Source organism: Streptomyces sp. NPDC023481, assembly GCF_055560195.1.
Genome location: NZ_JBVHJE010000005.1, coordinates 230,687 through 288,357, shown reverse-complemented (window position 1 = coordinate 288,357; position 57,671 = coordinate 230,687). Strand labels below are relative to the sequence as shown.

Annotated in this window: 37 protein-coding genes (1 of these 37 cut by a window edge); 17 read left to right on the top strand and 20 right to left on the bottom strand. The window is 74.9% G+C overall.

All coding sequences use genetic code 11. The annotated features are described in order from the left end of the window. The first annotated feature begins 1 nt into the window (after window position 1). On the top strand, window positions 2–202 hold the full coding sequence (locus ACZ3ZD_RS13440; RefSeq protein ID WP_467396206.1) for a ferredoxin: 201 nt from the start codon (window positions 2–4) through the stop codon (window positions 200–202). Window positions 203–271: 69 nt separating this feature from the next. Here ACZ3ZD_RS13440 and ACZ3ZD_RS13435 read toward each other — a convergent pair whose 3' ends face one another. Next, window positions 272–1,126, bottom strand: a complete 855-nt coding sequence (locus ACZ3ZD_RS13435; protein ID WP_467396204.1) for an endo alpha-1,4 polygalactosaminidase — start codon at window positions 1,124–1,126, stop codon at window positions 272–274. Window positions 1,127–1,266: 140 nt separating this feature from the next. On the opposite strand from ACZ3ZD_RS13435, the gene ACZ3ZD_RS13430 reads away from it, so the two are divergent. Together ACZ3ZD_RS13430 and ACZ3ZD_RS13425 are read left to right on the top strand one after the other, a co-directional pair. Continuing rightward, window positions 1,267–2,235: an aldo/keto reductase gene (locus ACZ3ZD_RS13430; protein ID WP_467396202.1), complete on the top strand. Its 969-nt coding sequence runs from the start codon at window positions 1,267–1,269 to the stop codon at window positions 2,233–2,235. A 272-nt stretch (window positions 2,236–2,507) separates the two neighbouring features. Next, the gene (locus ACZ3ZD_RS13425) at window positions 2,508–4,448 is read left to right on the top strand and encodes a ricin-type beta-trefoil lectin domain protein (RefSeq protein ID WP_467396200.1); all 1,941 of its coding nucleotides are present in this window, start codon (window positions 2,508–2,510) and stop codon (window positions 4,446–4,448) included. A 21-nt stretch (window positions 4,449–4,469) separates the two neighbouring features. On the opposite strand, the gene ACZ3ZD_RS13420 is transcribed toward ACZ3ZD_RS13425, so the two are convergent. From ACZ3ZD_RS13420 to ACZ3ZD_RS13400, 5 genes are all read right to left on the bottom strand, one after another. Beyond that, window positions 4,470–4,961, bottom strand: coding sequence for a universal stress protein (locus ACZ3ZD_RS13420; RefSeq protein WP_467396198.1), 492 nt, complete (start codon window positions 4,959–4,961; stop codon window positions 4,470–4,472). Between the two features lie 30 nt (window positions 4,962–4,991). Further along, window positions 4,992–6,245, bottom strand: a complete 1,254-nt coding sequence (locus ACZ3ZD_RS13415) for an SLC13 family permease (RefSeq protein WP_467396513.1) — start codon at window positions 6,243–6,245, stop codon at window positions 4,992–4,994. Window positions 6,246–6,308: 63 nt separating this feature from the next. After that, on the bottom strand, window positions 6,309–7,538 hold the full coding sequence (locus tag ACZ3ZD_RS13410; protein WP_467396196.1) for a polysaccharide deacetylase family protein: 1,230 nt from the start codon (window positions 7,536–7,538) through the stop codon (window positions 6,309–6,311). A gap of 273 nt (window positions 7,539–7,811) precedes the next feature. Beyond that, window positions 7,812–8,525: a DUF4232 domain-containing protein gene (locus tag ACZ3ZD_RS13405; RefSeq protein ID WP_467396194.1), complete on the bottom strand. Its 714-nt coding sequence runs from the start codon at window positions 8,523–8,525 to the stop codon at window positions 7,812–7,814. 162 nt (window positions 8,526–8,687) lie between these two features. Then, complete coding sequence (locus ACZ3ZD_RS13400; RefSeq protein WP_467396192.1) at window positions 8,688–10,079, bottom strand: serine/threonine-protein kinase; 1,392 nt, start codon at window positions 10,077–10,079, stop codon at window positions 8,688–8,690. 47 nt (window positions 10,080–10,126) lie between these two features. On the opposite strand from ACZ3ZD_RS13400, the gene ACZ3ZD_RS13395 reads away from it, so the two are divergent. Further along, window positions 10,127–10,675, top strand: a complete 549-nt coding sequence (locus tag ACZ3ZD_RS13395) for an RNA polymerase sigma factor (protein WP_467396191.1) — start codon at window positions 10,127–10,129, stop codon at window positions 10,673–10,675. A gap of 15 nt (window positions 10,676–10,690) precedes the next feature. On the opposite strand, the gene ACZ3ZD_RS13390 is transcribed toward ACZ3ZD_RS13395, so the two are convergent. After that, complete coding sequence (locus ACZ3ZD_RS13390) at window positions 10,691–13,090, bottom strand: SpoIIE family protein phosphatase (protein WP_467396189.1); 2,400 nt, start codon at window positions 13,088–13,090, stop codon at window positions 10,691–10,693. 277 nt (window positions 13,091–13,367) lie between these two features. On the opposite strand from ACZ3ZD_RS13390, the gene ACZ3ZD_RS13385 reads away from it, so the two are divergent. The 4 genes from ACZ3ZD_RS13385 to ACZ3ZD_RS13370 all read left to right on the top strand — a co-directional run bounded on the left by ACZ3ZD_RS13385 (window position 13,368) and on the right by ACZ3ZD_RS13370 (window position 19,079). Then, the gene (locus tag ACZ3ZD_RS13385; protein ID WP_467396187.1) at window positions 13,368–16,460 is read left to right on the top strand and encodes a glycoside hydrolase family 2 TIM barrel-domain containing protein; all 3,093 of its coding nucleotides are present in this window, start codon (window positions 13,368–13,370) and stop codon (window positions 16,458–16,460) included. 139 nt (window positions 16,461–16,599) lie between these two features. Beyond that, entirely contained in the window at window positions 16,600–16,839 is a 240-nt protein-coding gene (locus ACZ3ZD_RS13380) for a hypothetical protein (RefSeq protein ID WP_467396186.1), read from the top strand. Window positions 16,840–16,842: 3 nt separating this feature from the next. Then, window positions 16,843–17,220 carry a toxin Doc gene (locus ACZ3ZD_RS13375; RefSeq protein ID WP_467396185.1) on the top strand — a complete coding sequence of 126 codons (378 nt, stop codon included), beginning with the start codon at window positions 16,843–16,845 and terminating at the stop codon, window positions 17,218–17,220. Window positions 17,221–17,555: 335 nt separating this feature from the next. Then, window positions 17,556–19,079, top strand: a complete 1,524-nt coding sequence (locus tag ACZ3ZD_RS13370; RefSeq protein WP_467396183.1) for an RICIN domain-containing protein — start codon at window positions 17,556–17,558, stop codon at window positions 19,077–19,079. A 458-nt stretch (window positions 19,080–19,537) separates the two neighbouring features. On the opposite strand, the gene ACZ3ZD_RS13365 is transcribed toward ACZ3ZD_RS13370, so the two are convergent. After that, window positions 19,538–20,716 carry a lactate 2-monooxygenase gene (locus tag ACZ3ZD_RS13365; RefSeq protein WP_467396181.1) on the bottom strand — a complete coding sequence of 393 codons (1,179 nt, stop codon included), beginning with the start codon at window positions 20,714–20,716 and terminating at the stop codon, window positions 19,538–19,540. A gap of 369 nt (window positions 20,717–21,085) precedes the next feature. Here ACZ3ZD_RS13365 and ACZ3ZD_RS13360 point away from each other — a divergent pair, with 369 nt between their 5' ends. Beyond that, window positions 21,086–21,520 carry a subtilase-type protease inhibitor gene (locus tag ACZ3ZD_RS13360; protein ID WP_467396179.1) on the top strand — a complete coding sequence of 145 codons (435 nt, stop codon included), beginning with the start codon at window positions 21,086–21,088 and terminating at the stop codon, window positions 21,518–21,520. A gap of 207 nt (window positions 21,521–21,727) precedes the next feature. Here the strand turns inward: ACZ3ZD_RS13360 and ACZ3ZD_RS13355 are convergent, their stop codons facing one another. From ACZ3ZD_RS13355 to ACZ3ZD_RS13335, 5 genes are all read right to left on the bottom strand, one after another. Beyond that, window positions 21,728–21,970 carry a CDGSH iron-sulfur domain-containing protein gene (locus ACZ3ZD_RS13355; RefSeq protein ID WP_467396178.1) on the bottom strand — a complete coding sequence of 81 codons (243 nt, stop codon included), beginning with the start codon at window positions 21,968–21,970 and terminating at the stop codon, window positions 21,728–21,730. Beyond that, window positions 21,951–22,616: a HemK2/MTQ2 family protein methyltransferase gene (locus ACZ3ZD_RS13350; protein ID WP_467396177.1), complete on the bottom strand. Its 666-nt coding sequence runs from the start codon at window positions 22,614–22,616 to the stop codon at window positions 21,951–21,953. Before ACZ3ZD_RS13350 ends, ACZ3ZD_RS13355 begins: the two co-directional genes overlap by 20 nt. 10 nt (window positions 22,617–22,626) lie before the next feature. Next, a complete protein-coding gene (locus ACZ3ZD_RS13345; RefSeq protein ID WP_467396175.1) occupies window positions 22,627–23,649 on the bottom strand; it encodes an iron-containing redox enzyme family protein in 1,023 nt (340 codons plus the stop codon). A 105-nt stretch (window positions 23,650–23,754) separates the two neighbouring features. After that, window positions 23,755–23,931, bottom strand: a complete 177-nt coding sequence (locus ACZ3ZD_RS13340; RefSeq protein WP_467396173.1) for a hypothetical protein — start codon at window positions 23,929–23,931, stop codon at window positions 23,755–23,757. Window positions 23,932–24,082: 151 nt separating this feature from the next. Continuing rightward, window positions 24,083–25,591, bottom strand: a complete 1,509-nt coding sequence (locus tag ACZ3ZD_RS13335; RefSeq protein WP_467396172.1) for an MFS transporter — start codon at window positions 25,589–25,591, stop codon at window positions 24,083–24,085. Between the two features lie 319 nt (window positions 25,592–25,910). On the opposite strand from ACZ3ZD_RS13335, the gene ACZ3ZD_RS13330 reads away from it, so the two are divergent. The 3 genes from ACZ3ZD_RS13330 to ACZ3ZD_RS13320 are packed head-to-tail and all read left to right on the top strand — an operon-like array spanning window position 25,911 to window position 28,453. After that, window positions 25,911–26,750 (top strand): SDR family NAD(P)-dependent oxidoreductase, encoded by an 840-nt coding sequence (locus ACZ3ZD_RS13330; protein WP_467396170.1) that lies wholly within the window; start codon window positions 25,911–25,913, stop codon window positions 26,748–26,750. A 5-nt stretch (window positions 26,751–26,755) separates the two neighbouring features. After that, window positions 26,756–27,685 carry a DMT family transporter gene (locus ACZ3ZD_RS13325; RefSeq protein WP_467396169.1) on the top strand — a complete coding sequence of 310 codons (930 nt, stop codon included), beginning with the start codon at window positions 26,756–26,758 and terminating at the stop codon, window positions 27,683–27,685. 6 nt (window positions 27,686–27,691) lie between these two features. Further along, window positions 27,692–28,453 (top strand): polysaccharide deacetylase family protein, encoded by a 762-nt coding sequence (locus ACZ3ZD_RS13320; RefSeq protein ID WP_467396167.1) that lies wholly within the window; start codon window positions 27,692–27,694, stop codon window positions 28,451–28,453. Between the two features lie 303 nt (window positions 28,454–28,756). Here ACZ3ZD_RS13320 and ACZ3ZD_RS13315 read toward each other — a convergent pair whose 3' ends face one another. After that, a complete protein-coding gene (locus ACZ3ZD_RS13315; RefSeq protein ID WP_467396165.1) occupies window positions 28,757–29,857 on the bottom strand; it encodes an MGDG synthase family glycosyltransferase in 1,101 nt (366 codons plus the stop codon). Window positions 29,858–30,049: 192 nt separating this feature from the next. On the opposite strand from ACZ3ZD_RS13315, the gene ACZ3ZD_RS13310 reads away from it, so the two are divergent. Beyond that, on the top strand, window positions 30,050–30,871 hold the full coding sequence (locus ACZ3ZD_RS13310) for a ribonuclease BN (RefSeq protein ID WP_467396163.1): 822 nt from the start codon (window positions 30,050–30,052) through the stop codon (window positions 30,869–30,871). Here the strand turns inward: ACZ3ZD_RS13310 and ACZ3ZD_RS13305 are convergent. The 5 genes from ACZ3ZD_RS13305 to ACZ3ZD_RS13285 form a co-directional block, all read right to left on the bottom strand. Then, window positions 30,868–33,684, bottom strand: a complete 2,817-nt coding sequence (locus ACZ3ZD_RS13305) for an NHLP bacteriocin export ABC transporter permease/ATPase subunit (protein ID WP_467396161.1) — start codon at window positions 33,682–33,684, stop codon at window positions 30,868–30,870. The genes ACZ3ZD_RS13310 and ACZ3ZD_RS13305 overlap by 4 nt on opposite strands. A 1-nt stretch (window position 33,685) precedes the next feature. Next, window positions 33,686–35,908: an NHLP family bacteriocin export ABC transporter peptidase/permease/ATPase subunit gene (locus ACZ3ZD_RS13300; protein ID WP_467396159.1), complete on the bottom strand. Its 2,223-nt coding sequence runs from the start codon at window positions 35,906–35,908 to the stop codon at window positions 33,686–33,688. Beyond that, on the bottom strand, window positions 35,905–36,711 hold the full coding sequence (locus ACZ3ZD_RS13295) for a hypothetical protein (protein ID WP_467396157.1): 807 nt from the start codon (window positions 36,709–36,711) through the stop codon (window positions 35,905–35,907). The genes ACZ3ZD_RS13300 and ACZ3ZD_RS13295 overlap by 4 nt, the downstream gene beginning before the upstream one ends. A gap of 101 nt (window positions 36,712–36,812) precedes the next feature. Beyond that, window positions 36,813–37,031, bottom strand: coding sequence for a type A2 lantipeptide (locus ACZ3ZD_RS13290; RefSeq protein ID WP_361469893.1), 219 nt, complete (start codon window positions 37,029–37,031; stop codon window positions 36,813–36,815). A gap of 474 nt (window positions 37,032–37,505) precedes the next feature. Next, on the bottom strand, window positions 37,506–37,919 hold the full coding sequence (locus ACZ3ZD_RS13285) for a PaaI family thioesterase (RefSeq protein ID WP_467396154.1): 414 nt from the start codon (window positions 37,917–37,919) through the stop codon (window positions 37,506–37,508). Window positions 37,920–38,134: 215 nt separating this feature from the next. Here ACZ3ZD_RS13285 and ACZ3ZD_RS13280 point away from each other — a divergent pair, with 215 nt between their 5' ends. Then, on the top strand, window positions 38,135–39,520 hold the full coding sequence (locus tag ACZ3ZD_RS13280) for a S1 family peptidase (protein ID WP_467396511.1): 1,386 nt from the start codon (window positions 38,135–38,137) through the stop codon (window positions 39,518–39,520). Window positions 39,521–39,645: 125 nt separating this feature from the next. Here the strand turns inward: ACZ3ZD_RS13280 and ACZ3ZD_RS13275 are convergent, their stop codons facing one another. Next, window positions 39,646–41,772 carry a SpoIIE family protein phosphatase gene (locus ACZ3ZD_RS13275; protein WP_467396509.1) on the bottom strand — a complete coding sequence of 709 codons (2,127 nt, stop codon included), beginning with the start codon at window positions 41,770–41,772 and terminating at the stop codon, window positions 39,646–39,648. A 1,206-nt stretch (window positions 41,773–42,978) separates the two neighbouring features. Here ACZ3ZD_RS13275 and ACZ3ZD_RS13270 point away from each other — a divergent pair. From ACZ3ZD_RS13270 to ACZ3ZD_RS13260, 3 genes are all read left to right on the top strand, one after another. Then, the gene (locus tag ACZ3ZD_RS13270; RefSeq protein WP_467396152.1) at window positions 42,979–44,187 is read left to right on the top strand and encodes a cytochrome P450; all 1,209 of its coding nucleotides are present in this window, start codon (window positions 42,979–42,981) and stop codon (window positions 44,185–44,187) included. A gap of 96 nt (window positions 44,188–44,283) precedes the next feature. After that, window positions 44,284–45,636, top strand: a complete 1,353-nt coding sequence (locus ACZ3ZD_RS13265) for a serine hydrolase domain-containing protein (protein ID WP_467396150.1) — start codon at window positions 44,284–44,286, stop codon at window positions 45,634–45,636. 357 nt (window positions 45,637–45,993) lie between these two features. Further along, window positions 45,994–57,671, top strand: the 5' portion of a protein-coding gene (locus tag ACZ3ZD_RS13260) for a non-ribosomal peptide synthetase (protein WP_467396148.1). Its footprint extends 7,729 nt past the window's final position; only the first 11,678 of its 19,407 coding nucleotides appear in the window; its start codon is at window positions 45,994–45,996; its stop codon lies beyond the right edge, outside the window.

Sequence of the window (57,671 nt, the reverse complement as noted above, 5' to 3'; positions counted from 1 at the left end):
CATGCACATCGACATCGACAAGGACGTCTGTATCGGCGCCGGGCAGTGCGCGCTGGCCGCACCGGGCGTCTTCACCCAGGACGACGACGGCTACAGCACCCTCCTGCCAGGCAGCGAGGACGGCGCGGGCAACCCGATGGTCCGGGCGGCGGCCCGGGCCTGCCCGGTGAGCGCGATCACCGTACGGGACAGCACCGGCTGACGGCGCTCCGGCGGTACGGCGCCCCCCGGGCCGCCGTACCGCCGGACGGCCCGTACCGGTGTCGGCCGTTCAGCGCACCCTGCGCACGTACCCGGCGCTGCCCGGGACGGACACGCCCCGGTCGCGGCGGACGATGCTCAGCCGGTCGCCCCAGCGGGCGCGGGCCGCGCGCAACCCGCCGTCGGTGTACTCGACGTCCACCACCCGGTCGTCGAACGCCTTCGCGTACACCTCGCACTCGGCGTACTGCCCGCACTCCTCCGTCACCGCGAAGTCCAGCCCGGCGTGCCCGCGCCGCCCGGCCAGCTCGGCGGTGTTCTTCTGACCGACCGCCAGGTTCCGCGCATGCGCGTGCCGGGACAGCAGGCGCATGAAAGCGGTCGCGTCGGAGGCCGTGAGCAGCCCGTGGGAACGGGTGTAGCTGTCGTAGTTGTCCGGCTCGACGGCGTCGTACCCCTTGTCCGCGCAGCCGTCGACCCACCGGTCGACCCGCTGCGCCACCCGGTCCCGCTTGGCCGGCGTGCCGATGTCCAGCAGCGGCTCGTTCCAGTCCCGGTCGACCACGACCCCGCCCCGCGCGTCGCGCAGCAGCAGATCGGCCGGCCAGGCGGAACGCTCGGCGGGCTGCACCTGGAACGCGTTGACGTAGCAGATGTTGTACAGCCCCGGCGCGGGGGAGTCGGACCGGTCGCGGCTGACGATCCGCACGCCCGCGGGCGGGGGATAGGCGCCGCCGATCTGGTAGTCGAACCCGGCGTGCCGTGGCGGCAGCCGCAGCGAGGCGGCCTCCGCCGTGCCGCCCTGCTCCCGCTGCCCGGACGTACAGCCGGCCGACACCGCGACGACCAGCGCCGCCACCAGCGCGCCCAGGGCCGTACGCGACCCCGAGGCGCGGCGCTCACCCCTGGCACCCCTGCAAGACACGTCCGCTCCGTCCCGCCCACGCCGGGCGGCGCGGGTATGCCCCGTGATCACATCCCCCGCACCGGACAGGCGTCAAGTCGGACGCGGCCCCCGTCGTAGGCTCTGCGGTGACCGTCCTCCCGAAGGCAGGAGCACCAACGATGCAGTACGTGAAGCTCGGTTCGACCGGCCTGGACGTCTCGCGGATCTGTCTGGGCTGCATGACCTACGGCCTGCCCGACCGGGGCGTCCACGAGTGGACCCTGGACGAGGAGGCGTCCCGCCCGCTGATCCGGCAGGCGCTGGACGCGGGCGTCAACTTCTTCGACACGGCGAACGTCTACTCCGACGGCACCAGCGAGGAGATCGTCGGCAAGGCGCTGCGGGACTTCGCGCACCGCGACGAGATCGTCCTGGCCACCAAGGTGCACGGCCGGATGCGGCCGGGGCCCAACGGGGCCGGGCTGTCCCGCAAAGCCATCATGAGCGAGATCGACCACAGCCTGCGCCGGCTCGGCACCGACTACGTCGACCTCTACCAGATCCACCGCTACGACCACGCGACTCCCGTCGAGGAGACGATGGAGGCGCTGCACGACCTGGTCAGGGCGGGAAAGGTCCGCTACATCGGGGCCAGTTCGATGTACGCCTGGGAGTTCTCCAAGGCGCAGTACACCGCCGAGCGGCACGGCTGGACGAAGTTCGTCTCCATGCAGAACCACTACAACCTCCTCTACCGCGAGGAGGAGCGGGAGATGCTGCCGCTCTGCGCGGACCAGGGCGTCGGCGTGCTGCCCTGGAGCCCGCTCGCCCGCGGCCGGCTCACCCGGGACTGGGGCACGGTCACCGAGCGGAGCGCGAACGACGACTTCGGCAGCCGGCTGTACCTGGAGAGCGACCGCGCGATCGTGGAGGCCGTGGGCCGGATCGCGGGCGAGCGCGGCGTGCCCCGCGCCCAGGTCGCCCTCGCCTGGCTGCTGCACCAGGACACCGTGGCGGCCCCGATCGTCGGCGCCGCCAAGCCGCAGCACCTCGAGGACGCGGTGGCGGCGGTCGAACTGACGCTGACCGACAAGGAGATCGAGGAACTCGAGCAGCCGTACGCGCCGCACGCGATCAGCGGCCACTGAAAACCGCGCGTCCGGACCGGATGCCGATGAGAAACCGCGGCGGTGAATGCCGGGGATCGGGAGATCTCTTGTTCGGACGTGTTCGGCTGTGTAAAAGTGTGCGCTGTCGGCGCGCAGGCAAACACATTCTCTTTCTGTATGCGCCAGGCCGCTCCCGTACACCCCCCACGCTTCACAAGAGCCGCCTCAGGTGGATGTCCGAGCTGCCCCATGCCCTCGCCATACCGATTGGTATGGACCAGATCCGGTAGTGCGTCGGGAGGAATTCGGCCGTGACCGAGGCAGGCCTGTCGGACGAGCAGCTGAGCGCCGAACTGAGGAAGTGGACGGGCGCGTCACCCGCCCTGCATCCCGTCGGTGAACTCCTCGACCGGCACTGGGCGGCGGCCCTCGCCTACGCCCGGCTGTGCACGGACGGGCCGCGCGCCGCCGGCATGCTCACCACGTCCGCGTTCACCCGGCTGTTCGGCGCGTCGCTGCGGCAGACCGGGCCGACCGCCGCCTGGCGGCCCTACGTGCTGGTCGCCGTCCGCCGTATCGCGGCCGAGTGGGAAACCGACGGCCGCCAGGAACTCCTCCACCCCGGGCTGCGCTCCGGTGACGGTCCCGGCGAGCGGGCCGCGGCCCGGCTGCTGCCACCGCCCGAACGGCGGCTGCTGACCCGCGCGTTCCAGCGGATCCCGGAGACCTCCCGCGCGGTGCTGTGGCACACCGAGGTCGAGGCGGAACCGCCGGCCGTGCCCGCCACGCTGCTCGGTCTGGCGGAGGAGGACACCCGCGTCGAACTGGACCGCGCCCGCGAGCGGCTGCGCGAGGAGTGCCTCCAGGTGCACCGCGAGCTGGCCCCCGACGCCGAGTGCCGGCGCTATCTGCGCATGCTGGACGTGACGTTCCGGCGCGGCGGCACCGCCATCGACCCGGACCTGCGCCGGCACCTGTCGGGCTGCGCCCACTGCGAGCGCACCGCCGGCCAGCTCGCCGAGTTCAACGGCGACGGCCTCGGGCTCGCGCTCGCCGAGGCGGTCCTCGGCTGGGGCGCGCACGGCTATGTGCAGTCCCGGGCGGCCCGGGCCGAGGAGCCCGCCGCACCGGCTCCGGCCGCGGCCACCGTCGTACCGCAGGGCGGCGAGGCGTTCACCCTCGACGCCCCCGACACGCTGGCGACGCCTGCCCCGGGCGCCGCCCACCGCCGGTCGACCGGCTCCCAGGGACCTGCCCGAAGAAGCCGAAGAACCAGAGGCGCCCAAGGCACCCAACGCACCCAGGGCAACGCAGGCACCCAGGGCGCGGAAGCCACCGAGGACCCCGAGGGCACCGGCCCCGCCCCGGCTCCCGCCTCCCCCCGCTCCGCGTACCGCGCCGCCCGGCGTGCCCGGCGCCGCACCCTGGCGCTCGCCGTCGTCACCGTCAGCGGACTCGTCGTCCTGCCCCTGGTGCTGTGGTCGGTGCTCGGCTCGGGCGACGACCGGGCGCCCGGCGCCGCCGGCAGGCCCTCCCGCACCCCGGGCAAGGACACGGCCTCCCCGGGCGCCTCCTGGGCCGGCCGCAACGCCCCCGGCCAGGGCGCCCTGCACGGCAGGCTGCGCAACCTCGCCTCGGGTCTGTGCGTCGGCGTCGTCGGCGGGAAGGCGGTCGAGGGCGCCGAGACGGAACTCGTCGACTGCTCCGCCGCCCCGGCCCAGCAGTGGACGTACGAGACCGACGGACTGCTGCGCAACGCCGCCGCGCCCGACCTGTGCCTGGACTCCCACCTCGGTTACTCCGTGCGCCTCGCCCCCTGCACGGCCACGGGCAAGGCCGCCCGGGACATCCGCTACGACTTCACCCTCCAGGGCGCCCTGGTGCCGCACGCGAACCAGGGGCTGGCCCTCACCCCGGCCGCCACCGACGGCTCCGGCGCCCTCGTGCTCAAGATCCGCGCCGCGGGCACCGTCCAGCGCTGGTCCGTCGACACCGCCCACCCGGACCTGCGGATGGAGAACGTCAACTGGGCCCGCGACAGCACCCTGGCGCCCACCGCACCGCCCCCGGCCACCCGGCCGGTCACCCCGGCCCCCTCACCCTCCGGTACGAGGTCCGCCCCGGCGCCCTCGCCGTCCGCGACGGAATCCGCCCCGGCGCCCTCGCCGACCGCCACCGTCACCGCCGACCCGTGCGCGGAGTACCCGCGGTTCTGCGGCCGGGACGGGCGCGACGGGCGGCACCGGCGCTGACATGGGGATCGGGCGCGGTACTCAGGGGTGGTGCGGTGGCGGAGGTGGCATCGTTTCCAGGTCGGGTGCCGGTTCCGGCCAGACCAGGAGGACCGGGCAGGGGGCGTGGTCGACGGCGAAGCGGACGGCCGGGCCGAGGCTTCTCGGGCCGAGCCGGGACCGGTCGCCGTCCCGGGCCAGCACCAGCAGCCCGGCCCCCTCGGCCGCGGCCACCACCTCCCGCTCGACCCGGCCCGAGCGCTCCTCGCGCACACAGGGCCGGCCCAGCCGCTCGGCCGCCGCGGTGAGCAGCGAGGCCGCCGACGTGTCGCCGAGTGCCGCCAGCCGGTCGCCGGGATCCGCCACCCGGTGACCGCGCCCCAGCAGCCCGGCGAAGGCGCCGTGCGCCACCGCCGGCACATCGGGGCCGCTCACATGCAGCAACACCACCTCCGCGTCGTCCGGAGCGTGGGCGCGCACCGCGTCCACACAGGCGGGCCAGGTGCCCTCCACCAGCCAGGCGATCACCCGCATCCTCGGCCTCCCTCGGCTCACGCGAACCCGTCACAGAACCCGCAGCGACCCCCACAGTGCCACCACCGCGACCGCGAGGGAGGACGGCACGGCGAGCAGCCCGAGCCGGGTGAACTCCCCGAGGTCCACGTCGTGCTCGTGCTGGTGCACGATCCGCCGCCACAACAGCGTGGCCAGCGACCCCGCGTAGGTGAGGTTCGGGCCGATGTTCACGCCCAGCAGCACCGCCAGCACCGCCCCCGGCCCGGCGGGCACCGCCAGCGGCAGCAGCACCAGCACCGCCGGCAGGTTGTTGATCAGGTTGGCCAGCAGCGCGGCCAGCGCGGCGATCCCGAACAGCGCGGGCAGGCCGGTGCCGGCCGGCACGACCCGCCCGAGCACGTCCGCGAGCCCGTTGTCGACCACCGCCCGCACCACGATGCCCAGCGCCAGGACGAACGCCAGGAAGGCCGGGGACGCCGCCCGGACCACGGTCAGCGGGCTCGCCTGCCGCCGCACCAGCGCCCGCCCGGCCAGCACCAGCGCGCCGGCCGCCGCCACCCAGGCCGGCTCCACGCCGAACGCCGACGCCACCACGAACCCGGCCAGCGTGCAGCCCACGGTCACCAGCGCGAACAGCGGCAGCGCGGGCGTGTCGCCCGTGCTCTCGCCCGAAGGGGCCGCCGCGGTGAGGTCCCGGGCGAAGAACCGCCGGAACACCAGGTACTCGGCGCCGATCGCGGCCAGCCACGGCAGCGCCATCAGCGCCGCGAACCGGGTGAAGCTCAGCCCGCTCGCCGCGAACGCCAGCAGGTTCGTCAGGTTGGACACCGGCAGCAGCAGCGACGCCGTGTTCGACAGGTGGGTGCAGGCGTACACATGCGGTTTGGGCCGTACGCCCGTCCGCGCGGCCGTGGCGAAGACCACCGGGGTGAGCAGCACGACCGTCGCGTCCAGGCTGAGCACGGCGGTGATAGCCGAGGCCAGCGCGAACACCGCCGTCAGCAGCCGCACCGGCCGGCCCCCCGCCCACCGGGCCATCCATGCCCCGCACGCCTGGAACAGGCCCTCCACATCGCAGAAGTGGGCGAGTACCAGCACGGCGGCCAGGAACCCGACCACCGGCCCCAGCCGTTCGGCCTCGGCCCGTGCGTGGTCGAGGGAGATCGCGCCGGTGGCGACCACGACGGCCGCGGCGGGGACGGCCATGACGGCCTCCGGCCGGCCGAAGGGCCGTACCACGGCCCAGGCCAGCACCGCGGCCAGGAGAACGGCGGACAGCGACTCGGCGAGCGGGGTGTTCAGGGCGGATCCTTCCGACGTCGGGCACGGGGTGCCCGCCCATGAAAACAGACAATGTTGAACACGCTACGACGACCGGCTGCCCGCCGCGCCCAGGAACTCCGCCCAGCCGCCCGCCGGGGCCTGCCCGGGCGACAGCGTGCGCAGCCGGCGCAGCACCGCCTGGTCCTGCGCCTCCAGCCAGGCGACGAGCTGCTTGAAGGACACGAAGCGCACGTCGTCGTACGCGGCCATCTTCCCGATGGCCTCCTCCACGGCGTCCATGTAGACGCCGCCGTTCCAGCGTTCGAAGTGGTTGCCGATGAAGAAGGGCGCGCGGTTGGTCTCGTAGGCCCGCCGGAAACCGGCCAGGTAGGTGTCACGGGCCTGGGCCCGCCAGATGTCGTACCGGGTGCGGTCGCCGAGCGGGTTGCCGCCGGACTGGTTGAACATCATGTTGTAGTCCATGGAGAGCACCTGGAAGGAGTGCCCGGCGAAGGGTATGGACTGCAGCGGGAAGTCCCACAGCCTGCCGCCCTGCACCTTGCCCGGCCAGATCTGCAGGCCGCCGGGGGAGCTGGCGTCGTACTTCCAGCCGAGCGCGGCGGCGGTCGGCAGCAGGTTGGCCTGGCCCTCCAGGCAGGGAGTGCGGCCGCCGATGAGCTCCTTGCGGTAGTCGAAGGGGAGCGGTTCGAGGTCGGTGAAGCCGGTGTTGGTCCTCCAGTGGGTCACGAAGTCCACGGCCTGGTCGATCTCGCTGCGCCACTCGGCCGGGGACCAGTTGCGCACGCCGGTCGCGCCGCAGAAGTGCCCGTTGAAGTGGGTGCCGATCTCGTGGCCCTCCAGCCAGGCCGCGCGCACCTGCTGGAGGGTGGCGTGGATGTGCCGGTCGGCGAGGTAGCCGATCGCGGAGGCGCCGACCGGGTGCTGCGGCGGCCGGTAGAGGTCCTTCCTGGACTCGGGCAGCGTGTAGATGCCGCTCAGGAAGAACGTCATCGTGGCGTCGTGGTCGGCGGCCACCTTGCGGAACCGGGAGAACAGCTTGTTGCTCAGCTCGCCGGCCCCGTCCCAGGAGAACACCACGAACTGCGGGGGCTTGCGGCCCTCTTCCAGCCGGTCCGGCTTCGGCTGGTGCGGCTGGGCGCCGGTGTCGGCGGTGGAGCCGTCGCCGATCGGCCTCACCGGCCGGGCCTGGGCCGTGCCCCGGCCGCCCGCCGGGCCCGCTTTGCCGCTGCCGGGGGTGCAGGCGGCCAGTGTCCCGAGGGCGCCCGCCGCCGCCCCGGCCGTCAGCACCCGCCTGCGTGAGATCCCGCTCATCGTCTCCCCGATTCCCTTGTTCCGGGCCCTCGCGGGGCCCGTTCGCCGTACGGTCGACCGGGTTCGATGACCACGGGCCGGGGAAAGATCGCGGCCGGCGGCGCCTGTTGCCGTTCTGTGACAGTTGTGGCGCCGCCATGACGAACGGGGCCGGTCGGCCGAGGGCGCGCCATGACGAACGGGTGCGGCCCGGCCGAGGGTCCGGCATGACGAACCCCACTGCCTCGGGGGCGGCAGCGGGGTTCGCGCGCAGGGGGCGGGGCAGCGGCGGGGTCAGGGGCCGGTGCCCGGGGCGAGCACCATCAGGCGGACGGACGAGGAGTTCCCGGAGACCGGCACCGGGCCGCCCGTCCAGGCCGCCTTCAACGGGGCCCGCTCGTCCGGCGGAGTGACCAGCAACGCGGCCGGCGTGGCCGTCTTCGCCCCGCTGATCTCCGGGTTGGAGAAGGTCAGCCCGGCCCAGGCGCTCCGCCCGGGCTTGAGCGTGACGGTCACCGGGGTGCCCGGCTCACGCCGGGGGTCCGGGCCGAGCTGTGTGCCGGAGCCGTTCACGAAGGCAGCACCCGGATAGCCGTGCAGGGTGCACGTCCGGGCGGAGATGTTGGTGAGCACCACCGGGAAGTTCTCCTGGCCGGCGCCCGGGTCGTTGCGGCCGACCGTGGCGCGCAGTTGGGAGGTGTGGCAGCGGGTGCTCGCCGCGGCCGGGGTGGTGGCCGCCGGGCCGCCCGCGGTGCCGGTCGTCCTCGGCGCGGACGCCGAGCCGGTACCCGTGGACGCCGGGCCGGTGCGCGCGGGGGAGGAGGCCGCGGCCGAGGGGGACGCCGGGGGCGGTGTGGAGTCCCGCGCGGGGGCTGCCGTACCGGGGACGGTGGCCGGGGCCGCACTGTGCGCGGCGGAGCCGTCGCCGCAGGCGGTCAGGAGGCCCAGCACGGCGACCGTACCCACGAGCAGGGCACCGTGCCGCGCGGACCGGGGGATGTACACCATGTCGCTCAACACTCCTGGAGATCACGGCACGCGACCGGGACGCGTGCCTGCGGCGCCGGGTGCGCCGTCCTCTCCGTCCGATGCACGGACCGCCGGAAAAGTTCGGGACGCGCCGGGTTCTGTCCGGTTCTCTTCCCCGCCGGGCCGCTGGGCAGGCGTCGGTCAGCCCACCCGCAACGAACGGAGTACGCCGTCGGTCGCGTCGTCACCGTCCCGCTGACGCACCTGCACGTACACCTGCGGCCGCGCGGTACCGCCCGCCGCGACCAGCGCGGACTCGGTGAGAGAACCGCCGTCCGGGCAGTCGTCCCAGGACCGGACCAGCCCGTGCCAGTCGGCGTCCGTGAAGGCGCGGGCGCCCGTGTACCGGCAGCCGGAGTGCGCCAGCGCCTTGACCTTCGCGGTGACGTCACCGTGCCCGCCGACGCCGACGAACACCCCGTCCACGGCGGCCTTCGGGTCGGACCAGCGGGACAGGTCGCCGGCCACCACCAGGCCCGGCTGGTGCCCTGCGGCCAGCCCGAGCGCCCCCGGGTCCCAGCCGGAGTCGCGCAGCTCCCGGCCGAACGCGTCCGGTACCCGCAGGCTCACCCGCCCGGTGGCGTCCGTGACCCGCACCCCGTGGTCCGCGGTGCCGTCCCGGTGCAGCGCCACGCTCACCGTGACCGCGGCGGCGCCGGCGGCGAGGACACCGGCGAGGACCAGGGCCGGCGCGGTGAGCCGGCCGCGCACCCGGTCCAGGTGCCGCGCGGACCGCACCGGCGGCGCCCCGGCCAGCCGGTCCAGCTCCGCCGCGAACGCCGCGGCGCCCGGCCAGCGCCGCGCCCGGTCCGGCTCCAGCGCGCGCAGCAGCGCCCGCTCCACGTCCGCGTCCAGCTCCGGCCGCAGCCGCCGCGGCGGTGTCACCTGCCCCGGCGGGCCCGGCACGGCCCCGGTGAGCAGCTCGTAGCCGACCGCGCCCAGGCTGTACACGTCCGCCCGCTCGTCGATGCCCGCGCCGGGCTGGGCCTGTTCCGGCGGCCGGTAGCCCGCCGAACCCGCCGCCAGGGTCAGCACCGAGGCCTGCGCCAGGCTCTTGGCCAGCCCCAGGTCGGCGAGCAGCACCCGTCGGCTGCCGTCCGGGGCGGTGTGCAGCAGCACGTTGGTCGGCTTGATGTCGCGGTGCACGATGCCCGCCTCGTGCAGCGCGGCGGCACCGCGCGCGGCCTCGGCCGTCAGCGCCAGCGCCTCCCGCACCGGCAGCGGGCCGCCGGCCAGAGAATCGGCGAGGGTCCCGCCGGCGGCGTACTCCATCACGAAGTACGGCCTGCCGTCCGGGAGTTCGCCGATGTCGTAGACCTGCACCACCCGGCTGGAACCGGCCCGGCGCAGCAGCCGCGCCTCGGACAGGAAGCGCTCCCTGATGTCGAGCCGGTGCGCCCAGTTCTCGGCGAGCACCTTCACCGCGACCGGGGCCTGGAGCTGGGGGTCGTGCGCGAGCCACACCGTGGCGAAGGCGCCGCTGCCCAGCGGCCGTTCGAGGCGGTGGCGGCCGATCCGCTCCAGGGGGTGCATACGACTATCATGCCTGGCCTGAGATCGAGTCGGAGGAGGGGCCGTCCGTGCAGGACCAGGCGCTGACGGAGGAGTTCGCCCGGCGTGCCGCCGCCGGCGACGGCACGGCCCTGGACCGGCTGCTGACGGAGATACGGCCCGAGGTCGTGCGCCGCTGCGCGCGCTTCCTGCCCTGCCGGGAGGACGCCGAGGAGGCCGCCCAGGACGTGCTGCTCCAGGTGGCCCGGCACATCTCCGGCTTCGAGGGCCGCAGCCGCTTCGGGACCTGGCTGTACACCGTCGTCGCCAACTGCTGCCGGCAGAAGTACCGCGAGCTGAAGCGGCGGGCCGCCGAACAGCCCGCGGCCATCGAGCCGGGGCACGCCGTCGACCCGCGCACCACCAGCGTCATCGCCGGCTCCCGGGTGGACCTGCTGGAGGCCCTGGAGCGGCTGGAGCGGGAGCACCCACACCTGGTCGCGCCGCTGGTCTACCGGGACATCTGCCAGCTCGACTACGCCGAGGCCGCCGAGCGCGCCGGCATCCCGCTCGGCACCCTCAAGTCCCGGCTGCACGAGGCCCGCAAGCTGGTACGGCCGTGGCTGACGGCGTCCTGAGCGCCGCGCCGGGGCCTACCGGTCCTCCTCGAACAGCGGCAGCTCCGCCCAGATCGTCTTGCCCTCCGGATGGTGCCGGCTGCCCCAGCGCTGGGTGAGCTGGGCGACCAGCAGCAGGCCCCGGCCGCCCTCGTCGAAGGTCTTGGCCCGGCGCAGGTGCGGGGCGGTGGGGCTGGTGTCGGAGACCTCGCAGATCAGCGTGGCCGCGTCGTGGATCAGCCGGAGCCGGATCGGGTGCGCGCCGTACCGGATGGCGTTGGTGACCAGCTCGCTGACCACCAGCTCCGTCGTGAACGAGGCCTCGCTGAGCGACCAGGCGTCCAGTTGCTCCACGACCTGCTTGCGCACCGGCGCGACCAGCGCCGGGTCGGCGGGGATGTCCCAGGTCGCCACCTGCGTGGCGGGCAGGCCCCGGGTGCGGGCCAGGAGCAGCGCCACGTCGTCGGGGGCGCCGCCGGAGGGGAGCAGGCTGTGCAGGACGCGGTCGCAGGTCTCGTCCAGGGAGTCCGCGTACGCGCCGAGCGCCTGGTAGAGCTTCTCCCGGCTCGTCTCCGGGTCGCGGTCCCGGGACCACACCAGTCCGTCGGTGTACAGCGCGAGGACGGTGCCCTCGGGCAGGTGCACCTCGGTCGACTCGAAGGGCAGCCCGCCCAGGCCCAGCGGGGGGCCGGCGGGCACCTCCAGGGCGTGGGGGGCGCCGCCCGGCCGCAGGACCACGGGCGGCGGATGCCCGGCGCGGGCCAGGGTGCAGCACCGGGACACCGGGTCGTAGACGGCGTACAGGCAGGTCGCGCCGACCTCGCCGGGGCTGCCCGCCTCGCCGGGGCTGCCATCGCCGCCGGACTCCTCCGACAGCCGGATCACCAGGTCGTCGAGGTGGGTGAGGAGCTCGTCCGGTGCCAGGTCGATGTCGGCGAGGGTGCGTACGGCGGTGCGCAGCCGGCCCATGGTGGCCGAGGCCTGGATGCCGTGCCCGACGACGTCCCCGACGACCATCGCGACCCGCATCCCGGACAGCGGGATCACGTCGAACCAGTCCCCGCCCACGCCGGCGCGGGCGGCCGGCAGATAGCGGGAGGAGGCGTCCAGCGCGGCCGTGCGCGGCAGCGACCGGGGCAGCAGGCTGCGCTGGAGCGCGAGCGCGGTCTCCCGTTCGCGCGAGTAGCGGCGGGCGTTGTCGATGCAGACGGCGGCGCGCGCGGTGATCTCCTCGGCCAGCAGCACGTCGTCCGGGGTGAAGCCGTCCGGGCGGCGGTGCCGGGTGAGCACCGCGACCCCCAGGGTCAGCCCGCGCGCCTGGATCGGCACCGACATCGAGGAGTGGATGCCGTACGTGCGCACCCGTTCGTGGCGTCGCGGGTGCCAGGTCAGCCACTGGTCCATGTCGCCGGCGGCCACCGAGGCGGTGATCGTACGGCCCGCGGTCAGCGAGTCGGCCTGCGGGGAGAAGTCCGGGTACTCCTCCGCCGTGCCGGCTTCGATCACGGCCTCGGGCACGCCGGGCAGCACGGACCGGTGGGCGGTGCGGCGCAGCCGCACCGGGGCGGTGATCCGGGCGGGCGGCTCACCGCCGTACTCCTCCGGGTCGAGCAGGTCGATGGTGACGAAGTCGGCGAGCGCGGGCACGCACACGTCGGCCAGCTCCTGCGCGGTGCGGGTGACGTCGAGGGTGCTCCCGATGCGCACGCTGGCCTCGTTGACCAGTTGCAGCCGCTCCCGGGCCCGCAGGCTGTCGCTGACGTCGTGCGCGGCCAGGCACACGCCCCGCACCCGGCCCGCCGTGTCCCGCAGCGGTGCCATCCGGGCGAGCCAGGCGTTCCCCCGGTCATCGCCGCCGGTGGGCATCAAGGTCTGCACGTCCAGCGGGCGGCCCGTGGTCAGGACCCGGAGCATGCTCTGCTCCAGCTCCTCGCTCTGGGGTCTGCCACCGATCTCCGCGAGCCGCAGCCCGCGCAGTCGCCGCTCCGGCAGCCCGACCACGTCGGCCATCGCGCCGTTCATCCGGCGCAGCCGCAGCCGGTCGTCGTAGACCGCGACCGCGCACGGCGACTGGACCAGGCCGGCCTCGGTGAGCGGGTCGTCATCGGGGGGCGGGCCGTCGCCGGTGAGCGGGGTGACCACGATCCAGTCGCCGGGGTGTCCGTCCTCCGGCGGGCGGCGGTGGGCGAGCAGCCACACGGGGACGGTACGGCCGTCCCGGTGGCGCAGACCGACCGTGCCGGCCCAGCGGGTGCCGGGGGGCGGGGTCTCGGGACGGGTGTCGGCGAGCAGCTCGGCGGCGGGGCGGCCCAGGACGGCGGCGGCCGGGTGGCCGAGCAGGCGGCGGGCGCCCTCGTTCCACTCCGTCAGCGTTCCGTCGTCGCCGATGGCGGCCCGGGCCGTGGCCGCATCGTCGAACGGATAGACCCGGCTCATCGTCGCCGCTCCCAAGCGCACACTCACAGTGAACGGGTGGCTCCACCCGTTGGTCCAGAGTAGTGCTTCGCGCCCTGTTGTGAACGAGGGCCGCGGCCGGTTGGCCGACCGTCCGAACGGGGGCGGCCGATCAGTCAGGGCGGCATCCGGCCGGTCTCACGTCGCGGGCAGCGGAAGGCGTTCGGGGTCTTGACGATCGCGTGTGTCAGAACGTCAGAATCTGTTCGATGACGATCAGATGTGAGTACTTCTGGGCCCTGATGAGGGAGAGCCGCCCATGACGGTCACGCGCAGATCGGTTCTGGCCGCCGCCACGGCGGCACCCGCGGCCGGGGCGCTCCTGGGCATCCCCGCGGCCCCGGCCGCCCTCGCCGCCGACGCCTCCGCCGGGGGACGCCACACCGTGCCGCTGCGGGACGGCTGGCGCTTCGCCCTGGTCAACCCCGGCGGCATCACCGACCCCACGGGCGCCTACGCCCGGGCGGCCGACCCCGACTACGACGACGGGGACTGGCGCCGGGTCGCCGTACCCCACGACTGGAGCATCGAACAGACCCCCACGACCGAGCACGGCACCACCAGCGGCACCGGTTTTTTCCCCGGCGGCCTCGGCTGGTACCGGCTCGCCTTCACCCTCCCGCGGGCGTACGCCGGCAAGCGGATCGCGGTGGAGTTCGACGGCGTCTACATGGACTCGTACGTCTACTGCAACGGCACGCAGGCCGGCCGTCACCCGTACGGGTACACCGGCTTCGCCCTCGACGTCACCGACCTGGTCCACACCGACGGCACCACCCCCAACGTGCTCGCGGTCAAGGTGCACAACCAGCTGCCGAGCAGCCGCTGGTACTCCGGCAGCGGCATCTACCGCGAGGCCCGCCTGGTGGTCACCGAGCCGGTGCACGTGGCCCGCTGGGGCACGTACGTCACCACGCCGGAGGTCTCGGCCGACCGGGCGCTGGTCCGGGTGCGCACGACCGTGCGCGACGAGTCCGGCACGGGCGCCGAGGTGGAGATCCGCTCCCGGATCACCGACCCCGCCGGCCGGACCGTCGCCCGCACGAGGGGCACGGTGTCCGTCTCCGGTGAGACCGCCACGACCCACGAACTGACCGTCCCGCGACCCCTGCTGTGGGACTTCGCGACCCCCGGGCACCGCTACACCCTGCACACCGAGCTGCGCGTCGGAGGCCGTACCACCGACACCCTGAGCACGCCCTTCGGCATCCGCACCTTCCGCTTCGACCCCGACGAGGGCTTCTCCCTCAACGGCACCCACACCAAGATCAAGGGCGTCGACCTCCACCACGACCAGGGCGCACTCGGCGCGGCGATCAGCGTCGACGCCGTACGCCGGCAGATGCGGATCATGAAGTCGATGGGCGTCAACGCCTTCCGCACCTCCCACAACCCGCCCTCGCCGCAGATGATCCAGGTCTGCGAGGAACTGGGCATCGTGATGATGGTGGAGGCCTTCGACTGCTGGCGCACCGGCAAGAACACGTACGACTACGGCCGGTTCTTCGACGAGTGGTGCGAGCGGGACGCCACCGAGATGGTGCTGGCCGCCCGCAACTCGCCCGCCGTGGTGCTGTGGTCCATCGGCAACGAGATCCCCGACTCCACCTCCACCGCCGGGCTCGCCATGGCGGACCGGATCATCGCCGCGATCAAGGCCGCCGACGACACCCGTCCGGTGGTCATCGGCTCGAACAAGTACCACGGTGTGCCCGCCACCGGTTCCGCCGCCGACCGCATGCTCGCCAAACTGGACGGCCTCGGCCTGAACTACAACACCGCCAAGTCCGTCGACGCCCTGCACGCGAAGTACCCGCACCTGTTCCTCTTCGAGTCCGAGTCCTCCTCCGAGACGTCGACCCGGGGCACCTACCAGGAACCGGAGCACCTCAACACCGGCGAGAACCACACCCCGGGCAGGCGCGAGACCTCCTCCTACGACAACAACCTCGCCTCCTGGACGATGAGCGGGGAGTACGGCCACAAGAAGGACCGCGACCGGAAGTGGTTCGCAGGCCAGTTCCTGTGGTCGGGCATCGACTACATCGGCGAGCCCACCCCGTACGACGTCTTCCCGGTCAAGGCGTCCTTCTTCGGCGCGGTCGACACGGCCGGCTTCCCGAAGGACATGTACCACCTCTTCCGCAGCCAGTGGACGTCCGAGCCGATGGTCCACCTGCTGCCGATGACCTGGAACCACCAGGAGGGCGACACCGTCGAGGTCTGGGCCTACGCCAACGTGCCCTCCGTGGAGCTGTTCCTCAACGGAGAGTCGCTCGGGGTACGCGAGTTCGACGTCAAGAAGACCACCGACGGTCGCACCTACCTGGAGACCACCGAACCCACCGGCGACGACAAGACCTTCACCGACGGCCCCTACCCGGGCAGCTACACCAGCCCCAACGGCAGCGCCGGCAAACTGCACCTCACCTGGAAAGTGCCCTACCGGAGCGGCGAGTTGAGGGCGGTGGCCCGGCGTGACGGCAAGGTCGTCGCCACCGACGTGCTGCGCACGGCCGGCGCCCCGCACGCCGTACGCCTCACCCCCGACCGCACCTCTCTGGCCGCCGACGGCCGTTCGCTCGCCTTCGTCACCGCTGAGATCGTGGACGCGCACGGCGTGGTCGTGCCCGACGCCGACCACCTCATCGCTTTCGACGTCGCCGGCGGCTCCCTGGCCGGCGTCGACAACGGCCGCCAGGAGAGCGCCGAGCGCTACCAGGCCCGCACCCGCACCGCGTTCCACGGCAAGGCCCTCGCCATCGTCCGGTCCGGCGCGGGACGCGGCGGCCTGGAACTCACCGCCCGGGTGGAGGGGCTGCGCGCGGACACCGTCCGGCTGACCACCACCGCGGCCCGCTCGGCCGCCACCACCGCACCCACCCGGTTCGGCCCCGACGGTCCGCCGCCGCCCGACTACCCCGTCGCGGACGCCGGTTACTCCGGCCGCCCGGACACCCTGCCCGCCGCGATGCTGGACGGCGACCCGGCCACCGGCTGGTCCAACGCCTTCGACAAGTCGGCGACCGCGCTGCTGCCCGCGTTCAGCGGGGCCCGGGCCGAGGACTGGGTCTCCGTCGACTTCGGGCGCACCCGGACCCTCGACCGGGTGGCGGTCTCCTTCACGGTCGACGCCGGCCACAGCCTGCCCGCCCGGGCCGAGGCGGCGGTGTGGAACGGGCACGCCTACGTCCCGGTGACCGGCGCCGAGGTGCGGTGGGCCACCGCCTCCGACAGCCCCACCGTGATCACCTTCGACGCGGCACGCGGCTCCCGGCTGCGGCTGACGCTCACCAGCGCCCACCCGGGCCAGGCGAAGGGGGCGGTGCGCATCAGCCGGCTGGACGTGTGACGGTCCGCCGCCCGGTGCCCGGCCCGCGGAGACCGGACACGCCTTTCGGGGCCTGTCCGGTACCGCGCTGGTACCGCACAGACCTCGCGCTGACCTGCGGGTATTTACGCCCGAGTACCCGCGCGCTACCGTGTGGTGCATGCCAGCTCTGAATGTGGAGTTCAGCGAACGGGAACTCGAGGACCTGCGGCAGATCGCCAAGGAGCGGGGTACGTCGATGAAGGCCCTCGTCCGCGAGGCCGCCGCCGCCGACATAGCCCGGCACCGGGCCCTCCAGGAGGGCGCCGAGGCGTTCCGCCGCTTCTTCGCCGGCCACGCCGAGGAGTTCGCGGCGGCCTTCCCCGACGACGAGCGTCCCGCCAGGGGCAAGGCCGCGTGAGCGATGCCCTCCGCCATCCATATCGACGTCCCGTGGCTGCTCCAACGCCATGAGGAGGTCCTGCCCGACCAGCCCGCCGTGGACGACTTCTCCGCGCTGGTCGCCGCCGTCGCCCGGCACCGGGTGGATCCGCCCCGGCTCGGCGTGGACTCCGACGCGGCCTGGCGCGCCGCCGCGCTGCTGCACACCCTCGCCGTGCTCAAGCCGCTGCCCGCGGCCAACGCCCGCTTCGCCTGCGCCACCGCCGTGGCCTACATGTTCGTCAGCGGCGTCGGCATCGACCCGCCCTACGGCGCCCTCGTCGACCTGGCCCGCGACCTGATCTCCGGCAAGACCGACGTCTACGGCGCCGCCGACCGGCTGCGCTCCTGGCAGATCTGACCCCACGCGCCGGCCGGGCCCGCCCCGGCCGGCGGGAGGATGCCGCCGGAGCACCGGCCGGGGACGGACCGTCCGAGGAGGACCGGTTCCCAGTCCACCACCGGCCCGCCGGCCGCGGGAGCGTGCGCGGCCGGCCGGTGCGGGCACGCGCTTCACACGGGGCGCTCGCGGGATCCGGCCGTCCTTCCGCCAAGTCCTGGCCGACGGCCTGTTGTTGACCTCCCGTCAAGCCGGCCCGTGTCCTGTGTGCGCCTTGTTGCTCGTGTGGGAGGTGTGCGAGGGTTCCAGCGCGGTGAATTTCCGCTCGCACCACGCGCCAAAAGGAATCCGCTCCCGTGTTCACCCCCCACCCCCCGCGTCCCGCCTGGCCGCCGTCCGGCACCGAACCCGGGGAATCCGACGAGTTCCTCGCCGGCCCGCTGCGGGCCGGTTCCGACGCGGAGGCCTCCCGGTCGGCCGCCCTGCTGATGGCCCGGCACTGGCGGCCGGCCCACGAGTACGCGGTCGTCTGCCTGGCCGCCCCCGGATCCCTCGCCCACATGGTCACCGCGACCGCCTTCCACCAGGTCCTCGGCCGGCTGGCACTCGGCGAGAGCGCCGACGCGCTGCGGCCCCGCCTGCTGGTGGCCGTCCGGGACACCGTCCTGAACTGGTCCGCCACCGACCGGATCACCGCCGTACTGCCAGGGCTCGGGAAACCCGCCGGGGGCCGCGGGATGCGTACCGCACCGGCCCTGATACCGGACAACCGTGTCCTGTCCGACCGCTCGTTCCACGCCCTTTCCCGCCTGGAACAGGCCCTGTTGTGGCACACCGAGGTCGAGGCGGAACCGCCGGCCGTGCCCGCCGGGCTGCTCGGCGTGGACCTCCACAGCGCCACGGCCGCGCTGGAACAGGCCCGGGAGAAGTTCCGCGAGGGCCTGGTCCGCGCCCACCGGGACCTCGCGCCCGGGAAGGACTGCCGCTACTACAACCGGCTGCTCGACGTGCCGATCCGGCGGGGCGGGGCGCTGCTGCCCGACGTCGAGGAGCATCTGGCCGGCTGCGCCTACTGCCGGCACGCGGCCGAGCAACTCGGCCACGTGGACGCCGCGTTGGGTGTCCTGCTCGCCGAGGCCGTGCTCGGCTGGGGCGCCCGGCGCTACCTCGACTCCCGCCCCGGCCGCCGCCAAGGCCCCGCCCGCGGCGGCTCCCGCGGCCCTCGCGGCTCCCGCGGCCCTCGCGGCTCCCGCGGCTCCCGCGGCTCCGGCGGACGCCGGCGCGGCGGCGGGCCCGGGTTGCCGGCCCGGCTCCTCGCCGCCGTGTCCGCGCGCCGCGCGCCGGGCTCCTGGTCGTCCCGGGCACTGCTGACGGGCGTCGGGGTGGTCTCGGCCGGGCTGCTCGCGACGGTCCTCGCGGTCGGTGTGTGGCCGGACGGCGGCGACGGCACCGAGCGGGTCGCCACGAGCGCCCACCCCGGCACCCCTGCCTCGGGCACCACGGTCCTGCGCGACGCCGCCGGCCGGTGCCTGGACGTCAAGGGCGCGCCCGAGGCCGGGGCGAGTGCCGTGCTCGCCGTGTGCTCCGGCTCGGCCACGCAGCGCTGGACGTACGAGAAGGACGGGTTGCTGCGCAGTGCCGCCGACACCGGTCTGTGCCTCGACTCGCACGCCGACGCCGGGGTGGTACGCCTCGGCCGCTGCGCCGGCGCCGGTTCGGCACGGGCCGACGACGTGCGCTACGACCGCACCCCGCAGGGCGAGTTCCTGCCCCGCTGGGACCGCACGCTCGCCCTCGCCGCCGACGGCGACCAGAACGACGCCGACCTCGTCGTCAAGGTCCGGGACGGGTCCGCAGACCAGCGCTGGACGGCGACGTAGCGGACGGGACGGCGCGCCGCGCGCCCTCGGGGAGGCGGCGTAGGGTCGGGCGGCGGTGCGTCGTCAGGTGCCGTGCCGCTGCCGGCTGTCGGGTCCGGCCGTGTCGGCGCCCGCTCGACGGTGGACGGCCGCCTGGTGCGCGCGGCGGTGCGCGCGGGATGGCCGTGCGTCCTCGGGGTCCCGTGCTGCCGTCGGCTGCCAGCGGTGGACGGCCGCGTAACGGGCCCGGCGGTGCGCCGTGGGGCGGCCGTGCGCCCTCGGGGAGCCGCGCTGCCGTCGGCTGTCAGGCCCGGCCTTGTCGCCGGTCGGTCGGCGTTGGTCGGCGGCGTGGTGCGCGCGGCGGTGCGCTGTGGGGCGGGCGTGCGCCCTCGGGGGGTCGCGCTGCCGCCGGCTGCCGGTTCCGGCCGTGTCGCCGGTCGGTTGGCGGTCGACGGGCGCGTAGCGATCCCGCAGCGGTCTCACGCTGTCGTGCTGCCGTCCGCTGCCAGGTCCGATCGTGTGACCGTGGCCGGTCCGGCGTGGCCCGACAGGGCCAGGGTGAGGTCGAGTTCCGCCAGGAGGCAGCGGATGACGTGTTCGACGCCCGTCTGGCCGTCCAGACCGAGGCCGTAGACGTACGGGCGGCCCAGCAGGACCGTCCGGGCGCCCAGGGCGAGGGCCTTGAAGACGTCGGCGCCGGTGCGCACACCGCTGTCGAACAGGACCGTCAGCCGGTCGGCGACCGCGTCCGCGACCAGGGGCAGCGCGTCGGCCGCCGCGATCGAGCCGGCGACCTGCCGGCCGCCGTGGTTGGAGACCACCACGCCGTCCATGCCGGCGTCCGCGGCGAGCCGGGCGTCGTCCGGGTGCAGCACGCCCTTGAGGACGATCGGCCCGTCCCAGTGGTCGCGCAGGAAGGCCAGGTCGGGCCAGGTGTGGCCGGCGTCCCCGAACAGGCCGAGGAAGTGCAGCACCGCCGCGTTCGGGTCCTCGTGCACCGGCTTGGCGAGGCCCGCCCGGAACGCGGGGTCGGTGAAGTAGTTGGCGGTGCCCACGCCGTGCAGGAACGGCAGGTACGCCTGGTCCAGGTCGCGGGGCCGCCAGGCCAGCAGCGGGGTGTCCAGCGTGACCACCAGCACCGAGAAGCCGGCCGCCCGCGCCCGGGCGAGGAAGCTCCGGGTCACCTCGCGGTCCCTGCCCCAGTACAGCTGGAACCACCGCTCGGCGTCCCCCATCGCCTCCGCCACCTGCTCCAGCGGGGTGCTCGACGCCGACGACAGGACGAACGGCACGCCCTGCGCGGCGGCGGCGCGGGCGGCGGCGGACTCGGCGTCCGGATGCATGATCGACAGCACGCCGACGGGTGCCAGGGCGAGCGGCGCCGGCAGCGTCCGCCCCAGCACCTCGGTGGTGAGGTCCCGGTCGCGCACGTCCCGCAGCATGCGCGGCACGATCCGGCGCCGGTCGAGCGCCTCCCGGTTGGCGCGGGCCGTGGTGCCGTCGCCCGCGCTGCCCGCCACGTAGCCCACCGGGCCCGGGCCGAGCCGGTGCTCGGCCAGCTCCTCCAGCCGGGTCAGGTCGGTGGGCAGCCGGGGCACCGCCCCGGTCGTCCCGTTCAGGTAGATCTCGTACTGGAAGTCCGCCCAGTGCCGTGCCATCCGTCAACTCCCGCCCGCCGTCGGCCCCGTGGGCCCCGACGATACCGACCCGCAAGGTGATCACTTCGTGAACACAAGGAGTCATGAAGGGACTGGAGGCGGTAGCAGCCGGAATGTTTCAGGACGATTAACGAACCGCTGATTTTCCGCCACTCTGTCGCTCCGGCGACCGGGGAACCGCTCTGTTCCGGGGTCACGGCGTTCGACTTCCGTGACTTCACGCCACTGATTCAACACGAAAGGTTACTGAAACCCATGCGTTCGATGTGAGTTTCGGCGGTGGAGTCGGCAGAGTGGCGCTCGCCGCTCCGGTGCCCGACCGGAGACCGGAGCCGGCACTTCGTCAGTTCGAGCGGAAGGATGCACACAATGCGGAACACCGCGCGCTGGGCAGCGGCCCTCGGCCTCACGGCCGCCGCCGTTTGCGGACCCCTGACCGGGGCCGCCGTCGCTGCACCGGGCGCCGCCCCGTCGTCGCTCTACGCCCCCTCGGCGCTGGTGCTCACCACCGGCCACGGCAGCGACGCGGCCACGGCCACACCGGAGCGTGCCGTCACCCTGAACTGCGCGCCCACGGCCTCGGGCAGCCACCCTGCCGCCGCCCAGGCCTGCGCCGAACTGCGCGGCGTCGACGGGCAGCTCGACGCCCTGAAGCCGGCCGCGGGCGTGATGTGCACCAAGCTGTACGACCCGGTCGTCGTCACCGTCCAGGGTGTCTGGCAGGGCAAGCGCGTCTCCTACGAGCGCACCTTCGGCAACACGTGCATGAGGGACGCCGCCGGCGGCAGCCTCTTCGCGTTCTAGGACCGGGATCGTGGGAGTCCTCGTGGACACCGGATCAGGCTCGCAACTGGGGAGTGCGGCCCCTGGAGCGGGGAACCTGCGATCTCGCGCCGGGGCCGGCGGGCGGAGTGGGGCCGCCCGCCGGGCCCGGGCACACAGCCGCTCCCCGGGTGGTCCGTGGGGGGCCTTCCGGGGAGCGGCGAAAAACAACCTGTTTCAACGGGGCACTCAGGCCTTGCGCCGGTGACTCGTGTCGCACCAGGGGTAGCGGCGACTGCGCCGGCAGGTACACAGAGCGACACGGAACCGGTCCGAGCGGACCGTGGTCCCGTCCTCCAGTTCGATCTCCACGGGCCCTTCCACCAGGAGGGGCCCGCGTCGTTGCACGGTGATCCGGCGGGCCCGGCCGGTGGGGTCGGACGCCGGTCCGGCGGGGTCGTTCGCGGCGGTGTCAGACGGTTCGTTCGGCACGGATGACCACCAGTTCCTCCCTGTCGTCGGCCGGTGCGAGCAGCCCGCGCCGGCGCAGCCAGTCCTCCCGGGAGCGCAGCACCGGCCCGAAGGGGACCCAGCGGCGCCGCACCACCGCGGCCTTCAGACCCGCCTCCCGCAGCAGTTCCAGGGTGCGGTCCGGACCGCTCAGCACCGAGTGCACGATCAGCAGCACCCCCCCGGGGCGCAGCAGCGCCGGGGCGTCCCGGCAGATCCGGTCCAGCACCAGCCGCCCGTCGTGCCCCGCGTCCCAGGCGACGGCCCGGCCGCGCGGTCCGCGCCCGGTGTCGGGCGCCGGCACATAGGGCGGGTTCGCCAGGATGAGGTCGTACGTGCGGCCCCGTACCGGCTCGAACAGGTTGCCCCGCCGGATGCGCACCGGCAGCCGCGCCCGCCACGCGTTCAGGCGGGCCGTCCACACCGCCCGCCGGGACACGTCCACCGCGGTCACCTCGGCGCCCCGCCGGGCCGCAGCCAGGGCCAGCGCACCGCTTCCGGTGCCCACGTCCAGCAACCGGGTGCCGGGCGGTGGGTCCACCTCGCGGAGGGCCTCGGCCAGCAGTTCCGTGTCGTCCTGCGGGGCGTACACGCCCGGGAGTATCACACCGATCACACGGTTCCGCATACCCGGGGACTCAGGATGTATGGGACATCTGGTGTTCCCGGGGCGACAGGGGGGTCCGCAGACACGAGTGTCCCGCGCGCCACCGGCCGAGCAGCCGCCGGCCCAGCCGGTCCTCCAGGTACTCGGTCGCGTCGATGCCGAAGGTGATGTCCGGCGCCAGCTCCGGCTCCTCGGCGAGCAGTCCGCCGATCACCTCGCGGCGCACGACCTGCTCGTGCACCGCGTCCGCCGTCACGTGCTCGTCGTAGAAGAACTCGGCCGCCGGTCCGGCGCCGGTGCGGCGCATCGCCTCGGCCAGCCTGCGGGAGCCGGGGGAGGAGGTGATCTCCACCTCGGCGAAGTGGCCCACCAGCGCGCCGCGCAGCGCGCGGTGCAGGCCGAACAGGGACATCAGGTTCACCACGGCGAGCATCTCGGCCGGGGCCGCGTCCAGGTAGCGGCCGTACGCCGTGTCCAGATCCAGGTCCCGCATCAGGTCCGCGAACAGGCGGGCGTGCACCCGTTCGGCCCGGCCGCCGCCGAACTCGTCGTACTCCACCGCGGCCATCGCCGCCTTGGCCCGGCCCCACAGCCGCGGCAGCACCCAGGCGTGCGGGTCGGCCTCCTTCAGGTGGTACAGCGAGCGCACCGCCGCGTACTCCCGCAGCTGCCACAGCTCGCCCTCGGCCGACAGGAAGTGGGAGACGCCGGTACCCTCGGCCGGTTCCACCAGGAGGGCGGCGAGGGCCTCGTCCAGGCTGTCGTGCACCGGCGTGTCGGCGCGCAGCGCGGACCGGAAGCGGTCCTCCAGCGCGGCCCGGACCCGTAGCAGTTCCGGGTCCCACTCGGTCTCCGGCGGGACCTCGGCGAAGCCCCGGTAGTGCAGCTCGTAGCACAGGTACAGGGCGAGCTGGAGGTCGTCGCCGTACGGGTCGGCGGTCGTGGCGTCCGCCGGGCGGGGGAGGGGGCCCGTGCCGCGCAGGTAGGCCGAGACCGCGGCGGAGAGGGGGCCGCGGGACGGGGGCAGCAGCGGGTGGCGCAGTTGGTCGGTCATGCGTCTCTGGTACCCGGCCTGACGGAAAGCACTGGTGCGGCCGGGGCACCGGGGACGAGGGCGGCGCCCACCGGGTGCTCCCGGTGGGCGCGCCGCCCGGGCGGCTCAGTCGCCGTTCGCCTGCTCCTGCGCCCCGGTGTTCGGGGAGATGGCGTCCCCGGCCTCGCCCGAGGCGCCCTTGTCCTCGTCGCGCTTCTCGGCCTCCTCGACCTCCCGGAGCACCTCCTCCAGGGCCGTCTCCGGCCGGTCCTCGTGGTCGTTACGGTCGTTGCCGCCAGGCATGACGTCTCCTTCCGTCGGCGCGGTGATCTCCCCTGCGGGTTACCCGGCGGAGCCGTCCCAAGCGTCCCGTGGGCCTCCGGGGCCCCGGGACCACAGGGCGTGGGGCCGCCGTCTCCCTGCGGACGGCGGCCCCACGCCCGGACGGTGGCTGTCACATGTGGACGACCGGTGCGGCGTCCGGGTCCTGCCGCGGTACCCCGCGCCGGTAGCAGACGAACGCGATCACCGTGCCCGCCCCGAAGAGGACCGCCGACCACCAGAAGGCGGTGGTGTAGCTCTCGATCGAGGCCTGGGCCCGCACCAGCTCGCTGGTGGCGTCCCGGCCGGACAGGTAGTCCGTGGCGGCGCCGGCCGCGAGGGTGTTCAGCAGGGCCGTGCCGATCGAGCCGCCGACCTGCTGCATGGCGTTGACGGTCGCGGAGGCCACGCCCGCGTCCTCGGCCGCGACCCCGCCGGTGGCCAGCTGCATGGCCGGGGGCATGACCAGTCCGAGGCCCACACCGATCACGATCAGCTGCGGCAGCACCGCGCCGAGGTAGTGGGAGCCGAGCCCGATGCCGGTCAGCCAGGCCATGCCGGCCGTGGCGATGGCGAAGCCCAGCGGGATGACGGTCTTCGGGCCGAACCGGGGCACCAGCATCGTGGTGCCGGCCTGGGCGGTCACCATCAGCGCGGCGACCATCGGCAGGAACGCCACACCGGTCTTCGTGGGGCTGAAGCCGAGGTTCAGCTGGAGGTAGTAGGTGAGGAAGAGGAACACGCCGAACATGCCGGCGCCGCTGACCATCACCGCGAGGAAGGAGGCCGCGCGGTTCCGGTCGAGCAGGATGCGCAGCGGCAGCAGGGGGTGCGCGGCCTTGGTCTGCCACCAGGTGAAGGCCGCCAGCAGCAGGCCGCCCGCCGCCAGGAAGCCCCAGGTCAGCGCCGAGCCCCAGTCGTGCGTCTCGGCGTTGGAGAAGCCGTAGACCAGGCCGAACAGACCGCCGGCGACCAGGACCGTGCCCGGCACGTCGAGCTTGGCGCCCGCCGCGTCGCGGTGGCTGCCCAGCAGCAGCCAGCCGCCCGCGAAAGCGACGACCGCGATCACCACGTTCACGTACAGCGTCCAGCGCCAGTCCAGGGCGTCGGTCAGCACACCGCCGAGCAGCAGGCCGACCGCGCCGCCGGCGCCGGCGATGGCGCCGTACACGCTGAACGCGCGCGCCCGCTCCCGGGCGTCGGTGAACGTGGTGTTCAGCAGCGACAGCGCGGCGGGCGCGAGGAGTGCGCCGAAGACGCCCTGCAGCGCGCGGGCGACGACCAGCATGGTGAAGCCGTTCGCCGCGCCGCCGAGCGCGGAGGCACCGGCGAAGCCGACCACGCCGACGAGGAAGGCGGGTTTGCGGCCGAACAGGTCGGCGATCCGGCCGCCGAGCAGCAGCAGGGATGCGAAGGCCAGCGCGTAGGCGGTGACGATCCACTGCCGGTTGCCGTCGGAGAAGCCGAGGTCGCTTTGGGCGGACGGCAGGGCGATGTTCACGATCGTGGCGTCGAGGACCACCATCAGCTGGGCTATCGCGACGACCGCGAGGATCCACCACCGCTTGGGCGAGGCCGCCGCGGCGTGTTCTGTCGGGCCTGCTCCCGTGCGGGAGCCGTCGGCCAGGGTCTTCTCGGGCATGGGGAAACGCTCCAGGGACGTCGTCCGGGTACGGGAAGGCGACCAGTTCGTAAACGAAACTGTTTCGTACTCGGCGAGCCTATGCCAGAAGAAGCGAAACGGCAACGTTTCTTTATGCGTCGAAGGTTCGGGCGGGGACCGCCGTCGCCCGCCGGCCGCGCACCGCGACCCATGGCCCCGACCGCCCGGCCGGCGGCTGCCCCGCGGCCGGTCGCTCCCGCGTGCGCGGCGTTTCAGTGTGTGGCGCCCTGGATACACCGCGAAGGTTCGGCCCCGGAACTCGCGCACTCGTGCACGCCGTCGCAGTGAGGTCGTCACCATGTCCCACGCCCCGTCGCCCGCAGGACCGTCGAACGACGCCCGGCCGGTCCCCGCCCCGGCCGGACAGCCGGCCACCGCCCCGTGTGCCGCCCGGGGCGGCACCGCCCTGGTGACGGGTGCCTCCTCGGGCATCGGTGCCGCCGTGGCCCGCCGGCTGGCCGCCGAGGACGGCTGGCGGATGGCACTGAACGGACGCGACGTCACCCGGCTGGAGCAAGTGGCCGCCGCGGCCGGCGCGGTCGCGCTGCCCGCGGACCTGACCCGGCCCGGCGCCGACCGCCGGCTCACCGACCTCGCCCTCGACCACCTCGGCCGGCTCGACCTGCTGGTGGCGGGCGCGGGCGTCGGCTGGGCCGGGGAGTTCACCGGCATGCCCGCCGCGCGCATCGACGAGATCGTGGGACTCGACCTGCTGGCCACCGTGCACCTGGTGCGGACCGTGCTGCCGCACATGGTGGCGGCCGGATCCGGACGGATCGTGCTCATCGGGTCCCTCGCCGGCAGCGTCGGCGTGCGCGGCGAGGCCGTCTACTCCGCGGCCAAGGCCGCCCTGGCGACGTTCGCCGACTGCCTGCGCTACGAGCTGCGCGGCACCGGCGTGGGCGTCAGCCATGTCGTGCCCGGCGTGGTCGACACTCCCTTCTTCGACCGGCGGGGCACCCCCTACGCCCGCTCCTGGCCGCGGCCGGTACCCGTCGAGCGCGTGGCGGACGCCGTCTGGGCCGCCGTCCTGCACGGCCGGGACGAGGTGTACGTCCCCGGGTGGCTGCGCCTGCCCGCCCGGGTGCGCGGCGCGGCCCCCGGACTCTACCGGCGGCTCGCCGCCCGCTTCGGGTGACCGCCATGACCGCCGTCACGGTGCTGCTCGCCCTCCTCGCGGCCCTGTCCAACGCGTCCGCCTCGGTGCTCCAGCGGCGCGCCGCCGTGCAGGAGCCGGACGACGGCGACGAGGACGGGGCCGGGCCCGTCGTGCGCCGGTTCACCCGGCTGCTGCGGCGCCCCTCCTGGCTGGTGGGCGTCGGGCTGCTCGCGCTGTCCGGTCTGCTGCAGGCCGGGGCGCTGGCCGTGGGCAGCCTGTCGCTGGTCCAGCCGCTGCTCGCCGCCGAGCTGCTGTTCACCCTCGCCGTGGGAAGCGTCGTCTTCCGGCGCCGCCCGGACGGCCGGACCTGGCTGGCGTTCGTCGCCCTCGCCGGCGGGCTGGCCCTGTTCCTCCTCGCGGCCGCGCCGTCCGCCGGACGGCCCACCGCGCGGCCGGCGGCCTGGCTGCTGGGCGGCGGCGGGGTGCTCGGCCTGGTGGTGCTGCTCGTCGTGGCCGCGCGCCCGGCGCGGGGCGCCTCCCGGGCCGCGCTGCTCGGGCTCGCCTCCGCGGTGTCCTTCGCCGCCACCGCCGCGCTGCTCAAGGAGGCCGTGGGGCGGCTCGAACAGGGGCCCGCGGCGATGTTCGGGCACTGGTCGCTGTACGCCACCGGGGCCGCCGGGCTCGTCGCCTTCCTGCTGCTCCAGGGCGCGCTCGGCGCCGGCTCGCTGACCGCCTCCCAGCCGGCCCTCACCCTCGGCGACGCGCTGACCAGCGTGGTGCTGGGCTGGGTGCTGTTCGCCGAGTCGATCCACCTCGGCCTGAGCCTGCTGCCGGAGGCCGTCGGTGTCGCGCTGATCGGCGCCGGCAGCATCGGCCTGGCCCAGGCGGCGGCCGCCGGCGGGGACTGGGACGCCGCGGACCCCGAGGCGTCCCCCGGCTCCACCGCCGCCCTGCCACGCACCCCGAGGAGGTAGTCACCGATGTCCCCCCTGTCCGGCCGTGCCTGGCGGACGGCCGCCGTCCTGCTGCCGGCCGCCGCGGCGGCCCACATCGGCCCGGCGGCCACCTGGCTGCCGGCCGTACGGCTGCCGTTCTTCCCCGGGCTCGCCGGCACCGGGCACCCCCGGCACGTCGCGCTCACCTTCGACGACGGGCCGGACCCGGTGTCCACCCCGCGCTTCCTCGACGCCCTGGACGGGCTGGGGGTGCGGGCCACCTTCTTCGTGGTCGGCGAGCACGCGGTCCGCCATCCCGACCTCCTGAGGGAGACGGTACGGCGCGGGCACGAGCTGGGCGTGCACGGCTGGACCCACGACCGGCCCTGGCGGCCCGCGTTCGCCCGCGACGCCACCCAGATCGCCCGGGCCGTCCGCGCGGTCCACGACCTCACCGGCCGGCGCCCGCGCTGGTACCGCCCGCCGTACGGCATCCTCACCACCAGCCGCTGGCTGGCCGCGCGGCGGGCCGGGCTGAGCACGGTGCTGTGGACGGCGTGGGGCCGGGACTGGACGGCCGACGCCACGCCGGAGTCCGTCCGCGCCCGGATCACCGCGGACCTGCGCGGCGGCGGCACGCTCCTGCTCCACGACTCCGACCGCCACTCGGCCCCCGACTGCTGGCAGGCCACCCTGGCCGCGCTCCCGGCCATCACGGAGCACTGCCGGACGGCGGGGCTCACTCTGGGGCCCCTCGGCGACCATGTCCCGAACACCGGCCGGCTGGACGGCCGAGCTTCTCGGTGAGGGCGGGAGCGGGTGCCGTGTATGAGGTGCGGGCGGGTCGGTGAGTTGCGGGTGCGGCTTCGCGGGTTCGTGGTTCGCGGTTCGCGGTCGCCGTTGTCGGGGCGGGCGGTCGGGGCCCGGACGCGGGGGCGGGGGTGGCTGGTCGCGCGGGGTCGGGGCACCGGGGCCGGGGAGGCGGGTGGCGGCCTCGGCTCGCGTGTGCGCGGGCCCGGGCCGGCTCGCGGGTTCGGCGGGGCCGGCTGTCGGGCGTCGTACCGTGCCCCGGCCGGCGGGCGCGTGAGGCGCGTGACGAACTCCGCACGCTCACAGATCGGTCACGCTGTCCAACGCGTCCCCCCGGAACAGGGTATGGCCGCGGGCCACGCGGGGTGGGGCGGATGCGGGGAGGCGGGCCAGGGCGGTCAGGAGAGCGGGGGTGTCGGGGGCCAGGGTGGACAGGCCCAGGTCGGCCATGCGGCGGACGCCCTCCGCGCCGTGGCCGGGCAGCGGGCGGTGGCCGATCACGGGCAGGCCCACGGCGAGGGCCTGGACGGCGGTCTGGCCGGCGGCGTTGTCCACCAGGGCGTGGCAGGCGGCCAGCAGGCCGGGCATGTCGTCCACCCAGCCCAGGGCGAGCGCCGCCGGTTCCCGGGAGAGCCGGGCGAGGAGCCGCTCGTCCCGGCCGCACAGCACCACCGGCAGGTAACCGCCCGCCGCCAGCAGCCGGGCGGTCGGCACCGGGCGGGAGGCCGCGCCCCAGGCACCGGCGGACAGCAGGACCGGGGGCCGGCCGGGCGCCCGCCGGGCGAACCGCTCCCGCCATCCGGCCGCTCCGGGGGCCGGCGCCCGGAAGGCGGGCGCCACCACCGGGCCGGTCGTGACCACCGGCACCGCGAGGTGGCGGCGCACCTCGGCCGCCGCCGCGTCCGTGAGGCACAGGTACCGGTCGTTTCCCGGATGCAGCCACTGCCGGTGCACCGCGAAGTCGAGCAGGAAGACCGCGCTCGGCACCCGCAGCCCGCCCCGCGCCCGCAGATGCCCGGTGAGCTGCGCGGCCAGATGGAACACGGACACCACCACGTCGGCGTCCAGCCGGTCCACCAGCTCCGTCAGCCGGTCCGCGGCGAGCCGGGCCAGCGGGACCCCGCTGGGCCGCCGCCCGGGCCCGCCGCGCAGGAACGCGCCGTAGACCCCGGCGTACAGCCAGGGCAGGTGCCGCACCGACACCCGGTAGCCGCGGCGCAGCCCGGTGCCCAGGCCGTACGGCAGGAGCCGCAGCACGTCGGCCACCTGCGCCTCGTGGCCCCGGGCCGCGGCCCGCCGGGCGAGTTCGGCGGCCACGGTGTCGTGGCCGGCTCCCATGCTCGCGCTGAGGATCAGCAGGCGCCGCCGGCCGCCCGGCGCGTGGTGCTCTGTGGGGGGCATGGAGCCCGATTCTGCGCCGGTCCAGGGCGCGAACGGCGGACCCGGCGGGCCGTGTCGCCCGACCCCGCGGTCACTCGCGCGCACCAGCGCCCCGTCCCGACGCCCGCGCCTCCGGCTGCGAGTTGCCCGGTGCGTGCCACGCTGGAGGAACCGGCACGGGAGAGCGTGTGGGCGGCGAACACGGGAGGAGCCGTGAGGCGGTTGCGGCGCGGCCTGCACCGCGCGTGGGAGTGGCTGCGCCTGCGGGCCCTGTTCGAGCACGGCAACGAGCTGGAGCTGATGCACCGGGCCATGGGGTTCGCCACCCTTGCCCTGGTGACACTGGCCCCGCTGCTGATCGTGGTCGCCGCGGCCGACCCCCTGGTGCGTGGCGGCTTCGCCTCCTGGCTCACCGACGGCATGGGGCTGTCCGGGCCGTCCGCCCACGTGATCACCGACGTCGTCAGCCCCCCGCGCAAGGTCATCGGCACCACCAGCGTCTGGAGCGGCCTCCTGCTCGCCGTGTTCGGCGTGTCCTTCGGCGGCAGCGTGCAGAACGCCTACGAACGGATCTGGGGCCTGGCCTCCGGGCCCTGGCACCGGGTGTGGCGGCAGGCCACCTGGCTGATCGTGCTGACGGCGTACCTCTACCAGGAGGTGGCCACCAAGTCGACGCTGCACGGCGCGCCGCGGATCGTGCTGTCCACGCTCAGCGGGATCCTCTTCTTCTGGTGGGGGCAGCGCTTCCTGCTCGGCGGGCAGGTGCACTGGCGCTCACTGCTGCCCGGCGCGCTGGCCACCGTCATCGGCCTGGCCGGGCTGCGCGCCTTCTCCTACCTCGTGTTCACCCCGCTCATCGTCACCAACGCCCTGAGCTACGGCGCCGTCGGCACCGTGCTCGTCGTGGAGTCCTGGCTCATCGGCGTCGGGTTCGTCATCTACGGCGGCGCCATCTTCGGCCGCTGGTTCACCGAACACCACTGGATGCCGTCCCGCCACCGCGAGCCGGCCGAGGAAGGGGAGCGCCCGGCCTAGGCCAGCTGGCGGCGCACCAGTTCGTGCAGTCGGCCGCCGGTGTCCGCGAGGAGGTCGGCCGGGGTGCCCTGCTGGACGACCTTGCCCTCCTCCATCACGACCACCCGGTCGGCGTCCAGCACGGTCGACAGGCGGTGGGCGATGACGATCCGGGTGGCGTTCAGCTTGCGCGTGCTGTCGATGACGATGCGCTGGGTGTCGTTGTCCAGGGCGCTGGTCGCCTCGTCGAAGAAGAGGATCCGCGGGCGCCGGATGAGGGCCTGCGCGATCATCAGACGCTGCCGCTGGCCGCCGGAGATCGCGCCGCTGCCGGCGACGATCGTGTGCAGCCCCATCGGCATCCGCTTGATGTCCTCCGCGAGCCCCGCCAGCTCGGCCGCCGCCATCGCCTCCTCCGGCGTGTACGGCTCGGCGCCGCAGATGACGTCCATGATCGAGCCGGTGAACGGCTGCGCGTGCTGGAGGACCACCCCGCACTGCCGGCGCACCGCCGACTGGTCGAGCGCCGCGAGGTCCTGGCCGTCGTAGAGGACGCTGCCGGAGACCGGCCGGTCGAAGCCGATGAGCAGCCGCAGCAGCGTGGACTTGCCGCAGCCGCTGGGGCCGACGACCGCCACGAACTCGCCGGGCCGCGCCGCGAAGGACACGTCGTCCAGGACCAGTGGGCCGTCGTCGGCGTACCGGAAGGAGAGCCTGCGGGCCTCGACGGCGCCGGACAGCGGGCCGGGCCGGGTGCTGGCCGTGCGCACCTCGGGCGTGGCCTCCAGCACCGGCCTGATCTCCTCGAACAGCGGCAGCGCCGCCACCGCCGAGACGAACGCGCCGGTCAGCTGGGTGACCGAGGTCAGCACCATGGTCACCGACGTGTTGAAGGTGAGGAAGTCCGCCGCCGACATCGCCCCCCTGGCCGGGCCCGCCAGCAGCATGAACATCAGCAGGGTGCACACCGGCAGGTAGACCGCGCCGAGGACCGTGGTGACGTTCTTGATCCGGCCGACCCGCTGCTGGAGCTCCCGGCTGCGCGCGAACTCCCGCGCCCAGGCCGCGTACGCGTAGTTCTCGGCCGCCGCCACCCGCAGCTTGGGCAGCCCGCGCAGGGTCTGGAAGGCCTGGTTGTTCAGCTTGTTGCCGAGCGTCACCAGCCGCCGCTGCCAGCGCACCTGCCACAGCCCGAGCCCGGTGAACACCGCCCCGATGACGACGAGCATCCCGATCGCGGCCGTCGCCATCGCCGGGCTGTACCAGAACAGCAGCCCCAGGTTCATCGCGCCGACGGTCACCGACTGGACGACGACCGGGCCGACACCCGCCAGCAGCCGGCGGATCGCGCTGATACCCATGGCCGCGCTGGCCAGTTCACCGGTCGAGCGCCGGGTGAAGAAGCGGGTGGGCAGCCGCAGCAGCCGGTCCCACACGGCCGGCTGGAGCGCCGCCTCGATACGGCCCTCCAGACGCAGGATCGACAGGTTCTCCAGCAGCGTGAACGCGGCCGCGACCACCCCGCTCACCATCACCGCCAGGCACACCTGGACGATCAGGCCCTCCTGCGCCCGCGGCACGTACTCGCCGAGCACCTTGCCCGTCGCGATCGGCACCAGCGCGCCGATCGCCACCGTCACCAGCCCCGCGAGGAGCAGGCTCACCAGGTCGGCGCGGGTGCCGCGGAGACTGAACCGGAGCAGCCCCAGCGGCCCGAGGCCCTTGTCGGGCAGCGGCCGGTAGAACATCACCGCGCGCGGCTCGAACTCCTCCGCGTTGGCCTTCTCGACGGGCGTCTCCCGTCCCGTCCCGGGGTGCACGGCCACATAGCCGCCGCGCCGCCACAGCAGTGCGACCGGCGCCCCGGACAGCGCCCTCCGGCCGACCAGCGGGCCCACGTCCTCGCGCCACCAGCGCCCGTCCAGGCGGACGGCCCGGGTGCGTACCCGGGAGGCCAGCGCGACCCGTTCCACCGGATCCAGCCGGTCGCTCTCGGCGCCGCTCTGCGCGGGCTCGGCGAGCCGGATGCCGGCCGCCTCGGCGACCAGTCGGCAGGCCGCGTGGGTGGCGTCCGCGTCGGCCGCCGTGGTGCGGCGCGAGGAGCGCTTGCCGATGGAGGCCAGCAGGGTCTGGTCGGCCTGGGCGCGTACGGCCTCGCCGGCCTTGATCCCTTCGGCCGTGCGGTCCTCGTGGGTGCGCTCCAGCTGCTCGATCCACCGGTCCAGCGCGGTCAGCAGCCGGTACTGCTGGTCCACCAGGCTCTGCCACAGCGCCGGGTCCATCAGCAGGTCGGCGGCGGCCTCCGCGCCGTACAGCGAGCCGTGCTGCACACTGCCCGGCGGCACCTGCATCCAGAACACCTCGTCGTCGGCCGGGGCCGCGGCCCGCTCCTCGGCCAGCGGTGCCTGGAACAGGACGGACAGGCCCCGGCCGACGCCGAGGGCGAGCGCGTACTCCAGCGGGCTCGACGTCGGCGGCACGTACTGCGGGTTGCCGTACTCGTCGTACGACCAGGTCTGGGTCTGCGCCGGCTGGTACAGCTCGCGCAGGGCGACACGGTGCACCACGCAGTCCCGGACCGGGCGGGCCACCAGGGTGTGCTGGGGCCCGGCGACCGGGCCGAGCAGCAGCGTGCCCGCCTCCAGCCGGCCGAGGTGGTGCCAGTGGCCCTGCTGGGCGGCGTCCACCGCGAACAGGTCCAGCGCGCCGGCCGCGACCAGCCACAGCACCTGCGGACCCTCCAGGTCCAGGCGGCCGAGGCCCGCGCAGTCCAGCCGGGCGCCCAGCGAGCCGAGCGCCCCGACGACGAGGTCGCCTTCCGGTACGGACGTCATCTCACCGCTCCCTGACCAGCGCCGCGTACGCGCCGCCGCGCCCCACCAGCTCCTCGTGCCGCCCGCGCTCCACGACCGTGCCGTGCTGGAGGACGACGATCTCGTCGCTGTCGCGGACCGTGCTCAGCCGGTGCGCGATCACCACACAGGCGCAGCCGCGCCGCCGCAGGTTGTCCATCACGACCTGTTCGGTCTCCGCGTCGAGCGCGCTGGTCACCTCGTCCAGCACCAGGATGCTCGGCCGGCGCACCAGCGCCCGCGCGATCTCCAGGCGCTGGCGCTGCCCGCCGGAGAAGTTGCGCCCGTCCTGCTCGACCCGGCTGTGGACACCGCCGGGCCGGCGCATCACGACGTCGTACAGGGCCGCGTCGCGCAGCGCCTCCACCACGGCCTCGTCGGGGATCGACGGGTCCCACAGGGCCACGTTGTCGCGGACCGAGCCCTCGAACAGGAAGACGTCCTGGTCGACGAAGGAGACGGAGGCGGCGAGCGCGCCGCGCGGGATGTCCTCCAGCCGGCGGCCGTCGATACGGATCACCCCGTCCCACGGCGTGTACAGGCCCGAGATGAGCCGGGAGACCGTGGACTTGCCGCTGCCCGAGCCGCCGACCAGGGCCACCTGCTGCCCGGGGCCGACGGTCAGGTCGAAACCGGTCAGCAGCGGCTGGTCGAGCGGGCTGTAGCCGAAGGTGACGTTCTCCAGCTCGACGTGCCCGTGCAGCCGCCGGGTCGAGTCGCCGCCGCCGGGACGGGCGTACAGCGGGTCGGTCTGGAAGTTCTCCACGTCCTTCAGCCGGGCCACGTCGGCCGCGAAGTCCTGGATGCGGCCCGCCACGCCGTTGAGCCGGGTCAGCGGCGCGGTGAACCGGGTGACGAGGGCCTGGAAGGCGACCAGCAGGCCCACCGAGATGTGGCCCTCGACCGCGCGCAGCCCGCCGATCCACAGGATCAGCGCGCTGTTGAAGGTGGCGAGGGCCGGCGCGACCACGCCGAGCCAGGCGCTCGGCACCCCCAGCCGCTGCTGCTCCTCCAGCGTGGTGGCGTGCTGCCCGGCCCACTTGCGGAAGTAGCCGTCCTCGCCACCGGTCGCCTTCAGCGTCTCGATCAGCTGGAGCCCGGTGTAGGAGGTGTTCGTCAGCCGCGCGGTGTCCGCGCGCAGCTTCGCCGTCCGGGTCGCCCGCAGCCGTACGACGAGCCGCATGGCGACCACGTTCAGCAGGGCCACGGCGATGCCGACGAAGGTCAGTTGCGGGTCGTAGGTGTAGAGCAGGACCGCGTACAGCACGACCACGATCGCGTCGACGCCGGCCGCCGCGAGGTCGCGGGCCAGGGTCTCGGCGACCTGGTCGTTGGACTGCAGGCGCTGCACCAGGTCGGCGGGGGAGCGCTGGGAGAAGAACGTCACCGGCAGCCGCAGCAGATGGCGCAGGAAGCGGGCGCTGGAAAGGGTGGAGGAGATGATCCGGCCGTGCAGCAGGTTGGCCTGCTGGAGCCAGGTCAGCACCAGCGTCAGCAGCACACAGGTGGCCATCGAGGTGAACAGCACGCCCAGCAGCGAGGTCTGCCCGCCGATGAGGAACGTGTCGATGTAGGTGCGGCTGAGCGCCGGTACGGCCGCGCCGACCGCGACCAGCAGCAGGCTGGCCAGCACTGCCGCCGGGAGGGTGCCCGCGGTGCCGCGCAGCCGGGCCGGCATCGCGCCGAGCACCCCGGGTCGGCGGCCGCCCGTGGTGAAGCCCTCGCCGGGCTCCAGCACCAGCACGACACCGGTGAAGCTGCCGTCGAACTCCTCCATGGGCACGAAACGGCGGCCCTTGGCGGGGTCGTTGACGTACACCCCGCGCCGGCCGAAGCGGCGGCCCATACCGTCGTACACGACGTAGTGGTTGAACTCCCAGAAGAGGATGGCCGGTGCCCGCACCTCGGCGAGGGCGGCCAGGTCCATCTGCATGCCCTTGGCGGTCAGACCGTAACCGCGGGCCGCTTTCAGCAGGTTGGAGGCGCGGGAGCCGTCGCGGGAGACGCCGCAGGCGATGCGCAGCTCCTCCAGCGGGACGTGCCGGCCGTAGTGGCCGAGGACCATGGCGAGGGAGGCGGCGCCGCACTCGACGGCCTCCATCTGGAGCACGGTGGGGGTACGGACCGTGCCGGTACGGGGCCTGGGGACCGGCCGCTTCGCGGGGGCCGCGCGTCTGCGGCCGCGGGTTTCCTGGGCGGTGGTCACGGGAGCAGCCAATCGACGGGGCGCTGGTCGGCGAGCCGGACGGAGCCGGTCGCGAGCGTCATGGAGTCGAGCCGGAACGGCGGCCCGCCGGCGGTGGACCAGCGGTAGCCGCTCCTGGTGGACGAGGACGTGTCGAGTTCCACCAGGACGGCCACGGGGCGGCCCTGGTGGGTGAACTGCTCGCCGAGCTGGCTGTCGCCGAGGAACGCGGAGATCGACTGGGCGGACTGGGCGGTGCGGTCCACCGACTTCACCTCGCCGCGCAGCACGCCGTAGCGCTGTGCGGGTACGGAGGACACGGTCAGGTCGACGGAGGCGTGCGCCGGGATGGCGGCGGCCTTCTCGGCGGGCACGTACACGGTCGCGTACAGCGGGTCGGAGGCGTGGGCGACCTTCTCGACCGCGGCGACGTTCGCGCCGGTCTGGATGATCTGGCCGATGGTCGCGGCGAGCGTGGTGACGCGGCCCGCGGCGACGGTCCGGACCACCGTGTCGCCCTTGGCGGTACGGACCTCGAGTACCGGGGCGTCGACGGGCAGCCGCTCGCCCTGCCGGGCGAGGACGGCCGTCACCTGTCCGGCCACGGGGCTCTGGAGCAGGTAACTGCCCTCCCCGTGGGTGAGGATGGCGGGCGCGCTCACGGTGGAGGCGACCGAGCCGGTCACCGCCCACACGGAGGCGGCGGCCATGACGACGATGGTGACGCCGAGCGCGAGCCAGCCCTGCGGGCGGGCCAGCCGCACCGGAAGGTCCAGGTCCTCCGGCGACTGAAGCTTGGCGAGGGCCTGTTGGCGGAACTGCACGGAACTTCCCTCACCTGTGGGAGAGACGCGTGGGTGTCAGGGCACCGCTGAGCCCCGGAGCCGTGGGACGACTCCGGGACCGCGATGACACCGAAGTGCGATCAGAGACCGGCGACCAGGCCGTTGACCGGCGCGGTGTTCAGGCCGGAGACGCCCTCGACGGTGCCGACGACCGTGTTGACCAGGCCGTTGACGCCCGGAGCGATCTCGTTCACGGTGCCGAGGGTGCTGTTGAGGGTGTTCACGGACAGACCGCCGGAGACGTTGTCCAGCTCGGCGTCCGAGATCTCGACGGTCTCGACACGGGGGGTGGAGTTCATGGTGGAACTTCCCTTCATATGGATATTCACAGGGGGGAGCGGCCCCCTCTGGGGACAGACGGACGGCCGCGACCGCGGGCGCCGGGCACCCGTTCCCGGGGGCCCGCCGGATCCCGCGGTGCGATGGATCAAAGCACGCACGCGGGGCACGCTTCCAATCAACCAGGGCTCTCACCTGCGAACTTGGTCCGTGACGGGGGTCATCCGTGCAGGTCTGCGCACGCCGTGTCGGCGACTCCTTCACATGCCGCACGTCATCGTCACGGCCGACGGTCGCCCGCCGGACGGCGAATCCGGCACACCTCGCCAAAGGCGTGCCAGGGGGCGCGCGGTTGTGCAGATAACCCGGTGCCGGTGCGGTGTCCCCGTGCGGGATGTGCAGATTCCCTGAAGGAGAGATTCCGCTTCGGCTTCTAAGCCGACCGTTACCGACCGGTTGCCCAGCGTGTCGGATCGATGGGTGCCCGGGTCCGGTCAGCCGAGGAGGGCGTAGACCGTGCTCGCCCGGGCGGCGAGCGCTCCCGAGCCGGCGTCGCTCAACGTGACGTCCGCGAACGCCATCCGGCGGCCCAGCTTCGTCAGGACCGCTTCGATCAGGACATCCGCACCGGTCACCGCCCGCTGGAACGAGGTCGACTGCTGCACCGTCGTCATCGGCACGAACCCGCCCCGGGCGGCCGACACCGCGATCACCGTCGCCGTGTCGGCGGCCGCCATCAGCGCCTGCCCCGACAGCCCGCCGCCCTCCCGGGCCAACCGGTCCGACCAGGGCAGCCGCAGCACGGCCCGGTCCTCGCCCAGTGCCTCGACGGACAGCCCGAGATCGAGCACCCAGGGCGCGAAGTTGACGGAGAGGATCCTGTCGGCTTCGGCGGCGGTCATCGTCATATGGGGGATTCTTCCCGGCCGCCCGGCGCGCCACGCCGGGCTGGCCGATTCGCCACGCCGGTACGGCCGTTCGAAACCGGAATTGAACACACCACGCGGCCGGTGCGTACCTACGGCCATCCAGGCGCCGCGATACCCACCCCCCCGATACGAACTGCCCACGAGCGGCAGACCCCCCCGTCCCCAGGAGGTCGAGAAGGTTGAGTCACAAGCGAATGCCGAAGCGCAAGGCCGCGATAGCGGTGGGCGGTGTCGCGGCACTCGGAGCGGCGGCCCTCCTGCTCCCCAACGCCAACGCCTCCCAGGACAAGGACCAGGCGGCGGGCGCCACCGGCACCGCGAAGACCCTGAAGGCCGCGGACGCCTCCGGGCTCGCCGCCCAGGTGCAGAAGATCCTCGGCGACGCCTTCGCCGGCTCGTACTACGACAGCGCCAAGCAGCAGCTCGTCGTCAACGTGGTCAGCGGGCACGACAACGTCGTCGTCCAGGCCAAGAAGGCGGGCGCGGTCGTCCGCCAGGTCGACAACAGCACCGCCGAACTCGCCGCCGCCGCACGGACGCTGAAGACGAAGGCGACCATCCCCGGCACCTCCTGGGCCGTCGACCCGCGCACCGACAAGGTGCTGGTCACCGCCGACGCGACGGTCACCGGCAGCAAGTGGAACAGACTGCAGTCGACCGTGCGCGGCCTCGGCTCCGGCATGGCGACGCTGAAGAAGTCCTCCGGCACCTTCAAGACGTTCGTCTCCGGCGGCGACGCCATCTTCTCCCAGGTGCAGGGCGGCAACGTCCGCTGCTCCCTCGGTTTCAACGTGACCGCCTCCGACGGCAGTCCCGCCTTCCTGACGGCCGGTCACTGCGGGGTCGCCGCCAAGGACTGGTCCGACTCCCAGACCGGGCAGCCCATCGCCACCGTCGACCAGGCCACCTTCCCCGGCAACGGCGACTTCTCCCTCGTCAAGTACACCGACCCGGCCACGCAGGCGCCCAGCGAGGTCAACGTGGGCAACGGGCAGACCGTGCAGATCAAGCAGGCCGCCGACGCCACCGTGGGCGCCACCGTGTTCCGGATGGGCTCCACCACCGGGCTGCACGACGGGCAGGTCACCGGCCTCGACGCCACGGTCAACTTCCAGAGCGAGACCGACCCGAACGGCGTCGACACCGTCACCGGTCTCATCCAGACCAACGTCTGCGCGGAGGCGGGCGACAGCGGCGGCTCGCTGTTCACCCAGGACGGCAGTGCCGTCGGCCTGACCTCCGGCGGCAGCGGCGACTGCACCAGCGGCGGCGAGACCTTCTTCCAGCCGGTCACCACCGCCCTCCAGGCCACCGGCGCCACGATCGGCGCGGGAGCGGGAGCGGGAGGCCAGGCCGGGGCGGGCGACCAGTCGGGGGCCGGGGACCAGTCGGGTGCGGGGGCCGGTGACCAGATCGGCGGCAGCGCCGATCCGTCGGCGCCCGCGGACGCCTCCGGTGCCTCCGGTGCCTCCGGTGCCTCCGGTGCCGACGACCAGTCCGGGTCCGACGCGTCCGGCTCCGACGCCTCCGGCTCCGGCGCGGCGCACGACAGCTCGTCGTCGCTGACCGGCACGCGCTAGCGGACCGGCACGCGCCGGCGGGCCGGCGCGTCCGCGAGACTCCCCGGCCGGCCTCCCCCCTCGGTACCGGCCGGTGGACAGTGGTCCGGTCCTCCCACGGGAGGGCCGGACCACCGCCGTGCTCGTCAGCCGTCGTCGCGCGCCCGCAGCAACAGCACCGCCACGTCGTCCGCCCGTTCCCGGGCCGCCGCACTGTGCCGGACGACCTCGTCCACCAGGCTCTCCAGCGGCTGGTCGCCGATGTCCGCGAGCAGCGCGCCGAGATCCACCAGCGCGTCCTCGATGTCGACCGCAGGGGTCTCCACCAGGCCGTCGGTGTAGAGGAGCAGCACCGAGCCGGGAGCCAGGGACACCTCGGTCGTCGGGTACACGGCCGCGGAGTCGATGCCCAGCAGGGGGCCTCCGGCCAGGTCCAGCACCCGCACCCGCCCGTCCGGCCGGCGCAGCAGCGGCGGCGGGTGGCCGGCCCGGGCCATCACGGCCCGCCCGCGGGCCGGGTCCAGCCGCAGGTACAGGCAGCTGGCGAACAGTTCGGCACCGAGGTCGACGAGCAGCCGGTTGGTGCTGCTCATCACCTCGTGCGGCGCCTGCCCCACGGTGGTGTACGCCCGTACGCCCGTCCGGATCTGGCCCATCAGGGCCGCCGCCGTCACGTTGTGCCCCTGGACGTCCCCGATCACCGCCGCCGCCAGCGGCCGGGCCGGCACCAGGTCGTAGAAGTCGCCGCCGATCTCCATGCCCTGGGTGGCCGGCAGATAGCGGGCCGCCGCCTCGATGCCGGGCGGGGGGACCAGCGAGTTCGGCAGCAGTGCCTGTTGCAGACCGTGCGCCAGGCGGTTCTTCGTGTCGTAGAGCACGGCCCGCTCCAGGGCCTGCGCGATCAGCCCGCCGAGGGAGGTGAGCACCGCGCGCTCGTCGGCCGGGAAGGGGTGCGGCTCGGCGTAGGCCAGCACACAGGTGCCGACCGGCCGCCCGGACGCGACCAGCGGCAGGTACGCCCAGGCCGCGAAGCCGTCCGGGGTCTGCCGCAGGTCCGGATACAACCGCTCCAGCTGCTCCCGCGAGTCGAAGAACGCGGGCACCCCGCTGTTCAGGGCATGCGTGCCCGGGGTCCGCGCGGCCAGCGGCAGCCCGTCGAACCGCTCCAGCGCGGACGGGTAGCCGCGGTGCCCCAGCACGTGCAGCCGCCCGCCCTGCGCCCGCAGCAGCACCAGCGCCTGGCTGCCGACGGCCGGCGCCACCTCGTCCCACACCAGTTGCACCACGTCCCGCACCCCGGCCGCCTCGGTGAGCGCGCCCGTCAGGTTCAGCACCTGGGAGATCGTCACCAGCCGGGACGGCCCCGGACCCGCCGGCGGAGTGCCGCGCGCCATCTCCGCCACCGGCCGGGCCCGGCTGACGCGCACACTGAGCCCGGTCGTGCTGGGGTACAGCCGGAACGACAGCCACTCGCCGCGCGGGCGCAGCGCCACGAACGACGTCACCTGCTGGCTCAGCAGCGCCGCCCGGTAACGGTCCTCGTACATCGGGTCGTTCAGCCACGGCACCGACACCCAGGGCAGCGTGCCCAGCAGCTCTCCGGCAGGCCGGTCGAGCAGTTCGGCGGCGGCCGTGTTGGCGAAGACGATCCGGCCGTGCAGATCGAGCGACATCAGCCCGTACGGCAGCCGGCCCACCATCCGCGCCGCCTCGACCGAGCCCAGGGTGCCCGCCTCGCCCGGCACCCCCGCCGCGAGCACGTCCGGCTCGTGGCCGGCCGGCCGGCCCTCCCGCGCGGCCCGCTCAAGTCGAAGCGCCAGCCGCTCGCAGGCCGCCACCAGGTGCTCGCGCTCCCGGTCCGACAGCTCCGGTGGATGCGCGCCCGGCCAGGTCACGAACAACGCGCCGTAGACCGCGTGCTCCGTCGCCACGGGTGCCGCGGCCAGCGCGAAGGGGTACGGCAGCACCACCGAGACCCGCGGGTAGCGGCGGGCCATCTCCTCCTCGCCGCCCACCCAGACGAGCCGCCGCTCGCGCGCCGCCTCCGCCACCGGGATCGGCGCGCTCAGCCCGACCCGCTCCCACGGCGCCGCGAACGCCCGGGGCATGCCGGCCATCACCGCCATCTCCAGGACCGGCTCTCCGGGCCTGAGCAGGTACACGGCACCGGAGTGCGCGTGCACGTCCTCCAGCAGCGTGGCCAGGGCGAGCGACAGCACCGGCTGCCCGGCCGGTGCCCGCCTCGCCCCTGGCCCGTCGGACACGCCGACCACCTCCTCGTACGGCCGCGCGTCGCATCCAGGGGACAAGACTCCCTCGCGGCGACGCCCGGCGCACGGCGAGCGCCTGTACGGCATCCCGCGCACGCCGCCCGCGCGTCGGACGGCTCCGCACGCCTCGCCAGGCCGTCTGCCCGCCGGAGACGGTGGGCCCGGTCGGGGTCGTACCGGGGCCGTCGGCCGGGGTGGCGCCGGGGGTGAGGGAGAGGCACGGGTGGTGTACGCGTTTCTCGTGTGCGCCCCCGCCGCGCCCGGTTGGCTGATTCCCTGCGCAAGGGGAGGCTTTCTCGGCCCCGCGGCGCGCCGGACGGGCGGAGAGGAGGCCGACGTCGGGGACGGATCGTCGGTGGACCGGAACGTCTCACCGGGCGTGTCGCCGCCGTTCCCGGGCGGCCCGTCCGGAGTGTCGGTCGGCCGGATCATCACCCCAGATCAGGGGCACTCCGGCCAACTGCCGCAACGGCCGGGCGGAAGGCCGGGACACGCCGCCCGGAAGGCGGGAAGGCGCCATCCGGCCGGGCCCGGCGACGGTCTTTTTCTCGCCCACCCGGTTTGCGGGTGACGCACCGGGGCACACGCGGCTGCGACGTTCCGGCCGGGGGCCCGTGCACGTACGGGACCGGACCAAGTGGCCGGACAGTGACGCAAAAGCACCGTCAAAGTACTCTCCGTTCAACTTCAGGGGGTTGCTTGCGCGTGACTCACCGTGAAGACTGTGGCCGAGTTCCATCGAAACGAAGGTGTCACGGAGTGCGCGTCTGGCCATTCGTGGGGCGTCTGGCCCGGCGGCTGCGTATTCTCACACCTCGTTCCGGACCGCCGGGGCCGCGCGCCCCGCTGTCCGTTCACGAGCCGGGAGGGGCCCGCGCGATCGCCGTGCGGGAGGAGTCGCTGGGGGGATGGGTTATGTCGGGTTGGCGCGTCGCACGACCGGGCTCGCCGCGGGGCCGGGGCCGGCCGCACGGCCGCCGCGTCCTGCACCGCATGTGTTGAGGGCCACAACCCACTCCGCGACACGCCGACGGCGGGCGACCGTACCGCCGCGCACGAGGAAGCCGCACGGGACGTGCGCTCCTCCCGTCCGACCCTCCGGCAGCGGCACTCCCGCGTCCGGAACCGCCCGCGGCTTGTGCCGCGCCGGTCCACGGCATCGACCCTGTGCGACTTCGCCCTGCCCGCACGCGTCAGCAAGGAGACAAGGTGATCAGCAGTCAACCGACGGGCCAACGGCTCCTGTTGGAGGAGTTGCCCGACCGCTGGCGGGACTTACGCCAGGCCGGCCCCGTGCGGTACGAGGAGACCCAGGGTGTCTGGCAGGTGCTGGACCACGAGACCGTCGCCGCCGTGCTCGCCGACCCGGCGACGTACTCCTCGGACCTCTCCGCCCTCGCCCCCACCCAGTCCGACTTCGAGACCTTCACCCAGGGCAACTTCGTCGGCATGGACCCGCCGGAGCACCGCAAGCTGCGCACTCTGGTCAGTCAGGCGTTCACCCCCCGGGTCGTCCAGGGGCTCGGCCCCCGCATCGAGGCCGTGTGCGCACGGCTGCTGGACGAGGTCGCCGACCGCGACCGGTTCGACCTGGTCGACGCGCTGGCCTATCCGCTGCCCATCATCGTGATCGCCGAACTGCTCGGCATCCCCGCCGAGGAACACCGGCTCTTCCAGGAGTGGGCGAGCGTCCTCTTCGGCGGCGACCAGCTCGGCGAGGCGCCCGACATGGCCGACCTGGAACGGGCGCTGGAGGCCATCGCCCCCACCGTGCGCGAGATGAACGGCTACATGCTCGACCACATCCGCGCCCGCCGCGCCCACCCCGGCGAGGACCTGACCAGCAGACTCATCGCCGCCGAGGTGGACGGCGTGCGCCTAGCCGACCAGGAGATGGTCGGGTTCGTGGCGCTGCTGCTGGTCGCCGGGCACATCACCACCACCGCGCTGCTGGGCAACGCGGTCGTCACCTTCGACCGGCACCCCGGTACGGACGCCGCGCTGCGCGCCGACCCCGCGCGCATCCCGGCCGCCGTAGAGGAGGTGCTGCGCTGGCTGCCGCCCTTCCCCGAACTGGGCCGCCGGGTCACCCGGCCCGTGGTCCTCGGCGGCCAGGACATCCCGGCCGACAGCCTGCTGATGGCCCATCTGGGCGCCGCCAACCGGGACCCCGCCCGCTTCGACGCGCCCGACGTCCTCGACGTGACCCGCAACCCCAATCCGCATCTGACCTTCGGGCACGGCATCCACTTCTGCTTCGGCGCGCCTCTGGCCCGCCTGGAGGCGCGGATCGCCCTGCGCATGCTGCATGAACGTTTCCGCTCACTGGTGATCCCCTCCTACGAGGACATCGCCTACCAGAACCCGGCCGTCATCATCGGCGTACGGCAGCTGCCCGTGGAGGTCGGCAGACCGTAGTCCGAGCGCGCGCCGCGCACCGGCCTGCCCCGTGCCGCTCACGGGCCGGACCGGAACACCCGCACATGAGACCCACCCAACGGGAGTCCCCTTCTCATGCCGTACACCTTCCCCGCCGCTCCGGCCGCCACCCGGTCGCCGTCCCTGGCGCACCGGGAGTTGCAGGACCGCCTCGACGCCCTCGCCCGGGCCCACCGGGTACCCGGCGCCCAACTCGCCCTGGACACCGGCACGGACCTCATATCCGTGCACACCGGCACAGCCGACACCGCGACCGGCCGTCCCTTCACCGCGGACACCGCGGTGCCCCTCGGATCGCTCACCAAGCCCTACACCGCCGCGCTCGTCATGCTCCTGGCCGACGACGGCGACCTCGACCTGGACGAACCCGCCGCCGCACACCTCCCGGAACTGGCCGCGCTCCCCGAGGTGACCATCGGTCAGTTACTCGCTCACACCGGGGGTTTACCCACCGGCCCGGACTCCGACACGGCCGCCACGACCACCGCCTCCCGCTATCTCGCTGCCGTCTGCACGGCCCGCGACGCGCTGTTCCCGCCGGGCACCGACTTCTCCTACTCCAACGCCGGCTACGTCGCCGCCGGCCGGCTGGTGGAGACGATCACCGGCATGCCGTGGACCGACGCGGTCCGGGCGCTGCTCCTCGAACCCCTCGGCGTGGTACCGGCGTTCACCGGTGACGCGGTGCCCGTCCGGCCCGTGGCCGCCGGGCACGCGGTCAACACCGCGACCGGACAGGCCCGTCCGGCCCGGCAGAACCTCGCCCCGCTGGAGGCGCCGGCCGGTGCGCTGCTCGCCAGCGCCCGGGACCTGGCCGCGTTCGGCAACGCTCTGATCGGCCGCTCGGACCTGCTGCCGCCCGCCGTCAGCAAGGAGATGCGCCGCCCCGAGCCGGCCGCCCGCCCGGGCCCGCTGGCCGACGGCTGGGGCGCCGGACTCGCCCTGTACCAGCGGGACGGCCGGGTGTGGTGCGGGCACGACGGCAACGCCCAGGGCACCTCCTGCCATCTGCGCGTCGAGCCGGAGAGCGGGGTGGTGGTCGCCTTCACCGGCAACGCCGCGGGCGCGACCGCCCTCTGGCGCGACCTCGCCGAGGAACTGGGCCCGCTGACCGGGCTCCGGGTGCCCGCCGGCCCACGGCTCGCGGACCGGGGCCGTCCCGTCGACCTGCCCGACTGCGCGGGAACCTATCGCAACGGCACCACGACGTACCGCGTCGCGCCGGGACCGGACGGCTCGCTCGCCCTCTCCGTCGACGGCGACCTGCCCCTCCCGCTGGTCTGCTACGCCGACCTCTCCTGCGACCTGCGCGATCCGGACACCGGGCGCCTCGAACCCGGGGGCCGCTTCCACCGCGATCCGGCCACCGGCAGGGTCGACCGGGTGCAGATCTCCGGCCGCACGGCCCGCCGCACCGCCGACGGCTGAGCCACGTCCCAGTTCGGGACCGGTACGGCGTCGAGCGGAAGCCCGGCCCGTCCGGAACCCGGGCCGGCCCCGCCCCGCACCCGAGCCGTGCCGCACCGGGATCCGAGCCGCGTCGCAGCGAGCCGGCGCGCGGGTGCCGGCGGGGTTCCGGTCCGGTCCCCGGCGGCCGGCGCTCCCGTCCCGTCCCGCACCGGTGCCGGAGCCGGGAGCCGCTCCGCCGGCACCGTCGGCCGGTGCGCCCCGGCACCCCCGCACCGCAGCACCGTCGCGCACCCCCGGTGGGCCACCCCGGTCCAGCACACCGCCCCGAGGCGGTCCCCGGCGCCGCATCGCCCCGCTCTCCAAAGGACTTCACCCATGACGGACCTGCACGACAAGCCCGCACCGGCGTCCTCCCTGCCGCGGCAGGCCGGCCCCGCCGCCGACGCGCCGGAGAGCGGCGCGGCCCGGGCGTACCCGACGCTCGGCGAGCTGTTCGCCACCTGGGTGGCCCGCACCCCGGACGCACCGGCCCTCACCGACGGCCGGCGCACCTGGACCTACCGCGAACTGGCCGCCCGAGCCGACCGGTTGGCCGTACACCTGACCCGACGGGGAACCGGTCCCGACCGGATCGTCGCCCTCGTCCTGCCGCGCTCGATGGAGCTGATCGCGGCCGAGCTGGCCGTCGCCCGCGCGGGTGCCGCCTTCCTGCCCGTGGACCCCGCCTACCCCGTCGAGCGCCGCACGCTGATGCTCGCCGACGCCGCGCCCGCCGTCACCCTCGACGATCCGCGCACCGTCCGCGAGCTGCTGGAGACCGGTGACGGCGCGGGGGCCGAGGCCGACGCCGGTGACGGCGCGGGGGCCGGGGCCGAGGTCGACGCCGGTGGGGGAGCGGGGGCCGGGGCCGAGGCCGAGGCCGACGCCGGTGGGGGAGCGGGGACCGGGGCCGAGGTCGACGCCGACCACGCCGCCTACGTCATCTACACCTCCGGCTCCACCGGCACCCCCAAGGGTGTGACGGTCACCCACCGCGGCATCGGCGGCTTCACGGCGGCCGCCGCGGAACGGTACGCGGTGGGCCCCGGCGACCGCGTGCTCCAGTTCTCCTCGCCGAGCTTCGACGCCTCCGTGCTGGAGCTGTTCGTCTCCGTGCTGTCCGGCGCCACGCTCGTCGTACCGCCGCACGGCCCCTGGCTGGGCGACGAACTCGCCGCGGTCCTGGACGAGCACCGCATCACCCACGCCCTCATCCCGCCGGCCGCGCTGGCCACCCTGCCCGACCCCGCCCAGGGCACCGCCCGCCACCTGCGCACGCTGATCGTGGGCGCGGAGGCCTGCCCGGCCGACCTCGTGGACCGCTGGGCACCCGGCCGCCGCATGATCAACTCCTATGGCCCGACCGAGGCCACCATCGTCGCCACCTGGACCGGGCCGCTCGCCGCCGGCGGGGGCACCCCGACGATCGGCTGCGCCCTGCCGCACGCCCGGGTGTACGTCCTCGACGCCGCGCTGCGTCCCGTACCGCCCGGTGCGGACGGTGAGTTGTGCGTCGGCGGCGACGCGGTGGCCCGCGGCTACCTGGGCCGGCCGGGCCTGACCGCCGCCCGCTTCGTCGCCGACCCCTTCGGCCCGCCCGGCGCCCGGCTGTACCGCACCGGGGACCGGGCGCGCTGGACCGCCGACGGGGAACTGGAGTTCCTGGGCCGGCTGGACCGGCAGATCAAGATCCGCGGCTTCCGCGTCGAACCGGGCGAGATCGAGGCGGCCCTGCGCCGCTCCGGCCCCGTCGGCGAGGCGGTCGTCGTGGTACGCGAGGACACACCGGGCCACCAGCGCCTCGTCGCCTACGTCACTCCGTCCGGGGCCCCGGCCCCCGCCGGCCGGCGGCCTACCACCACGGCTTCCCCCGGCCTGGACGCGCCGGTCGCCTCCGCCGGGGACTCCGCCGACTCGCGGCCCACCGCGACCGCTTCCCCGGGCCCGGACGTGCCGGGGACTCCCGCCGGGGCCCCGGCCTCCGCCGACCCGGGGCTCGCCGCGACCGCGTCCCCGGGCTCGAAGGCAGCGGACACTGCCTCCAGGATGCCCGCGTCCGCCGACTCGCGGCCCACCGCGACCGCTTCCCCGGCCCCGGACGCGCCGACTCCCGCCCAGGCCCCGGCCCCCGCCGACCCGGGGCCCACCGCGACCGCGTCCCCGGGTTCTGCCGCGCCGGTCACCCCCGCCGAATCCCCGGCCCCCGCCGGCCCGCGGCCCGCCGCGACCGCTTCCCCGGCCCCCGGCACGCGCCTCACCTCCGCCGACGGCTCGCCGCGGCCCGCGGGCCCGCTCGATCCCGCCGCCCTGCGTGCCGCTCTCGCCGCCGTGCTGCCCGGTCACATGGTGCCGTCGGCGATCGTCGTGCTGGAGCGGATGCCGCTCACCCCGCAGCACAAGATCGACCGGAGAGCGCTGCCCGCTCCCGAGCGGCCGGTCGCGGGTGGGCATGTACCGGCGCGGTCGGAGCGGGAGCGGGCTCTCGCCGCGATCTGGGCCGAGGTGCTGGGCGTCGAGACGGTCGGGGCGACGGACGACTTCTTCGACCTGGGCGGCGAGTCGATCCTCGCCGCCGGGGTCCTGGCCCGGATCCGGGAGGAGCTGGGCGTCCGGCTGACGGTACGGGACGTGTTCACCGCGCGGACCGTCGCCGCCCTGGCCGAGCTGCTGGGCGACCCGTCGGCCGCCGCACCGGCCGAGCCGATACCACCCGCCCCCGCCGAGGCCACCCTGCCGCTGTCCAGCGCCCAGCGCCGGCTGTGGTACCTCGACGACCTCACCGCGGGCGGCACCGAGTACAACACCGGCGTGTCCCTGCGGCTGCGCGGCCCACTGGACCCGGACGCGCTGGCCCGCTCGCTGCGCCGGCTCGCGGCCCGCCACGCCACCCTGCGCACCACCTTCACCACCGTCGACGGCCAGGGCGTCCAGCGTGTCGCGTCCGACCCCGAGCTGCCCCTCAGCACCGCCGATCTCACCGACGTACCCGACGCGGACCGCGCCGAGGCCGCCGAGGCGCTGCTCACCGAGGAGCTGGGCCGCCCCTTCGACCTGGCGTCCGGCCCGCTCACCCGGGCCCTGCTGGTCCGGCTGGGCGCCGAGGACCACCTGCTGCTCCTGGCCCAGCACCACATCGTCACCGACGGCTGGTCGGTGGGCATCCTCACCCGCGAGCTCGCCGCCCTCTACGACGCGGAGACCACCGGCGCCCCCGACGGGCTACCGCAACCGGCCCTCCAGTACCCGGACTTCGCGGTCTGGGAGCGACGTCAGCGGTCCGGTGACGTGGATGCCGAGGACCTGGCCTACTGGAAGCGGCACCTTACGGGTCTTCAACAGCTCGAACTGCCGACCGACCGGCCGCGTCCCGCCGTCCGCACCACCGCCGGTGCCGCCCACCGGCACACGCTCCCCGCCGAGTTGGTGACCCGGCTGCGGCAACTCGCCGCGGGCCGCGGCACCACCGTGTTCACCCTGTTCGCGGGCGCCTCCGCGCTGCTGTTCTCCCGCTACTCGGGGCAGCGGGACGTCGCGTTCGGCACCGTCACCACCGGTCGCGGACGGCGCGACCTGGAGGACGTGCCGGGCTTCTTCGCCAACACCGTGGTGCTGCGCGGCGAGGTGGACGAGCGGGCGACCGTGGACCGGTTCGTGGAGAGCATGCGGACCACCGTCCTGGACGCCTTCGCGCACGACGGGGTGCCGTTCGACCGCGTGGTCGAGGAGCTGGCCCCGCCGCGCGATCCGAGCCGCACCCCGCTGGTGCAGGCTCTCGTGGTGCAGCAGACCGCGCTGCCCGTGCCGCCGCGCTCCGGCGGGGTGCGCCTCGCCGAGCACCCGCTGCCCCGCCCGGCCGCCCGCTTCGACCTGGTGCTGGAGTTCACCCCCGGCGCGGACGGCGGCTGTGTGCTGACCGCCGAGTTCAACACGGACCTGTTCGAGGCGGCGACCGTGGCCCGCCTGACCGCCCACCTGCACCGCCTGCTGGAGGGCATGGCGGACGGCCCCGGCCGGCCGCTGGCCGAACTGCCCATGCTGTCCGCCGAGGAACAGCGCACCCTGGTGGACACCTGGAACCCGCCCGCACACCGTCCCGGGGACACCCCGTCCGCCACCCTGCCCGACCTGTTCCACGCCCAGGCGGCCCGGACCCCCGACCGCACGGCCGTCGCCTGCGGCCCGGACCGGCTGGACTACGCCGAGGCCGCCCGCCGCGCCAACCGGCTGGCCCGGCTGCTCCTCGCGCGCGGAGCGGGCCCGGAGACCCTGGTCGCGCTGTGCCTGCCGCGCACCGCCGACCTCGTGCCCGTGCTGTGGGGCGTCCTCACCGCCGGCGCCGGCTACCTGCCCGTCGACCCCGCCTACCCCGCCGAGCGCGTCCGCTTCATGCTCGCCGACGCCCGGCCCGCCCTGGTGATCGCCACCCGGGAGACCGCCGGCGCACTGCCCGCCGACTGCACACCGCTGCTCCTGGAGGACTGCGCCGACCCGGCCGCGCCCGACACGGACGTCACCGACGCCGACCGGCCCCGGCCGCTGCTGCCGGACCACCCCGCGTACGTCATCTACACCTCGGGTTCCACCGGCCGCCCCAAGGGGGTCGTGGTCACCCACCGCACGGTCGCCGCGCTGGCCGGCTGGGCGGGAGAGCGGTTCGGGGAACAGGGGCTCGCCCATGTGATCGCCTCCACCTCCCTCAACTTCGACGTCTCCGTCTTCGAGCTGCTCTGCCCGACCCTGGCCGGCGGCACCGTCGAGGTGGTCGCCGACCTGCCGGCCCTCGCCGACGGCACCGGCCCCCGCCGCGCCGGGCTGCTGAGCGGAGTGCCGTCCGTCGTCTCCCGCCTGCTCGCGGGCGGTACGGCACCCGTCACCGCGGACACCGTCGTCCTCGCCGGAGAGGCCCTGCCCGCGCAGACGCTGCACGACGCGCGCGCCGCGCTGCCCGGCTGCCGGATCGCCAACATCTACGGGCCCACCGAGGCCACCGTGTACGCCACCGCCTGGTTCGCCGGGGACCGGCTGCCGGAGCAGGCGCCACCCATCGGCGAACCCGTGGCGCTCACCCGCGCCTACGTCCTGGACCACGCCCTGCGCCCCCAACCCGTCGGCGTCACCGGCGAGTTGTACCTCGGCGGCGGCGGGCTGGCCCGCGGGTACCTGAACCGGGCGGGCCTGACCGCCGCGCGGTTCGTCGCCGATCCGTTCGGCGCGCCGGGGGAGCGCATGTACCGCACCGGCGACCTGGTGCGCCGCCGTGCCGACGGCGTCCTCGAATACGTGGGCCGCATCGACCAGCAGGTCAAGGTGCGCGGCTTCCGCATCGAACTGGGCGAGGTGGAGGAGGCGTTGCGCCGCTGCGCGGGCGTCGCCGAGGCCGCGGCCGCCACCACCACCGACAGCGACGGCCACCGGCGCCTGGCCGGCTACGTCGTCCCGGCCGCCGGCGAGCGGGTGGAACCGGAGGCCGTACGCCGCGAACTGGGCCGTACCCTGCCCGCCTCCATGGTGCCGTCGGCCGTCGTCGTGCTGGACGCCCTGCCGCTGAACCCGAACGGCAAGCTGGACCGCGGCCGGCTCCCCGACCCGGGCCCCGCCGTCCGCGCGGTACGGCACGTCGCGCCCCGCACCCCCACCGAGCGCGCCCTCGCCGCGATCTGGGCCGAGGTGCTGCGCGCCGAACGGATCGGCGTCGACGACAACTTCTTCGAACTCGGCGGCGACTCGATCCTCAGCATCCAGGTCGTGGCCCGCGCCCGGCAGGACGGCCTGCCTCTGACCTCCCGGGACGTCTACCGGCACCAGACGGTCGCCGCCCTCGCCCGCTGCGCCGACGCCGCCCGTGGCCCGCGCGAGGCCGCCCCCGCACCGGAGCCGGCCACCGGCACCGCGCCCCTGACCCCCATCCAGCACTGGCTGTTCCACACCGCCGCCGAGCGCGCCGGCCACTTCGCCCAGGCACTGTCCGTGCAGGTGCCCGACGACGTGGACCCGGCGGTGCTGGAGGACGCGCTGAACGACCTCGTCGCCCACCACGAGGCCCTGCGCTCCCGCTTCGTCGCCGACGGCACCGCCACCGGCGTCCGCTGGCACATCGAGGACCGGGCGTCCCGCGTCCACCTGGCCCGACACACCGGACCGGACCAGGACACCCCGCACTTCGGCCCCTTCGACCTCGCCCGGGGGCCGCTGCTGCGGGCCGTCCTGCACGACCCGGGAGCCGGCCGGCCCCGCGTCCTGCACCTCGCCGTCCACCACCTGGTGGTCGACGGAGTGTCCTGGCGGCTGCTGCTGGACGACCTGGACCGCGCCTACCGGGCCCGCCGCGCCGGCGAGGACGGCCCGGCCGCGCTGCCCGCGAAGTCCTCGCCGCTGCGCGCGTGGGCCCGCCGGCTGGCCGCCCACGCGGCCGACGGCGGCTTCGCCGACGAACGGGAGTACTGGATGCGGGCGGTGCCCGACACCGCGCCCGCCCTCCCCGCCGACCTGCCGGACGGCACCAACACCTACGCCTCGCAGCGCGCGGTCACCGTGCGGCTGAGCCCCGAGGACACCTCGGCCCTGCTGCGCACCCTGCCCGACACCTACCGCACCCAGGCCAACGACGTGCTGCTGAGCGCCCTCGGGCGGGCGCTGTGCGCCGGGACCGGCCGGGACCGGGTGGTGGTCGACGTCGAGGGGCACGGCCGCGAGGAGCTCTTCCCCGAGCTGGACCTCAGCCGCACGGTCGGCTGGTTCACCACCCGGCACCCCGTCGCGCTCGCCGTTCCCGAGGACGCCGACTGGGACACCGTACTGAAGCAGGTCAAGGAGCAACTGCGGGCCGTACCCCGGCACGGCCTCGGCCATGACGCGCTGCGGTACCTCGCCGGGCCCGGGGCGGCGCCGCGCACCCCGGCCGCGCAGGTCAGCTTCAACTACCTCGGCCGGATGGGCCTGACCGAGGACGCGGACGGCCTCTACCGGGGCACCATACGCCCGTTGGAACTGGACGCCGACCCGGCGGCCGAACGCCCGCACGCCCTGGAGGTCGTCGGACAACTCGTCGGTGATGTCCTGGAGTTCACCTGGTTCTACTCGGAGCGGCTGCACCGGCGGGACACGGTCGCCGACCTGGCCCGGCGCTACGCCGACGCGCTCGCCGGACTGGCCCGGCACGCCACCCGGCCGGGAGCCGCCGGACGCACCCCGTCCGACTTCCCGCTGGCCCGGCTCGACCAGGCCGCCGTGGACCGGATCACGCGCGCCGACCCGGCGGCGGTGGCGGACGTCTACCCGCTCACGCCCACCCAGGCGGGCATGCTCTTCCACGGCCTGTCGCAGGACGACCGCGGGGTCTACTTCCAGCAGCTGACGTTCGAGCTGGACGGCGTGCCCGACCCGGGGGCGCTCGCCGCCGCCTGGCAGCACGTCACCGACCGCACCGAGGTGCTGCGCGGCCGCGTCGTCTGGCAGGACGTGCCCGAGCCGCTGCTGGTGGTGCAGCGCCACGCGGCCGTGCCGGTCACCCACCTGGACTGGCGGGAGCTGACGGCGGCGGAGCGCCGCGCCCGGCTGGACGACCTGCTGGCCCGGGACCGCGCCGAGGGCATCGACCTCGGCCGGGCCCCGCTCCAGCGGCTGCTCCTCGCCCGCGTGTCCGACACCCGCGTGCGCGTGGTGTGGTCCTTCCACCATCTGCTGCTGGACGGCTGGAGCCTGTTCCAGGTGCTCACGGACGTCTTCGCCCGGCACGCCGGGGCCGACCCCGGCACCCTCCCGGACCGGCCCCCGTACGCCGACTACGTGGCATGGCTGCGGCAGCGCGACCCGGCGGCCGCCGAACAGCACTGGCGGCACCGGCTGACCGGCCTGACCGAGGCGACACCGCTGCCGTACGACCGCGAGCCGCGCGAGGCCCACCGCGCCGAGTCCACGCACGAGGTCCGGGCCACGCTGCCCGCGACCGTCACCCGGGCACTGGAGGAGCTGGCGCGCACCTCGGGACTGACCCTGAACACCCTGGTCCAGGGTGCCTGGGCGCTGCTGCTGGCCCGGCAGGCCGGGCGGGACGAGGTGGTGTTCGGCACCACCGTGTCGGGACGGCCGCCGGAGCTGCCCGGCGCCGACACCATGACCGGCCTGTTCATCACCACCCTGCCCACCCGGGTCGCGGTCCCCGCCGAGGGCACCCTGACCGACTGGCTGCGCGCCCTCCAGCAGGACCAGAGCGAGGACCGGCGCTTCGGCGACCTGCCGCTCACCCGGATGCGGACGTTCACCGAACTCCCCGAGCAGGTCGGCCTGTTCGACAGCATCGTCGTCTTCGAGAACTACCCGGTGGACGACGACCTCGCCGCCGCCCACGGGCTGCGCCTGAGCGGCCTGGAGGGTGTCGAGAGCACCAACTACCCGCTCAGCCTCACCGCCTACCCGGGCCCCGAGCTGACCCTGCGCCTCGGCTACGACCCCGACCTGTTCGACGCCGGCACCGCCGAGCGGATGGCCGAGTACCTGACCGTCCTGCTCACCCACCTGCCCGCCGGCTCAGAACGCCCGCCCGCCCGGCTCCCGCTGCTCACCCCCGACCGCCGCGAACAGGTGCTGCGCGCCTGGAACGACACCGGCACGGACCTGCCCGACACCACCGTCGCCGGCCTCTTCGCCGCACAGGTCCGCCGCACTTCCGACGCCGTCGCCCTGGAGGCCGGCGACCACCGCCTCACCTACCGTGAACTGGACGAGCGGGCCCAGAAGCTGGCGGCGCGCCTGGCCGGCCTCGGCGTACGCCCGGAACGCCCCGTCGGCGTGCTGATGGACCGCTGCGTCGAACTGGTCGTCACCCAGCTGGCGCTCGTCCGCACCGGCGGGGTGTACGTGCCGCTGGACGGCAGGGCACCGGTCGAGCGGCTGCGCCGGATGCTGACCGAGGCCGGCGCCGGGCTGCTGCTCACCGACGCCGGCCGGGCGGAGACGGCCCGGGAACTGCTGCCCGACGACAGCGTGCTGCGCGTCGACAGGGTCCCGCACGTCGACGACACCCCCGGCGCGGACGGCCCCGCGCCCGTGCACCCCGTGCACCCCGACAACGTGCAGTACCTCATGTTCACCTCGGGCTCCACGGGCACCCCCAAGGGCGTCGCCGTGCGCCAGCGGGACGTCGCCGCCCTCGCCCTGGACCGTGCCTTCACCGGGCACGACCGGGTCCTGGTGCACTCGCCGCACGCCTTCGACGCCGCCACCTACGAGGTGTGGGTGCCCCTGCTGCGCGGCGGCACCGCCGTCCTCGCCCCGCCGGCCGACCTGGACGCCGCCCAGGTCCGGCGCGCCGTCACGGAACAGGGCGTCACCTGCCTGTGGCTGACCGCCGGACTGTTCCGCCTGCTGGCCCAGGAGGACCCCGGCTGCCTGCGCGGCGCCCGCGAGGTGTGGACCGGCGGCGAGGCCGTGCCGGGCGCGGCCGTACGCCGGGTCCTCGACGCCTGCCCCGGACTGACCGTCGTGGACGGCTACGGCCCCACCGAGACCACCACCTTCGCCACCCGCCGCGTCTTCCGCTCCGGCGACCCGCTGCCCGCGGTCCTGCCCATCGGACGCCCGCTGGACAACACCCACGTGTACGTCCTCGACGCCACCCTCCAGCCCCAGCCGCCCGGCATTCCCGGCGAGTTGTACATCGCCGGCGCGGGACTGGCCCGGGGCTACGCGGGCCGGCCCGGAGCGACTGCCGCCCGCTACGTCGCCGACCCCTTCGGGCCGCCCGGCACCCGGATGTACCGCACCGGCGACCTCGTGCGCTGGAGCGCCGACGGCGAACTGCACTTCGTCGGCCGTGCCGACGACCAGATCAAGATCCGCGGCTTCCGCGTCGAACCCGCCGAGATCGAGGCCCGGCTGACCGCCCACCCCGCCGTCGCCGAGGCCGTCGTCTCCCTCTACCAGGACGCCGGCCGCAAGCGGCTCGCCGCCCACCTGGTGGCGGCCGACGGCGCCGGCACACCCACCGCGTCCGAGCTGCGCGCCCACCTGTCGGCCGGACTGCCCGACTACATGCTGCCCGCCGCGTTCGTCGCCGTGCCCGAGCTGCCGCTGACCGCCAACGGCAAGGTCGACCGGCGCCGGCTGCCCGCCCCCGACTGGTCGGCCGGCGGCGACCGGGCCCACCGGGCCCCGCGCACCGAGACCGAGCGGATCCTCGCCGGGATCTGGGCCGAACTGCTCGGCGTCGAACGGGTCGGCGTGGACGACAACTTCTTCACCCTGGGCGGCGACTCCATCCTCAGCATCCAGGTCGTCTCCCGGGCCCGGACCGCCGGGCTCACCCTCACCCCGCGCGACCTCTTCCGCCACCCCACCGTCGCCGAACTGGCCGCCGCCGGCGGCGACGCCGCCCCCGCCGTCGCCGGCACCGAACCGGTCAGCGGACCGGCGGACCTCACCCCGATCCAGCACTGGTTCCTCGACCCGCGGCCGGCGCACCCCGCCTTCTTCAACCAGTCCGTCGTCATCGAGGCCGCCGGCCGCGTCGACGAGGACGCCCTGCGCCGCGCCCTCACCGCCCTGTGGACCCACCACGACGCCCTGCGCGCCCGGTTCACCCTCGACGGAGACGGCTCCTGGAGCCAGGACATCGCCGCCGACGGCCCGGTCCCGGAACTCCTCCAGATCCACGACCGGCACACCGAGGAAACCGAGGAACAGGTCACGGCACAGGTCCACGCCGGACTCCGGCTGGAGACGGGCCCGTTGTTCACCGCCCGCCTGTTCACCGCCGACGGCACCCGGCCCGCCCGGCTGCTGCTCGTCGCCCACCACCTGGTCGTCGACGGCGTCTCCTGGCGGATCCTGCTGGAGGACCTGGAGACCGGCTACACGCAGGCCGCCGCCGGACAGCCGGTACGGCTGCCCGCCCGCACCACCTCCGTACGCGAGTGGGCCCGCCGGCTGCGCGAGCGCGCCGGCACCTTCGCCGACCGGCTCGACCACTGGGAGCGGGCCGCGAGGCACTGCGCCGACCCGCTCCCCGTGGACGGCGACGGCGGCACCACCATGGCCGACGTCCGCGAGGTGACCGTACGGCTGGACCGCGACCGCACCGACGGCCTGCTGCGCCGCGTCCCCGGCGTCTACCGCACCCGCGTCGACGACGTCCTGCTCACCGCGCTGGGCCGGGTCCTCGCCGACTGGACCGGACGCGACACCGTCGCCGTCGGCCTGGAGGGACACGGCCGCGAGGACCAGCTGTTCGAGGACGTCGACCTGTCCCGCACGGTCGGCTGGTTCACCTCCCTGCACCCGGTCGCGCTGACCGTCCCGGCGGGCGACTGGGGCACCGCCCTGAAGTCGGTCAAGGAGCAGCTGCGGGCCGTACCCGACCGGGGACTCGGCTACGGCGTCCTGCGCCACCTCACCCGCGACCCCCGGCTCGCCGCCGCGCCCGCGCCCGGCATCACCTTCAACTACCTGGGCCGCTTCGACTGGTCCGCCGACGGCGGCACCCTGATCGGCGCGGTGCCCGGCGGCCTGGGCGGCGCCGAGGCCCCCGGCACCGAGCGGCCGCACCTGCTGGACGTCGTGGCCCGCGTCGAGGACGACCAGTTGGAGATCACCTGGTACTACGGCGCCGGACGGCACCGCGAGGACACCGTCACCGCGCTCGCCGAGGGCATGCTGGACGCCCTGACCGACATCGTCGCGCACTGCGCCCGGCCCGGCGCGGGCGGCCGTACCCCGTCGGACTTCCCGCTGGCCCGCCTGGACCAGGCCGCCGTGGACCGGATCGCCGGGGACGGCCGTGACGTCGCCGACATCTACCCGCTCACCCCGATGCAGGCCGGCATGCTCTTCCACAGCCTGCTGGACGCCGACAGCCGCACCTACGTCAACCAGGTCCAGCTCGTGCTGTCCGGCGTCACCGACCCGCACGCGCTCGCCATGGCCTGGCAGCACACCGCCGACGCCAACCCGGTGCTGCGCACCGGCCTGGTGTGGCAGGACACCCCGGAACCGCTCCAGGTCGTCCGGCACCGGGCCAC

What these genes read in the sequence shown, in the direction of transcription:
- ACZ3ZD_RS13440 (WP_467396206.1), top strand. Translation starts at nt 2, where the DNA reads ATGCACATCGACATCGACAAGGACGTCTGTATCGGCGCCGGGCAGTGC.
- ACZ3ZD_RS13430 (WP_467396202.1), top strand. Translation starts at nt 1,267, where the DNA reads ATGCAGTACGTGAAGCTCGGTTCGACCGGCCTGGACGTCTCGCGGATC.
- ACZ3ZD_RS13420 (WP_467396198.1), bottom strand. Translation starts at nt 4,961, where the DNA reads ATGCGGGTGATCGCCTGGCTGGTGGAGGGCACCTGGCCCGCCTGTGTG.
- ACZ3ZD_RS13410 (WP_467396196.1), bottom strand. Translation starts at nt 7,538, where the DNA reads ATGAGCGGGATCTCACGCAGGCGGGTGCTGACGGCCGGGGCGGCGGCG.
- ACZ3ZD_RS13405 (WP_467396194.1), bottom strand. Translation starts at nt 8,525, where the DNA reads ATGGTGTACATCCCCCGGTCCGCGCGGCACGGTGCCCTGCTCGTGGGT.
- ACZ3ZD_RS13400 (WP_467396192.1), bottom strand. Translation starts at nt 10,079, where the DNA reads ATGCACCCCCTGGAGCGGATCGGCCGCCACCGCCTCGAACGGCCGCTG.
- ACZ3ZD_RS13390 (WP_467396189.1), bottom strand. Translation starts at nt 13,090, where the DNA reads ATGAGCCGGGTCTATCCGTTCGACGATGCGGCCACGGCCCGGGCCGCC.
- ACZ3ZD_RS13385 (WP_467396187.1), top strand. Translation starts at nt 13,368, where the DNA reads ATGACGGTCACGCGCAGATCGGTTCTGGCCGCCGCCACGGCGGCACCC.
- ACZ3ZD_RS13380 (WP_467396186.1), top strand. Translation starts at nt 16,600, where the DNA reads ATGCCAGCTCTGAATGTGGAGTTCAGCGAACGGGAACTCGAGGACCTG.
- ACZ3ZD_RS13375 (WP_467396185.1), top strand. Translation starts at nt 16,843, where the DNA reads ATGCCCTCCGCCATCCATATCGACGTCCCGTGGCTGCTCCAACGCCAT.
- ACZ3ZD_RS13365 (WP_467396181.1), bottom strand. Translation starts at nt 20,716, where the DNA reads ATGGCACGGCACTGGGCGGACTTCCAGTACGAGATCTACCTGAACGGG.
- ACZ3ZD_RS13360 (WP_467396179.1), top strand. Translation starts at nt 21,086, where the DNA reads ATGCGGAACACCGCGCGCTGGGCAGCGGCCCTCGGCCTCACGGCCGCC.
- ACZ3ZD_RS13350 (WP_467396177.1), bottom strand. Translation starts at nt 22,616, where the DNA reads ATGCGGAACCGTGTGATCGGTGTGATACTCCCGGGCGTGTACGCCCCG.
- ACZ3ZD_RS13345 (WP_467396175.1), bottom strand. Translation starts at nt 23,649, where the DNA reads ATGACCGACCAACTGCGCCACCCGCTGCTGCCCCCGTCCCGCGGCCCC.
- ACZ3ZD_RS13340 (WP_467396173.1), bottom strand. Translation starts at nt 23,931, where the DNA reads ATGCCTGGCGGCAACGACCGTAACGACCACGAGGACCGGCCGGAGACG.
- ACZ3ZD_RS13335 (WP_467396172.1), bottom strand. Translation starts at nt 25,591, where the DNA reads ATGCCCGAGAAGACCCTGGCCGACGGCTCCCGCACGGGAGCAGGCCCG.
- ACZ3ZD_RS13330 (WP_467396170.1), top strand. Translation starts at nt 25,911, where the DNA reads ATGTCCCACGCCCCGTCGCCCGCAGGACCGTCGAACGACGCCCGGCCG.
- ACZ3ZD_RS13325 (WP_467396169.1), top strand. Translation starts at nt 26,756, where the DNA reads ATGACCGCCGTCACGGTGCTGCTCGCCCTCCTCGCGGCCCTGTCCAAC.
- ACZ3ZD_RS13320 (WP_467396167.1), top strand. Translation starts at nt 27,692, where the DNA reads ATGTCCCCCCTGTCCGGCCGTGCCTGGCGGACGGCCGCCGTCCTGCTG.
- ACZ3ZD_RS13315 (WP_467396165.1), bottom strand. Translation starts at nt 29,857, where the DNA reads ATGCCCCCCACAGAGCACCACGCGCCGGGCGGCCGGCGGCGCCTGCTG.
- ACZ3ZD_RS13305 (WP_467396161.1), bottom strand. Translation starts at nt 33,684, where the DNA reads ATGACGTCCGTACCGGAAGGCGACCTCGTCGTCGGGGCGCTCGGCTCG.
- ACZ3ZD_RS13290 (WP_361469893.1), bottom strand. Translation starts at nt 37,031, where the DNA reads ATGAACTCCACCCCCCGTGTCGAGACCGTCGAGATCTCGGACGCCGAG.
- ACZ3ZD_RS13285 (WP_467396154.1), bottom strand. Translation starts at nt 37,919, where the DNA reads ATGACGATGACCGCCGCCGAAGCCGACAGGATCCTCTCCGTCAACTTC.
- ACZ3ZD_RS13280 (WP_467396511.1), top strand. Translation starts at nt 38,135, where the DNA reads ATGCCGAAGCGCAAGGCCGCGATAGCGGTGGGCGGTGTCGCGGCACTC.
- ACZ3ZD_RS13265 (WP_467396150.1), top strand. Translation starts at nt 44,284, where the DNA reads ATGCCGTACACCTTCCCCGCCGCTCCGGCCGCCACCCGGTCGCCGTCC.